The sequence below is a fragment of the Limnohabitans sp. genome, from assembly GCF_031538885.1.
GTDB lineage: Bacteria > Pseudomonadota > Gammaproteobacteria > Burkholderiales > Burkholderiaceae_C > Limnohabitans.
In genome coordinates this window covers 1-44,535 of the sequence record NZ_JAVKLW010000042.1, presented here as the reverse complement: position 1 = coordinate 44,535, position 44,535 = coordinate 1, and the positions used below count along the sequence as shown (strand labels likewise).

At 55.9% G+C, this 44,535-nt stretch carries 44 protein-coding genes and 2 tRNA genes; 13 read left to right on the top strand and 33 right to left on the bottom strand.

Annotation, left to right across the window (positions count from 1 at the left end; all coding sequences use genetic code 11):
* Positions 1-357 precede the first annotated feature (357 nt).
* The 21 genes from paaX to RMS03_RS02795 all read right to left on the bottom strand — a co-directional run bounded on the left by paaX (position 358) and on the right by RMS03_RS02795 (position 20,961).
* Positions 358-1,245, bottom strand: a complete 888-nt coding sequence (gene paaX / locus RMS03_RS02895) for a phenylacetic acid degradation operon negative regulatory protein PaaX (RefSeq protein WP_310625609.1) — start codon at positions 1,243-1,245, stop codon at positions 358-360.
* Between the two features lie 127 nt (positions 1,246-1,372).
* A complete protein-coding gene (locus tag RMS03_RS02890; RefSeq protein ID WP_310625608.1) occupies positions 1,373-2,611 on the bottom strand; it encodes an MFS transporter in 1,239 nt (412 codons plus the stop codon).
* A gap of 51 nt (positions 2,612-2,662) precedes the next feature.
* Positions 2,663-3,760, bottom strand: a complete 1,098-nt coding sequence (locus RMS03_RS02885; protein ID WP_310625607.1) for a 2Fe-2S iron-sulfur cluster-binding protein — start codon at positions 3,758-3,760, stop codon at positions 2,663-2,665.
* 20 nt (positions 3,761-3,780) lie between these two features.
* Positions 3,781-4,320, bottom strand: coding sequence for a 1,2-phenylacetyl-CoA epoxidase subunit PaaD (gene paaD, locus RMS03_RS02880; protein WP_310625606.1), 540 nt, complete (start codon positions 4,318-4,320; stop codon positions 3,781-3,783).
* Positions 4,317-5,099 carry a 1,2-phenylacetyl-CoA epoxidase subunit PaaC gene (gene paaC / locus RMS03_RS02875; RefSeq protein WP_310625605.1) on the bottom strand — a complete coding sequence of 261 codons (783 nt, stop codon included), beginning with the start codon at positions 5,097-5,099 and terminating at the stop codon, positions 4,317-4,319. Before paaC ends, paaD begins: the two co-directional genes overlap by 4 nt.
* The gene (paaB, locus tag RMS03_RS02870) at positions 5,099-5,410 is read right to left on the bottom strand and encodes a 1,2-phenylacetyl-CoA epoxidase subunit PaaB (RefSeq protein ID WP_310625604.1); all 312 of its coding nucleotides are present in this window, start codon (positions 5,408-5,410) and stop codon (positions 5,099-5,101) included. The genes paaC and paaB overlap by 1 nt, the downstream gene beginning before the upstream one ends.
* Positions 5,407-6,414, bottom strand: a complete 1,008-nt coding sequence (paaA, locus tag RMS03_RS02865) for a 1,2-phenylacetyl-CoA epoxidase subunit PaaA (protein ID WP_310625603.1) — start codon at positions 6,412-6,414, stop codon at positions 5,407-5,409. The genes paaB and paaA overlap by 4 nt, the downstream gene beginning before the upstream one ends.
* A gap of 42 nt (positions 6,415-6,456) precedes the next feature.
* Entirely contained in the window at positions 6,457-7,239 is a 783-nt protein-coding gene (locus RMS03_RS02860; protein WP_310625602.1) for an enoyl-CoA hydratase/isomerase family protein, read from the bottom strand.
* Positions 7,240-7,264: 25 nt separating this feature from the next.
* Positions 7,265-8,410, bottom strand: a complete 1,146-nt coding sequence (locus RMS03_RS02855) for an ABC transporter substrate-binding protein (RefSeq protein ID WP_310625601.1) — start codon at positions 8,408-8,410, stop codon at positions 7,265-7,267.
* Between the two features lie 24 nt (positions 8,411-8,434).
* Entirely contained in the window at positions 8,435-9,640 is a 1,206-nt protein-coding gene (gene pcaF / locus RMS03_RS02850; protein ID WP_310625600.1) for a 3-oxoadipyl-CoA thiolase, read from the bottom strand.
* A 31-nt stretch (positions 9,641-9,671) separates the two neighbouring features.
* Entirely contained in the window at positions 9,672-11,000 is a 1,329-nt protein-coding gene (gene paaK, locus RMS03_RS02845) for a phenylacetate--CoA ligase PaaK (protein ID WP_310625599.1), read from the bottom strand.
* A gap of 110 nt (positions 11,001-11,110) precedes the next feature.
* Positions 11,111-11,581 carry a hydroxyphenylacetyl-CoA thioesterase PaaI gene (paaI, locus tag RMS03_RS02840; protein ID WP_310625598.1) on the bottom strand — a complete coding sequence of 157 codons (471 nt, stop codon included), beginning with the start codon at positions 11,579-11,581 and terminating at the stop codon, positions 11,111-11,113.
* Positions 11,574-13,103: a 3-hydroxyacyl-CoA dehydrogenase PaaH gene (gene paaH, locus RMS03_RS02835; protein WP_310625597.1), complete on the bottom strand. Its 1,530-nt coding sequence runs from the start codon at positions 13,101-13,103 to the stop codon at positions 11,574-11,576. Before paaH ends, paaI begins: the two co-directional genes overlap by 8 nt.
* Before the next feature lie 2 nt (positions 13,104-13,105).
* The gene (gene paaG / locus RMS03_RS02830; protein ID WP_310625596.1) at positions 13,106-13,903 is read right to left on the bottom strand and encodes a 2-(1,2-epoxy-1,2-dihydrophenyl)acetyl-CoA isomerase PaaG; all 798 of its coding nucleotides are present in this window, start codon (positions 13,901-13,903) and stop codon (positions 13,106-13,108) included.
* 14 nt (positions 13,904-13,917) lie between these two features.
* Entirely contained in the window at positions 13,918-15,585 is a 1,668-nt protein-coding gene (gene paaN, locus RMS03_RS02825; protein WP_310625595.1) for a phenylacetic acid degradation protein PaaN, read from the bottom strand.
* 150 nt (positions 15,586-15,735) lie between these two features.
* On the bottom strand, positions 15,736-16,437 hold the full coding sequence (locus RMS03_RS02820; RefSeq protein WP_310625610.1) for an ABC transporter ATP-binding protein: 702 nt from the start codon (positions 16,435-16,437) through the stop codon (positions 15,736-15,738).
* An 82-nt stretch (positions 16,438-16,519) separates the two neighbouring features.
* Entirely contained in the window at positions 16,520-17,281 is a 762-nt protein-coding gene (locus tag RMS03_RS02815; protein WP_310625594.1) for an ABC transporter ATP-binding protein, read from the bottom strand.
* A gap of 2 nt (positions 17,282-17,283) precedes the next feature.
* The gene (locus RMS03_RS02810; RefSeq protein ID WP_310625593.1) at positions 17,284-18,216 is read right to left on the bottom strand and encodes a branched-chain amino acid ABC transporter permease; all 933 of its coding nucleotides are present in this window, start codon (positions 18,214-18,216) and stop codon (positions 17,284-17,286) included.
* 2 nt (positions 18,217-18,218) lie between these two features.
* Positions 18,219-19,097, bottom strand: coding sequence for a branched-chain amino acid ABC transporter permease (locus RMS03_RS02805; RefSeq protein WP_310625592.1), 879 nt, complete (start codon positions 19,095-19,097; stop codon positions 18,219-18,221).
* 349 nt (positions 19,098-19,446) lie between these two features.
* Positions 19,447-19,866: a VOC family protein gene (locus RMS03_RS02800; protein WP_310625591.1), complete on the bottom strand. Its 420-nt coding sequence runs from the start codon at positions 19,864-19,866 to the stop codon at positions 19,447-19,449.
* A 12-nt stretch (positions 19,867-19,878) separates the two neighbouring features.
* The gene (locus tag RMS03_RS02795) at positions 19,879-20,961 is read right to left on the bottom strand and encodes an alkene reductase (protein ID WP_310625590.1); all 1,083 of its coding nucleotides are present in this window, start codon (positions 20,959-20,961) and stop codon (positions 19,879-19,881) included.
* 124 nt (positions 20,962-21,085) lie between these two features.
* Between RMS03_RS02795 and RMS03_RS02790 the strand changes: the two genes are divergently transcribed.
* Entirely contained in the window at positions 21,086-21,664 is a 579-nt protein-coding gene (locus RMS03_RS02790) for an SRPBCC family protein (protein ID WP_310625589.1), read from the top strand.
* A 32-nt stretch (positions 21,665-21,696) separates the two neighbouring features.
* Here the strand turns inward: RMS03_RS02790 and RMS03_RS02785 are convergent, their stop codons facing one another.
* The 10 genes from RMS03_RS02785 to RMS03_RS02740 all read right to left on the bottom strand — a co-directional run bounded on the left by RMS03_RS02785 (position 21,697) and on the right by RMS03_RS02740 (position 31,310).
* Positions 21,697-22,755, bottom strand: coding sequence for an alpha/beta fold hydrolase (locus RMS03_RS02785; protein ID WP_310625588.1), 1,059 nt, complete (start codon positions 22,753-22,755; stop codon positions 21,697-21,699).
* A gap of 25 nt (positions 22,756-22,780) precedes the next feature.
* Complete coding sequence (gene otnI, locus RMS03_RS02780; protein WP_310625587.1) at positions 22,781-23,590, bottom strand: 2-oxo-tetronate isomerase; 810 nt, start codon at positions 23,588-23,590, stop codon at positions 22,781-22,783.
* A 24-nt stretch (positions 23,591-23,614) separates the two neighbouring features.
* Entirely contained in the window at positions 23,615-24,274 is a 660-nt protein-coding gene (locus RMS03_RS02775) for an aldolase (protein ID WP_310625586.1), read from the bottom strand.
* Positions 24,271-25,587, bottom strand: coding sequence for a 3-oxo-tetronate kinase (gene otnK, locus RMS03_RS02770; RefSeq protein ID WP_310625585.1), 1,317 nt, complete (start codon positions 25,585-25,587; stop codon positions 24,271-24,273). Before otnK ends, RMS03_RS02775 begins: the two co-directional genes overlap by 4 nt.
* A gap of 8 nt (positions 25,588-25,595) precedes the next feature.
* On the bottom strand, positions 25,596-26,609 hold the full coding sequence (denD, locus tag RMS03_RS02765; protein WP_310625584.1) for a D-erythronate dehydrogenase: 1,014 nt from the start codon (positions 26,607-26,609) through the stop codon (positions 25,596-25,598).
* A 15-nt stretch (positions 26,610-26,624) separates the two neighbouring features.
* Positions 26,625-27,533, bottom strand: a complete 909-nt coding sequence (ltnD, locus tag RMS03_RS02760) for an L-threonate dehydrogenase (protein WP_310625583.1) — start codon at positions 27,531-27,533, stop codon at positions 26,625-26,627.
* Between the two features lie 15 nt (positions 27,534-27,548).
* Positions 27,549-28,841, bottom strand: coding sequence for a TRAP transporter large permease (locus tag RMS03_RS02755; RefSeq protein ID WP_310625582.1), 1,293 nt, complete (start codon positions 28,839-28,841; stop codon positions 27,549-27,551).
* A complete protein-coding gene (locus tag RMS03_RS02750) occupies positions 28,838-29,350 on the bottom strand; it encodes a TRAP transporter small permease (RefSeq protein WP_310625581.1) in 513 nt (170 codons plus the stop codon). The genes RMS03_RS02755 and RMS03_RS02750 overlap by 4 nt, the downstream gene beginning before the upstream one ends.
* Positions 29,351-29,409: 59 nt before the next feature.
* A complete protein-coding gene (locus tag RMS03_RS02745; protein ID WP_310625580.1) occupies positions 29,410-30,396 on the bottom strand; it encodes a TRAP transporter substrate-binding protein in 987 nt (328 codons plus the stop codon).
* Positions 30,397-30,512: 116 nt separating this feature from the next.
* Positions 30,513-31,310, bottom strand: a complete 798-nt coding sequence (locus RMS03_RS02740) for an FCD domain-containing protein (RefSeq protein ID WP_310625579.1) — start codon at positions 31,308-31,310, stop codon at positions 30,513-30,515.
* 339 nt (positions 31,311-31,649) lie between these two features.
* On the opposite strand from RMS03_RS02740, the gene RMS03_RS02735 reads away from it, so the two are divergent.
* The 7 genes from RMS03_RS02735 to rlmD are packed head-to-tail and all read left to right on the top strand — an operon-like array spanning position 31,650 to position 36,778.
* Positions 31,650-31,850 (top strand): hypothetical protein, encoded by a 201-nt coding sequence (locus RMS03_RS02735; RefSeq protein WP_310625578.1) that lies wholly within the window; start codon positions 31,650-31,652, stop codon positions 31,848-31,850.
* Between the two features lie 40 nt (positions 31,851-31,890).
* The gene (locus RMS03_RS02730; protein ID WP_310625577.1) at positions 31,891-32,625 is read left to right on the top strand and encodes an AzlC family ABC transporter permease; all 735 of its coding nucleotides are present in this window, start codon (positions 31,891-31,893) and stop codon (positions 32,623-32,625) included.
* The gene (locus RMS03_RS02725; RefSeq protein WP_310625576.1) at positions 32,622-32,972 is read left to right on the top strand and encodes an AzlD domain-containing protein; all 351 of its coding nucleotides are present in this window, start codon (positions 32,622-32,624) and stop codon (positions 32,970-32,972) included. Before RMS03_RS02730 ends, RMS03_RS02725 begins: the two co-directional genes overlap by 4 nt.
* A gap of 55 nt (positions 32,973-33,027) precedes the next feature.
* Complete coding sequence (gene surE / locus RMS03_RS02720) at positions 33,028-33,786, top strand: 5'/3'-nucleotidase SurE (protein ID WP_310625575.1); 759 nt, start codon at positions 33,028-33,030, stop codon at positions 33,784-33,786.
* On the top strand, positions 33,783-34,586 hold the full coding sequence (locus RMS03_RS02715) for a protein-L-isoaspartate(D-aspartate) O-methyltransferase (protein ID WP_310625574.1): 804 nt from the start codon (positions 33,783-33,785) through the stop codon (positions 34,584-34,586). The genes surE and RMS03_RS02715 overlap by 4 nt, the downstream gene beginning before the upstream one ends.
* A 15-nt stretch (positions 34,587-34,601) precedes the next feature.
* Complete coding sequence (locus RMS03_RS02710; RefSeq protein WP_310625573.1) at positions 34,602-35,384, top strand: peptidoglycan DD-metalloendopeptidase family protein; 783 nt, start codon at positions 34,602-34,604, stop codon at positions 35,382-35,384.
* The gene (gene rlmD / locus RMS03_RS02705; protein ID WP_310625572.1) at positions 35,384-36,778 is read left to right on the top strand and encodes a 23S rRNA (uracil(1939)-C(5))-methyltransferase RlmD; all 1,395 of its coding nucleotides are present in this window, start codon (positions 35,384-35,386) and stop codon (positions 36,776-36,778) included. The genes RMS03_RS02710 and rlmD overlap by 1 nt, the downstream gene beginning before the upstream one ends.
* A 59-nt stretch (positions 36,779-36,837) precedes the next feature.
* Here rlmD and RMS03_RS02700 read toward each other — a convergent pair whose 3' ends face one another.
* Positions 36,838-37,524, bottom strand: a complete 687-nt coding sequence (locus RMS03_RS02700) for a Bax inhibitor-1 family protein (protein ID WP_310625571.1) — start codon at positions 37,522-37,524, stop codon at positions 36,838-36,840.
* A gap of 171 nt (positions 37,525-37,695) precedes the next feature.
* Between RMS03_RS02700 and RMS03_RS02695 the strand changes: the two genes are divergently transcribed.
* Complete coding sequence (locus tag RMS03_RS02695) at positions 37,696-38,103, top strand: heme-binding protein (protein WP_310625570.1); 408 nt, start codon at positions 37,696-37,698, stop codon at positions 38,101-38,103.
* Between the two features lie 71 nt (positions 38,104-38,174).
* Here the strand turns inward: RMS03_RS02695 and RMS03_RS02690 are convergent, their stop codons facing one another.
* On the bottom strand, positions 38,175-39,002 hold the full coding sequence (locus RMS03_RS02690; protein ID WP_310625569.1) for a pyruvate, water dikinase regulatory protein: 828 nt from the start codon (positions 39,000-39,002) through the stop codon (positions 38,175-38,177).
* A 163-nt stretch (positions 39,003-39,165) separates the two neighbouring features.
* On the opposite strand from RMS03_RS02690, the gene ppsA reads away from it, so the two are divergent.
* The 4 genes from ppsA (at position 39,166) to RMS03_RS02670 (ending at position 44,162) form a co-directional block, all read left to right on the top strand.
* Entirely contained in the window at positions 39,166-41,556 is a 2,391-nt protein-coding gene (gene ppsA / locus RMS03_RS02685) for a phosphoenolpyruvate synthase (protein WP_310625568.1), read from the top strand.
* Between the two features lie 254 nt (positions 41,557-41,810).
* Entirely contained in the window at positions 41,811-43,811 is a 2,001-nt protein-coding gene (locus tag RMS03_RS02680; RefSeq protein WP_310625567.1) for a VC_2705 family sodium/solute symporter, read from the top strand.
* Positions 43,812-43,965: 154 nt separating this feature from the next.
* Positions 43,966-44,042, top strand: a tRNA-Pro gene (locus tag RMS03_RS02675).
* Positions 44,043-44,085: 43 nt separating this feature from the next.
* Positions 44,086-44,162: transfer RNA gene (locus RMS03_RS02670), tRNA-Arg, on the top strand.
* Positions 44,163-44,535 lie beyond the last annotated feature (373 nt).

The window sequence follows — 44,535 nt, the reverse complement described above, 5'->3', positions numbered from 1 at the left end:
GTGACGGATGAGGAATTGACTATGATTGAAAACCGATTGAATCACCGCCCCAGAAAGCGACTAGGATTCAAGACACCTCACGAGGTATTCCATGCCTCGTTAAAGCGTGTTGCACTTCGTCCTTGAATCCGCCAAGTAATTGCCCTCATGTTTTGACAATGGACAAAGAAGACGCAAGATTTCAAACATTGGAGCAACTGCACGAGCGGCACAAGCAAGTCGATAGGTTCCCGACAAAGGTTCTCGATAGTTCTGTAAACAACTTCTCAAAGATTGGACAGCTCCAGGTGGACACGAGCCACTGGTGGATGCTTATGTCCGTTACTGCGGCGACGGCGCAATGATTGGCTGGCGAGTTCAGATCACTTGCGCCACATGCGGGCCTGCTTGGAATCGCTGCGCCACCATGTCACTGGCCAAAGGTGCCTCGCCATTGGCCAGCAGCAAATGGTTGTCTAAATGTCGCTCTGAGGGATCTAGCAAGCGGCGATACAGCTCTTTGCAAAGCATTCGCGCCGCTTGTCCCGGCCACTTGGCTGGCAGCAGAACTTCTGGAAGTTCTGGGTCTCGCAGCAACAGACGTCGAAAATCATGAATCAACAAAGTGCGTGTGAGAAATGCGCTTTCTTCATCGATGCTGGATATCTTTGATTTTCGCAATGCATCCAAAATCGACTGATAGGTCGAAACAAATGCCATGTAGTTCGCGCCCAGATGCTCAAGATCCCACGCCGAATGAATCATGTCGGAGTCGTTGGCCGAGTGACCCAGTCTTGGATTGAGTGCCACAAGCGGCATGAGTTTAGGCAGGACATCGGCCATGCCATCTACCCCCAGCGCATCAAATGCAGAGGTGAGGTCTGCACTTGGATGGATGAAGCAATTGGCATTCATTTGTCCAAAGCCCTGCCAGTAAAGCGCACGACGCAAACGTTCACGTTCGCGCAGTGGTAGCTCGGCGAGCAGCATCACCAGTCGCCATCGGTTGTCCCAGTGCGGGGCATTGGCGGCGTAGATTTGACGCGAGGCTTCTTCGAAGCGGCGCCATCCAGAAGACGACAGTTTGTAGTCCGTGCGGCGGCCTTGGGTCTGCGTGGTGAGCCACTCATCCTTGACCAAGCGAAACACCGTGGTTCGAATCAAGCGTTCGTTCAAGCCAAGAGGTTCGAGTAAATGAATCAAGCCGCCAAGCCAAATCGTCCCACCTCTTGGGAGGATGGCATCGCCAAACACAGAGATGATCAAAGAGCCTGCCTTGACGCGGTTTTGTTGCCGAAAGATATCCAGTCTCGTTTGGATCGAATGATTGGCGCTGTTTCTCATGTGTCGAAATTTTACAGATCGAACACACCCAGAAATTTGGCTTGCAAGATCATCGAGCAGTTGGTGTTTTGACTTTTCGCAAACGCAAGAACAGCCAACCCGTGATGGAGAGGTTGAGAAAATTCCAAGCCAAGCCGTTGATGAAGGCCGCCTTGTAGCTGCCTGTCACATCAAAGATCCAACCCGACAACCAGCCGCCAAGCGCCATCCCTACCAAGGTGGCCATGATGACGCTGCCCACTCTTGTGCCCACTTCATGCGGCGAAAAGTGCTCGCGAACAATGATGGCGTATGAGGGCACGATGCCGCCTTGGAAGAGGCCAAACATGGCCGAGATCAGGTACAAGGGGACGAGGCCATCAAAAGGCAAAAACATCAGCAGAGCCACGCCTTGTAGCGCTGAGCCTAGGAGCAAGGTGCGGATGCCGCCAATTCGATCGCAAATGACGCCAGACGCCAACCGGCTAACGATGCCACAGGTGAGCATGAGCGACAGCATTTCAGCGCCGCGTGCGGGGCCAAATTCTAGGTCGGTGCAATACGCCACGATATGCACTTGTGGCATCGACATGGCCACACAGCAAGCCACACCCGCCACACACAGCAGCCACTGCGCAGGTGTCGGATGCAAACCAAAAGGGCGCTCCACATCACTGGCGACAGCGTTGGCTTGAGTGGATGCAGGCAGGGCGACAGGGGGGCGCAACTTCATGCGCAGGGATAGCACCCACATGCCGATACCGCAGAGCAAACCGAGCAACAAATAAGTCGGTCGCCATCCGATGGTCTCGATGCCGTGCTGAACAAGGGGTGGCCAGAGTGCGCCTGCAATGTAGTTACCGCTGGCACAGATGGCCACGGCAATGCCGCGTCGCTTTTGCCACCACAGCGCCGTGTCGGCCATGAGCGGCGCAAATGTCGACGCACTGCCCAGTAACCCCAAGATGCCATGCGCGAGCCCGAAGATCCAAATATTTTGCGCTTGTGAGGCCAACACGAAACCGCCGCAAACGGCCAAAGCGCCACACCAAAGCACGGGCATGAGCCCATACCGATCGGCGAGTCGTCCAGTCCAAATTCCACCGAACCCTAGGCAGACCATCATCAAGGTGTATGGCAGCGCCGCATCGGCCCGACCGACTGCAAACTCTGTTTGAACGGCGGGTAGCACCACCGACGCCACATACATGCTGCTGTTGCCAAGAACCACAAGCCCCAACGTGACAAGCAAACGCATGGCCGCTTGTGGCGAGTCAATCAGGCTTGACGGGGCAGGCGCATGGTTCATGTATGTACTTAGAAAAAATGCAGAAACTTGAAGGTCTCTGTATGTTGAGGGTCACCGATGGTCGAAGCTGATGACTAATTTTTGAGTCGCTGCGCGCGCCTGACAACTCAGCGCAAAACCTTGCGAAATTTCATCGGCTTCCAGCGTGTAATTTTTGTCCATCGTGACATGACCCTCCATCACCTTGCAGCGACAGGTGCTGCAAACACCAGCTTTGCATGAAAACGGCAGGTCTAGGCCTGCATTCAATGCGGCATCCAGTACGTGTTCCCCTGGACTGATCGCCATCTCATGTTCTTTGCCATCCAGCACAACCGTCATCTGCACGGTCTTGACCTGAGCGTTCTTTTGTTTGGCGGCATCGGTGTCGGCTTGAACTTTGTGTGCTTGAGCCGAGGTGGTGGTGAATCGCTCGCTGTGCACACGGTTTTCAGGCACACCCAAATCCAGCAAAGTTTTTTCAGTCACCTCAATCATGGCTTCTGGGCCACAAATGAACACTTCATCCATGCTCTTGACCGGCAGCAACGCATCCACGATGGATTTGATTTTGGCGGCATCAATGCGGCCTTGAAGCAGATCAACTTCTTGCGCTTGCTGCGACAGGATGTGAATCATCGTGAAGCGGTCTGGGAACCGGTCCTTCAAGTCCTGCAAGGACTCGTTGAACATCACGCTGGACATGCGGCGGTTGCCGTAAACCAAGGTGAATTTGGATTCAAGCTGCTCTTCTAATGTCGTTGCTGCGATCGACAAAATAGGTGTGATGCCCGAGCCCGCAGCGAACCCAACGCGATGAATAGCGCGTGGTTTTTTGATGGTGAACCGACCCTCTGGTGGCATGACGCGAATCGTGTCGCCTTCCTTCAATTCGGTCGAGGCCCAGTTGGAGAACAGGCCACCCTCCACAGGGCGAATTCCAATCTCTAGTTCGCCATTTTTTGTCAGGCGACTGCGTGGGCTACTGATGGAGTAGTTGCGACGCACATCCTGCCCTTTGACATCTGCGCGCAGTGTCAGGAACTGACCGGGTTCAAAGTGAAAGCTGTGACGCGCATCGGCAGGAATGTCAAAAGTGATGGCCACAGAGCCAGCGGCCTCGGGACTGACTTTCTTGATGGACAGTTCTTGGAAAGTTGGGGATGACATGTGCGCTTCTCCGATAAATCTTAATAAGGCTTGAAGTAGTCAAACGGCTCTTGGCAGTCGAGGCACTTGTACAGTGCCTTACAGGCCGTCGAGCCAAAATGCGACGACTCCCAGGTATTGCTCGAACCACAGTGCGGACACTCAACCACATCCGCTGCCTGAAATGGCTTGCGCATGAAATGCACCACACTTGTCTGTTCAGCGGGCACGCCATACTGACGGTTGGGCGGTGCAATGCCATAAGCTCTGAGCTTGTCTTTGGCGGTGTCGGTCATCCAGTCCGTGGTCCACGCCGGTGCAAGCTGGGTGCGCACCTCAACGGCGAGACCTAAGGCTTTGACGGTGCTGCGGATGTCGTCATGGATTTGTTCCATGGCGGGGCAACCGCTGTACGTTGGCGTGATGACCACCACCACCACGTGGTCGGATACATGTTCCACGTCTCGGATGATGCCCATTTCACGCAGGGTGACCACGGGGATCTCTGGGTCGGTGAGCGCGTCCAGCGCATCCCAGACCTTCGAGACCACGTGTGGGTTGGTGCTCAAGTCGAGGCTCACCACACACCTTCTGGATGTGCGCGGGCGAGGCTTTGCATTTCATCCAACAGAAAACTCAAATGCTCGGAGTGCGTACCGTGTTTGCCAGTGGTCACAAAGCCTTCGGTCAAAGGCATTTGCAAACGCGCTTCCAAGAGGGCATTGCGCACCAAGGTGTCCCAATCCGATTTGATGTGTTGGGTGTCTACACCCACACTAGCTTGGGCGGCTTGGGTTTCGAAATCACTGTGTGTCCAAAACTCTTGCGTGTAGGGCATCAAATGATTCAAGGCACGCTGTGCACGTTGGTGCGACTCGTCTGTGCCATCTCCAAAGCGAACCAACCAGTCGTGCGCGTGGCGCAAGTGGTAGCGAACCTCCTTGAGAGACTTGGCAGCGATGGCAGCCAACTGCGCATCTTTCGAGCCTTGCATTTTTTCCCAGATCAGTGCCATGAAGGCGCTGTAAAGAAAGTTGCGCACGATGGTCACCGCGTAATCGCGGCTGTCCACGGCGTAACCCACCAAAGCGCCGTGGTGAGGCAGCTCAAGCAGTGTGTAGTTTTTAAAATCTTGCGCATCACGAAAGTACGCCAAACTGTCTTCCGTTGCGCCATCATCTTTCAATGTGGCGGCGTATTGGTAGAGCATGCGTGCTTGGCCAATCAAGTCCAAGCTGTTGTTGGCCATGGCAATGTCCTCTTCGAGGATGGGGCCGTGACCACACCACTCTGCATTGCGCTGTCCCAACACAACGGCGTTGTCGGCCAAGTGAAGCACGTAATCTAAATGCTGCGCCATCACATGTGCCCCACTTCTTCAGGGATGGTGTAGAACGTGGGGTGACGATAAATCTTGTCACTGGCGGGATCGAAGAACTCGCCCTTGTCATCGGGTGCGCTGGCCGTGATGCTGTGCGAGGGCAGCACCCAAATGCTCACGCCTTCTTGGCGACGGGTGTACACATCACGCGCCATTTGCAGGGCGTGTTGCGCATCGCTGGCATGCAGGCTGCCGCAGTGTTTGTGCTCTAAGCCTTGTTTGCTTCGGACGAAGACTTCCCACAGGGGCCATTCGCTCAGTGCTTTTGCAGGGGTAGTTTTGGTGGTCATGCTGCCTCCTTGAGTGTGTGTTGTTGACGTGCGTGAGCGAGTGCGGCATCACGCACCCATTGACCTTCGTGCCAAGCTTTGACACGGGTGTTCAAGCGTTCCTTGTTACAAGGACCATTGCCATTGACGGTGGCCCAGAATTCGTCCCAATCAATGGAGCCGTAGTCGTAGTGCTGTCGTGCTTCGTTCCACTTCAAGTCCGGATCGGGCAGGGTGACACCCAGGACTTGGGCTTGCGGGACCGTGGCATCGACAAACTTTTGGCGCAAATCGTCATTGCTGATGCGCTTGATGCCCCAGCGCATGCCTTGGGCACTGTTTGGGCTGTCTGCATCAGGCGGGCCAAACATGGCCAAGCACTTCCACCACCAGCGGTTCACGGCGTCTTGCACCATAGCTTTTTGTTGGGCAGTGCCCGTCATCATCACGAGCAAGGCTTCATAGCCTTGACGCTGGTGAAAACTCTCTTCTTTGCACACGCGAATCATGGCGCGTGCGTAGGGGCCGTAAGAGCAACGGCACAAAGGGATTTGGTTCATGATGGCTGCGCCATCCACCAGCCACCCAATCACGCCGACATCGGCCCATGTGAGGGTGGGGTAGTTGAAGATGGAGCTGTATTTCGCACGGCCAGAATGCAAGCCATCGAGCATTTGATCTCTGCTGGTTCCCAGTGTCTCAGCGGCACTGTAGAGGTACAGGCCGTGGCCACCTTCGTCTTGCACTTTGGCAATCAAAATGGCTTTGCGTTTCAAGCTGGGTGCACGGCTGATCCAGTTGCCCTCGGGCAACATGCCCACGATTTCGCTGTGTGCGTGTTGGCTGATCTGACGCACGAGTGTTTTGCGATAGGCCTCGGGCATCCAGTCTTGCGGCTCAATACGACCGTCGGCATCAATGCGCGCGTCGAATGTCGCCATCAACTCTGGTGGCTCCATGGCGGCGACAGATTTGGCCCCCTTGTTGGATGAATCATCTGGAACGCTGAAAGATTGTGTGTACATCGTGTTTCCTTATCGCGTGAACAGTGGAAGGTGTGGCGTGAATCAGTGGATCCAAGCGGGTGAGCGTTTGTCTAAAAATGAAGCGATGCCGTCTTTGGCCTCGTCAGTGGCGCGTTGACGGGCAATTCTTTGTGCGGTTTCTTCGCAAGTAGCCGCATCCATCGGGCGACCATGAATGTCTGAAATCAAATCTTTCGCGGCTTTTTGGGCCAGAGGCGCGCCGACCATCAATGCATCAGCGATGGCTTTCACGGTGGCGTCTAAGGCGTCACGCTCGCAGAGCTCCGTGACCAAGCCCATGGCGTGTGCGCGTTCGGCGGTGAATCGCTCGCCTGTTTGAAAGTAGCGCAAGGCGTGACGCGGCCCAATGGCGCGCAACACATAGGGGCTAATCACCGCGGGAATGATGCCGAACTTCACCTCGGAAGTGGCAAACATCGCATCTGTACTGGCCACAGCCATGTCGCAGGCGGCTGCCAAACCTGTGCCGCCACCAAGGGCAGCACCTTGAATGCGTGCAATGGTGGGCTTGGAGAGTGACGACAAAGTGTGCAGCATTTCAGCAAACAAGCGTGCATCGGCACGGTTCTCTTCTTCGCTGAATGTGGCGGCACGCTTCATCCAATTTAAATCGGCACCTGCGCAGAAGTGCTTGCCAAGTCCACCCAGAACCACGACGCGCACCGAGGCATCCGCGTCCAAGGCCTTACACGCTGAGTGCAAGTCTGCAATCAATTGCTCATCGAAAGCGTTGAACACCTCTGGACGGTTCATCCAAATCGTGGCGACACAATGGTGATGCGTAATGTCGAGAGTTTTGTACATGGTTCTGAGTGATACGTTGACTGGCTTACTGCATCAGAACCCATTTGCCATTTTTCACTTCCAACATGCGGAAGGCAGACAAGTTCAGGCCCATGTGGTCTGTGGCAGACATGGTGAAGGTGCCGCTGGTGGCCACAAAACCTTTGGTGGCTTCGATCGCATCACGCACTTTGGCTTTGTCGGTGCTGCCCGCGCGTTTCATGGCATCGACGCTCAACAAAAGTGCGTCATAGGCATAACCACCAAATGTGGAGGCTTCGCTTTTGTATTTGGTTTTATAGGCGTTGTCATAAGACGTGATCATGGATTTTTGTGGGTCGTTGGCGGGCAGTTGCTCAGGAACCAATTGCGCAGGAGAGGGTAGACGCACGCCCTCCGCAGCCACACCTGCAAGTTTCAAAAACTCATCCGAGGCCACGCCGTGTGATTGATACAAAGGCAAGGTGATGCCCAGTTGACGGTAGTTCTTCGTCACGATTGCAGGGCCTTGACCCAAGCCAAAAACAAATACGGCTTGAACGCCTTCGGTATTTTTGATTTTGGTGAGTTGGGGGCTGGTGTCGGTGTCTTTGGGGCCGTAGGTTTCGTTGGCCACCAAAGTCACGCCGTACTTGGCGGCGACGACCTCGGTTTCCTTCTTGCCAGATTGACCAAAACCACTGGTTTCAGATAAGAGCGCCACCTTGGTGATGCCGCGCTTTTTCATGTCTTCAAACACTTTTTCAGCGGCCATGCGGTCTGTGTGTGGTGTTTTAAAAACCCATTTCTTGACGGGCTCAATCACCACCACCGCACCCGCGAGTGAGATGAATGGAATTTCAGCCTTGGTCACCAGGGGCACCATGGACATGGTGGCGCCTGTGGTGGTGCCACCAATCAAGATGTCGATCTTGTCGTCTTCAATCAGACGCTTAGTGAAACTGTTGGCTTTGGTGGCGTCGCTGCCATCGTCGTAATGCACGAGTTCGAGTTGACGTCCCAGGACACCACCCTTTTTGTTCAAGTCTTCCACATAGAGCTGCAAGGTCTTGAGCTCTGGGTCACCCAAAAATGCGGCAGGCCCAGTGACCGAAAGGACGGAGCCGATTTTGATCGTGTCGTTGGCCAATGCGGACAAGGTGCTCAAGGCCAATGTGGCGCTGAGTGCAATTTTTTTCAGTGTGAATTTCATGAGGTGTCTCCTTGATGGTTTGTTTCAAACGCGTTCGATGATGATGGCAATACCCTGACCAACGCCAATGCACATCGTGCACAGCGCATACCGACCACCACGACGTGCAAGCTCGTAGCTCGCCGTTGTGATGAGACGTGCACCGCTCATGCCAAGGGGGTGGCCCATGGCAATTGCGCCGCCGTTTGGATTGACGTGTTCTGCGTCATCGGGGAGTCCCAAATCACGCATCACTGCCAAGCCTTGGGCCGCAAAAGCTTCGTTCAGCTCTATCACGGCCATGTGTTCGAGCGTCAAGCCCGTTTTCGCTAATACTTTGCGTACCGCGGGTGCGGGGCCAAAGCCCATGATGCGCGGCGCCAAGCCTGCGGTGGCCATGCCGACCACGCGTGCTCGGGGTGTCAATCCGTGTCGTGCGGCAGCGGCTTCTGAGGCGAGCAACAACGCACAGGCACCGTCGTTCACGCCCGAGGCATTGCCGGCGGTGACGCTGAGCTCAGTACCGTTTATGCCTTTGAGTTTGGACAGCATCTCCAGCGTTGTTTCTGGGCGTGGGTGCTCATCGGTGGTGAAGACGGGGGGCTCGCCCTTTTTCTGAGGGATGGTGACGCTGACAATTTCAGCGTCGAATCGGCCCGCTGCCTGTGCTGCGGCCCAACGCTGCTGCGAGCGCACGGCAAAGGCATCTTGGTCGGCGCGGCCGATGTTGAAATCTGCGGCCACGTTGTCCGCTGTTTGCGGCATGGAGTGCGTTTCGTACAGTTTCTTCATCATGGGATTGATGAAGCGCCAACCAATAGTGGTGTCAAACACCGCGTTATTGCGGCTAAAAGCCGTGTCCGCTTTGGGCATGACAAAGGGAGCACGGCTCATGCTCTCCACACCACCCGCGATCATCAAATCGGTTTCTCCTGATTTGATGGAACGGGCAGCAATCCCCACTGCATCCATGCCAGAGCCACACAAGCGGTTGATCGTGGTGCCCGGCACATCCGCAGGCAAGCCTGCCAACAAGCTAGACATACGTGCCACATTGCGGTTGTCTTCACCCGCTTGATTGGCGCATCCATAGATCACATCTTCAACTGCAGCCCAATCCACATGAGCATGGCGTTTCATCAACGCTTGGATTGGAATCGCTCCCAAATCATCGGCACGCACGCTCGCGAGCGTGCCGCCGTAACGACCAATGGGTGTGCGAATCGCATCGCAAATATAGGCTTCAGTCATAGTGTGTACGTTTTAAAAATTTAAGTTGAGATCAAAGCTGTTTGGGGCGGTTGTCCATCACACGGCGGGCTTTGCCCGTTTCGGTGCGCTGGAGGCTGTCGGCGGGGAAGACTTTGACCTGTGTCGAAATCCCGATCACGGTTTTGATGTGGTGTTGCAGCGCTTTGGTGATTTGCTGAATCTCATGAGCTTCGAGGGTATTACTGGCTTCGCGCTGCAATTCGCAGTGAACCTCGACGCTGTCCAGGTGACCATCGCGGCTGAGGTGAATTTGATAAATCGCAGCCAAACGTTTGTCACGCAAAATTTGCTCTTCAATCTGGCTGGGGAACACGTTCACGCCACGCACAATCAGCATGTCGTCCGAGCGGCCTGTGATTTTTCCCATGCGACGGAACGAACGTGATGTCGGTTCTAGCAAACGTGTCAGGTCCCGTGTGCGGTAGCGAATGACGGGGAAGGCCTCTTTGGTGAGCGAGGTGAACACCAGTTCACCTAGAGAACCTTCCGGCAGCACCTCGCCCGTTTCTGGGTCGATGATCTCTGGATAAAAGTGGTCTTCCCAAATGACGGGGCCATCTTTGGATTCGATGCATTCACAGGCCACGCCTGGCCCCATGACTTCGGTCAAACCGTAAATGTCAATCGCATCAATGCCGAGCTTGGCTTCAATCTCTGTGCGCATGCCTTCGCCCCAAGGTTCTGCCCCGAAGATACCTACCTTCAACGAGATGTCTTCGGGTCGAATGCCTTGACGCTCAAACTCTTCGGCAATCACCAACGAGTACGAGGGTGTAACCATGATGGCATCGGGCTTGAAGTCCATGATTTGTTGAACTTGCTTTTCTGTTTGGCCACCCGACATGGGCACCACGGTGCATCCCGCACGCTCAATCCCATAATGCGCACCCAGCCCACCTGTGAACATGCCGTAGCCATAGGCGTTGTGCACCATCTCACCGGGGCGAACGCCTGCGGCTCTGAGCGAGCGGGCCATCAAGTCGGCCCAGTTGTTTAAGTCGTTGGTGGTGTAGCCCACGACCACCGATTTGCCCGTGGTGCCGCTGGAGGCATGCAAACGTGCCACTTTGTTTTTGGGCACCGCAAACAAGCCAAAAGGGTAGTTGTCGCGCAAGTCAGACTTCGTCATGAAGGGGAACTTGGCGAGGTCTGCGAGTGATTTCAGGTCATCGGGATGCACACCTTTGGCAACGCATTTTTCGCGGTAGGGCGCGACATGGTCATAGGTGTGCCGCACCGAGCATTGAAGTCGCGTGAGTTGCAAGACCGTGATTTCGTCGCGGCTTGCTTTTTCAATCGGGTCAAGGATGTTGGCGTTGGGACTTGTTTTGGCCGTCATGGTTCAAGCCTCCTGCCGAGCCGCCTCAAAGGAGGCTTGTGCCCCCTCGGGGGGCAGTGAACACACGAAGTGATGAGCGTTGGGGTGCATAGTTTCTCCTGATGTCCAATTCAGTGTTGTGTGTTTTGGTCGTCAAATCTGGCGACCACTTCGCCTTTGATTCGGTAGCTCTTGCCGCGAAACAGGGCCACGGTGTTGCCACCTACGACGTTGACTTCGACGCCGTAAACACCGGTGCGGCCCGATGCAGAGTGTTCCACCGCATGGGCTTCTAGCACATCGCCTTCGCGGGCGGGGGATAAAAAGTCAATGTGGCATGCAGAAGCGACAGTGTTCAAGTTGTAGCTGTTGCAGGCATAGGCAAAGGCACTGTCGGCCAAGGTGAAGATCAGCCCACCGTGGCAGATCTGATGGCCATTCACCATGTCCGAGCGCACAGGCATGCGCATCGTGGCGCGCCCAGGGGCAATGGCCGTCAAGCTCATACCCAAGGCATGGGTGGCTTGGTCGCGTGTCCACATGGCTTGGCTAGCCGCTTCGGCCAATGTTTGCGCTTCAATGGCAATCTTGTTCTCAACCATGGAGGGTTCGTCCTGCATAAACGGCTTGTTGAATGAGTGGGGAGACGCGGTAGCGGTCTTCCCCGTAAAACGCGCCGAGATGGCTCAACACGGTTTGGATGTTTGCAACCCCGATGTCGTCCGCCCAGGCCAGTGGCCCGCGCGGGTAGTTCACGCCCAGTTGCATGGCGGTATCTGCACCGCTGGCATCACAGACACCTTGGTTCACGGCGTCTGCGGCCTCATTGGCCAACATGGCGACGGTGCGCATCACGGCCAAGCCGGGGACATCGTTGAGGGTGGACACGGCATAGCCTGCGGCTTGATACAAGCCAACGGCAGCTGGGTGTGCTTTGGTACTGGCTTGTTGTGCCAAGCACAGGGCGATGCGGCTGGCTTTGTCGTAGTCCAACGCGATATCGACGAGGACTAAGGCTTGAATGCCGGTGGCGTGTGCGCGTTGGGTGGCGCTTCGGCCATCGGTTTCAAAGATCACCACGCCATCCACTTCGGCAATGCGGCTGTCGTGTGCGGTGGCGGTGTTGAAGTTGATCTCGGCGGCTGTGAGTCGATTCACCAATGCGGTGGCCGCCTTGGATGTCCCGCACACCGTGATGTGGGTTGGCAAGGCCAATGGCGCTTCGGTTTGGGGCGGCAAACGCACGGCGTTCGCGGCATAGTCGTAAAAGCCTCGGTGTGTTTTCTTGCCCAAATAGCCCGCATCGACGAGTTCTTGTTGAATCAACGAGGGCAAGAAGCGGGGGTCGTGATAGAACGCACGCCAAACAGACTGCGTGACCGCGAAGTTGACGTCATGCCCAATCATGTCCATCAGCTCGAACGGCCCCATCTTGAAGCCACCGGCTTCACGCACGATGGCATCCAAGGTGGCGCAGTCCGCTGCACCTTCATGCAACAGACGAAGCGCCTCTGCGTAAAAAGGGCGTGCCACGCGGTTGACGATGAAGCCAGGGGTGGACTTGGCAAAGACAGGCGTTTTACCCCAGGCCTTGGCGGTGTCAAACAAGGACTGCGCGAGAGCTGGGTCGGTGGCCAGGCCCGAGATGATTTCAACCAAGGCCATCAGCGGCGCAGGGTTGAAGAAGTGCATGCCGACCAATCGCTTCGGGTTGCTCAGTCCCGCCGCAATCGAGGTGACCGAAATCGATGAGGTGTTGGTGGCAAAAATGCAGCTCGCGTCACACAAGGTTTCGAGCTCACGGAACAGTTGGCGCTTGACCTCTAGGTTCTCCACAATGGCTTCGATGATGAGGCCCGTGTCTGCCAATTCAGCAACCGCTGACGCGGGGTGCAAGCGCTGTCCAGCGGCGTGTGCGGCCTCTGCCGTCATCTTGCCTTTGGCAGCCATTTTGGAGAACTGCGCTTGGATGGTTTCAATGGCTTGGCGCGCTGCATCTTCGCGGTTGTCCAGCAGGCGCACGGTGTGGCCTGCGGCTGCGGCGATTTGTGCAATACCGGCACCCATGGCACCCGCACCGACGACGCCGATGGGGGTGGTGATGGCAAGGGCTGCGTGGTTCATGTTCAAGCTCCTGTGAAGCGTGGTGTACGCTTTTCTAAAAATGCAGACACACCTTCCACGTAGTCCGCGCTTTGGCCGAGTTCACGCATCAACATGCCTTCGTAGCTGAGGTGTTCTTCCAGCGTGTGTGAGCTGGCCGACTGCATGGCTTGGCGGGTTCTCGCCAAAGCCTGGGTGGGCATGGTGGACAGTTGTTGGGCCAGTGTTTGCACACGGCTGACAAACGCATCGTCAGCCACGGCTTCCCAAATCATGCCCCACTCGGCGGCTTGTTGGGCCGAGAGTTTTTGGCCCGTCATGGCCAGCCCCAAGGCGCGTGCTTGGCCGATGCGGTGTGGCAAATGCCAAGAACATCCGGTGTCTGGAATCAACCCAATCTTGGCAAAAGGCAGCATGAACGATGCCGCATGGCTGGCCACCACCATGTCGCAAGCCAGCGCTAGGCTGGCACCCGCGCCTGCTGCCACGCCATTCACTGCGGCGAGGGTGGGTACGCGCAAATTCCGCAGGCGCATGATGAGGGGCTTGTATTGCCGTTCAACCACATCCCCCAAATCGGGTGGTGTCTCGCCAGGGGTGAACCGCACTTCGGGGTCGGCCAAGTCTTGCCCGGCACAAAAGCCTCGGCCCGCCCCCGTGATGACCAACACACGAATGGCTGTGTCGGTCTGGATGAGGTCCAAGGCATGACGCATTTCGGCGTGCATGTCCGCATGAAAGCTGTTCATCTTGTCAGGGCGGTTGAGTGTCAAACGGGCGATGCCCTGATCGACTTCCCACTGAATGTGTGTGTAGTGCATGGCGGTGTGTGGCCTCAGACGTGGGCGCGACGCTGCACAACGCGGAAGCGATTGGCCACAAATGCGGAGTCTGCATAAGACGCGTTGGCCGATGGGTTGCCGCCTGTGCCGTGGTAGTCAGAGAACGCCGACGATTGGTTCACAAACACACCGCTAGTGAGATTGATGGACAGTGCGACCTTGCCGCGCCAAGTCGCTTGCGTCATGGCTTGAATGACATCATCGCTGGTGCTGTAGAGACCGACCGTCAATGCGCCATGCGTCTGGACGATACGTTCAGACAGCGCAATGGCGGCTTGTGTGTCCGCTGTTTTCACGATGAAGCTGATCGGTCCGAAACGCTCTTCCATGTAAGCGGCTTCGTCGGTGGCATCGCAGGCCAACAGCACGGGGGTGCGGACATCCGCGCCGTTGAACTCGGGGTTGTTCAATTTTTGTGATGCCAAGATGACTTGGCCCAGCTTGCCGCTGTTGGCTAAGTCCACACGCTCCGCAGTTGCGCTGGATTGCATGGCCCCCAAGACCGCAAATGCAACTTCGGGCTTGCTCAGGAAGCGTTCGATGGCCTTGCCCAAATCGGCGCACACCTCGTCATAGCTCTTGTGGCCTTCGTCTGTCTCAATGCCTTGGGCAGGTACAAGAATAGCTTGTGAGGTGGTACACATCTGACCCGAGTACAGGGACAAGGTGAAGGCGATATTGCCCAACATGGCTTTGTAGGCATCGGTCGAATCAATCACGATGTTGTTGACACCCGCCAACTCTGCGTACACCTGCGCTTGCTTGCAGTGCTCGATCAGCCATGAGCCAAACACGTTGCTGCCCGTGAAGTCCACAGACTTCACCGAGGAGTGTGTGGCCAGCGCTTGTGTGGTGCTGCGCTTGTCGGTCACACACATCGTGACCAAATTGGGGTCGATGCCGTTTTCTGACAGCACCGCACGAATGGTGCGAACCGTGATGGCCGCAGGCAAGACGGCATTGCTGTGAGGTTTAATGATGACCGCATTGCCTGTGGCCAGCGCCGCAAACAAACCTGGGTAGGTGTTCCAAGTCGGGAAGGTGCCGCAACCCACCACCAAGCCAACCCCGCGCCCGACGATTTCAAAATTCTTCTTCATCACCAGCGCAGGGTTTTTACCTTGTGGCTTTTCCCACACCGCTTCTTTGGGGACAAAGCTTTGTTCGCGCCAAGCGTAGGTGACGGCTTCTAAGCCGCGATCTTGCGCATGGGGGGCGCCTGCTTGGAAAGCCATCATCCAGCCTTGGCCCGTGGTCATCATCACGGCGTGGCCGATTTCAAAACTTTGCTTGTTCAGACGGTACAAGATCTCCAAACAAATGCCTGTGCGTCCTTCTGCGCCCACCGCTTGCCAGCCAGTCATCGCCACTTGGCCGGCTTGCACCAAGGCTTCGTGGTCGCACAAGGGGTACTTCACGTCGAGTGCCACGCCATAAGGCGAGGCTTCCGCACCCGTCCATCCGAGTTGACCTGGTTGGTCTAATTCAAAGGGGTGACCCACATGTGCTTCGTAAGCGGCCTTGCCATCTGCGGCGGCTGTCTCACCATAGACCTTGGGGCTGGGCATCTCGCTGTAGGGCGACCAGTAGCCACGCGTGGCGATGGCGTGCAAGGCCGCATCTAAGGTGGCACGGTGTTTTTCAAACAAGGGGTGAGACATGAAAGAGACTCCAAAGAGGGTGAGGTGATCGGGTCACGCGAACGTGGCAGCGGTTTGATGCGTTACAAATCTATTCTAAGAATATTTAAAAATGTATCGCATTGAGTTGAAGAAAAGATCAGGGTTTACCCGCCTGATCTGTGGATCTCGTTACATGCCTAGGTAAGCAGCGCGGACTTGTTCGTTGCGGATTAAATCTTGGCCGTGGCCGGTGAGAGTGATTTTGCCTGTTTCGAGAACGTAGCCACGGTCTGACAGCGCCAGTGCGGCAAAGGCATTTTGTTCGGCAAGGATGATGGTCATGCCTTCTCGCTTGAGTGCTTTGACCACGTTGAACACCTCTTCTACCAACAGCGGGGCCAAACCCATCGAAGGTTCATCCAGCAGCAGCAACTTGGGTCGCCCCATCAGCGCGCGGCCAATGGCCAGCATTTGCTGCTGGCCACCAGAGAGGGTGCCTGCGGGTAGCTTGCGTTTTTCTTTCAAGATGGGGAACATGCTGTAGACCCGCTCAAGGTCTTTTGACAGATGTTCTTTGGCTTGGGTGTAAGCGCCCAAGCGCAGGTTGTCTTCGATGGACAGCGGACCAAACACTTGCCGCCCTTCGGGGCTGTGGCAAATGCCGCGTCGCATGCGTTGGTCGGAGCGCACCTTGGAAATATCGTCACCGTTGAACCAAATCTCACCCGCCCCCATAGGTTGAACCCCAGAGAGGGCACGCAAAAACGTGGTTTTGCCAGCGCCGTTAGCACCGACCAGGGCAACGGTCTCACCGCGCCGCACTTCTAAGCTCAAGCCTTTGAGTGCTTTGATGCGCCCGTAGCTGCTTTCCAGTCCCGTGACCTTGAGCAACACATCGCCGGTTGCTGGTGCTGCATGTCGGTCTAAGGTTCCGCTGCTGTGTGAGCCTAATAATGCTTCCATGTCTCTACCCTTAGGCGTGTGCGCCCAAATATGCTGCAATCACATCGGGGTTCTTGCGAACTTCCGCGCTTGTTCCTTCGGTGAGTTTTTTTCCGTAGTCCAGCACCAAGATGCGGTCTGACAAGTTCATCACCATTTTCATGTCGTGTTCCACCAACACCACGGTGATGCCCGAGTCCGCCAACTTGCGAACTAAGCGGTCAATCTCGATGGTCTCTTTCGGGTTGAGGCCTGCGGCGGGTTCATCCAGAAAAATCAGGCGTGGCTTCATGGCCAAAGCGCGTGCAATCTCAAGACGCTTGAGCACACCGTAGGACATGGCGTCGGCTCTGGTGGAGGTGTAGTTTTCAAGACCCACAAACTTCATCAACTCGGCGGCTTCGTCGCGCAGCGCGAGGTCACGCCGGCGCAGGTTGGGCCAACGCAGCGCCGCTTTGAAAAGATTGCGGTCCAGTCGCAAATGCGCGCCCACCATGACGTTCGCGATGGCGCTCATGTTCATGCAAATTTGCAAATTTTGAAACGTCCTCGCCACGCCGCGTTCCGCCAACTCATTGGGGGACTTGCCGTGGATCATTTCACCATCTAGCCGTATTTCGCCCGAGGTGGGTTTGTAGACACCCGTGATGAGGTTGAAGAGGGTGGTTTTGCCTGCGCCATTGGGGCCAATGACGGAATACACAATGCCCGCATCAATCTGGAAGGACACGTTTTGAACGGCCTTCACCCCCCCGAAGTGGATGGACAAGTCTTTGACTTCAAGCAGCGACATCATCAAGCTCCCTTATCTAATTTGGCCGCCAAGGTTGGGACCAAACCTTTGGGTAAAAAGATCATGCAAAGCATCAAGATCGCACCAAACACCACGGTTTCCCAGCCCTCAAACGTTGCCAGTGCTTGTGGCAAAGCGGTGAGCAAAATAGCGCCCACGATCGAGCCAAACACCGATGCCATGCCGCCCACGACCACCATCGTGACGAGTTCAATCGAGTGGAAGAAGTCAGCGACGTTGGGCGTGACAAAGCCGATGTAGTGCGCCGTGATGCTGCCCATGAGGCTGGCAAACACAGCCGACAACACAAAAATCGTGACCTTGTATCGCACGATGTTGACGCCCACCACTTGCGACGCGACTTCTGAGCCGTGCAGCGCACGCAGTGCGCGGCCAAACGGCGAGTCAATTAAGTTCAAGGAGGCCCAGACGCTGAATGTCAGCAGCAAGGCCACCACCCAATACCATTGCTTGTCGCTGTTGAGTTCAAAGCCAAGCAGGGCCATCGGCGTCACGGCCATGCCGTCCGGTCCTCCGGTCCATTGTGCTTCGTTGCGCAACGCAATATTAAGGATGATGCCTAGCCCCAAAGTGGCCATCGCCAAATAGTTGCCCTTGAGTTTGAAAATTGGCCGAGCCACGGTGCCCGCAATCAAGGCCGTCACCAACGCACCCACGCCCATCGCGACCAGCGGATGCATGCCCAAGTGAACGGGCAGCACAGCCGATGCGTAAGCCCCAATGCCGAGAAACCCGGCATGTCCTAAGCTGATCTGTCCAGCAAAGCCAATCAGCAAATTCAGTCCGATGACGATGATGGCGTTGATCGCCATGCGGATCGCCAAGTCCATGTAATAGCTGTTGGGCAGCACAAAAGGAAGCACCGCCAAAACAGCGACAACCAGCCCCAAGCCTAAGTAAGCGTTCTTTTGCATGGTTACACCCGGTCTGTCGATTTGCCGCCAAAAAGGCCGCGTGGCATGAAGAAAAGAATGAACAAAATCAAGACGAAAGGCACCGCGTCTTTGTAAGCCGAGGAGATATAGCCTGCGCCCATGGCCTCCAAGATGCCCACCAGCAAGCCACCCAGTACCGCACCGAGGCCATTGCCCAACCCCCCCACCACCGCAGCGACAAAGCCCTTGAGGCCCAGCATGATGCCCACGTCGTAAGAGGTCATGGTGATCGGTGTGACCAAAATCCCGCCCACGGCGCCTAAGCTCGCCGACATGGCAAAGCTCAAGAACAACACCCCGTCGGTGTTGATGCCCACCAGTTCGGCCGCGGTTCGGTTGAACGAGGTGGCCAGCATGGCTTTGCCCGTCAACGTTCGGCTGAAGAAATACCACAGCGACACCACCAACAGGGCCGTCACCGCCAACACCCACAGGCTTTGCGGCATGAGTGTGGCTCCCAGAATTTGGATGGGCGCGTCGCCCGAGAAGGCTGGCAGGCTGAACGTCCCTTTGCCCAGCCAGACTTGGATCAACCCCCGGATGACCAGCGAAGCGCCAATCGTGATGATGATCAAGGACACCGTGTCGGCACCCTTCACCGGCTCAATCGCCACCTTCTCCATGACGATGCCGACGATGGCCGGAATCACAATGGCCAGCAGCAAAACGAGGGGCAAGGGCAGACCCATTTGCGCAAAGAACACAGCCAACATGCCGCCCAACATGATGAATTCACCTTGCGCAAAGTTGATCACATTGCTGGCGTTGTAAATGAGTGTGAAGCCCAACGCCGCTAAGGCGTACGTGGCCCCCACGGTGATGCCAGAAAACAAGAATTGCAGAAATTGAGAAAGCATCATGACGCCATCTCCAGCCTCTCGCACGCTGCCAAGCGACCGATAAACGGGTGTTGCATGGGGGGTCTCCGTGTGGTTCAAATAAGTGAAAACATCAATCAAGCGATGCTTCTTTGCGCTTGCGAATTGTTTTTCCTGCGCACAACCCGCTTTCAATGTGTTACTTATTATTCACTGAAAACTTTTAAAAAGTATCGCTTTTGGGTGTAAAAACCTCGATTTCAAGGGTAAGTCCTAGGCTAAATGGCGATGCGCTTTTGATTCAGCGCTGCGCAGCTTGCTTTTCATTCCGAGTAGACCGTGTAGGGCCTACTTCTCTGAGCAAGTATCAGGCCAAAAAATGATCGGGCTCTTACCAGTTGCCCACGTTGGGCATATCCACCCAAGGCGCTTGCGGTGCTAAAGCTTCGCCTTTTTGTAGCAACTCAATCGAGATGTCGTCGGGTGAGCGCACGAAGGCCATGCGGCCATCGCGGGGTGGGCGAAGTATCGTGACGCCATGTGATTGCAATTGCGCGCAGGTGGCGTAGATGTTGTCGACCGCATAGGCCAAGTGACCGAAGTTGCGCCCACCGGTATAGACCTCGGGGTCCCAGTTGTAGGTTAGCTCTACTTGTGCGTCGTCGTCACCGGGGGCGGCGAGGTAGACGAGGGTGAAGCGGCCTTGGGGGTACTCGTTGGTGCGCAGCACATGCAGACCGAGTGCATCGCGGTAAAAGCGCAGCGATGCTTCTAAGTCGGTCACGCGCACCATGGTGTGTAGGTATTTCATGGTGAGGCTTCTTTAGAGTGTGGGGTAGTCGGTGTAGCCCACAGGGCCGGGGGTGTAGAAGGTGCTGGGGTTGGCTTCGTTCAAGGCCGCATTCGATGCCAAGCGTGCCACCAAGTCGGGGTTGGCGATGAACAAGCGACCAAACGCGACCGCATCGACCTTGCCAGCTTCAACTGCATCGATGGCCATTTGACGGTTGTAGCCGTTGTTGGCGATGTAGCAGCCTTTGAATGCTTGGCGTGCCCAGGCGTAGTCAAAGCCGGGCACATCACGTGGACCCCCAGTCGCGCCTTCGATGAAGTGGATGAAGGCAATGCCGCGCTGGTTGAGCGCTTCTACCAAGTAGCCAAACACCGCTTGTGGGTGGCTGTCGGCCAAATCGTTGAATGGGGTCAGCGGTGACAAGCGGATGCCGACACGGCCAGCGCCGATTTCTGCGGTGCACGCATCCACCACTTCCAAGGCAAAGCGGCAACGGTTTTCAATGGAGCCACCGTATTCGTCGGTGCGTTGGTTGGCCCCATCGCGAATGAACTGATCCACCAAGTAGCCATTGGCACCGTGGATCTCCACACCGTCAAAGCCTGCACGCATGGCGTTGGCTGCGGCTTGGCGGAATTGCTGCACCACGTCTTTGATTTCAGCGGTGGAGAGTGCATGGGGCACGGGCACATCGACTTTGCCATTGCGGGTGTAGGCGACCACCTTGGGTTGAATGGCTGAAGGTGCCACGGGGTGTGCGCCACTGGTCAGATCAGGGTGCGTGATGCGGCCCACATGCCAGATTTGCGCGACGATTTTCGAGCCTGCGTCATGCACGGCTTGGGTGATGGGTTTCCAGCCTTCCACTTGGGCGTCTGAGTAAATGCCGGGCGTGGCCATATAGCCTTTGCCAACGGGGGAGACTTGTGTGCCTTCGCTGATGATGAGGCCCGCCGTGCTGCGTTGGTGGTAGTAATCGACGTTCATGGCGCTGCCGGGGAGGTCACCCTGTGCTTCATCGGCACGGCTGCGTGTGAGCGGGGCCATGACGATGCGGTTGGCGACTTCGATGTCGCCGATACGTGTGGGTTGAAAAAGTTGAGGCGTGGTCATGTGTGATTTCTGAGTGACGTGAAGGAGTAAAAAATTGCGCCATCGTCCAAGCATGTGAAGACAGCTTTGATTAGATGGGGCAGATTTTTGCTTTTTCAAGCATGGGGCTTGATCCTCCGCTACGATGGCCCAAAACAACAGGGTGCATGGCATGAAGCAGTGGTGGTGTGCATGGTGGATGGCTTTTGCCGGCTTGGTGGGCGCGGCAGAGACTGAGGACTACAAAATCAAAGTCGATGTGACACAGCAAGGTGCTGTGTTTCAAACCCAAGCGAGTTTTTATGTGCCGTTGAGCGTGTGTCAGTCTTACCGCTACCTCACCGACTACGACGCGGCCACCCACATCCCCGGCGTGGTGAGTTCGGTCACCACGCGCATGGAAGCACGCAAAGCGCGGGTTGAGCGTGGCTTGCAAGAGCGCATTTTGTTTTTCCCGATCAAGATGCGCATGGTGCTGGAGATGACCGAATTGCCCAACCAAGGCACTGACTTTGTGCAACTCAGCGGCGAGACCAAGTTCTACAAAGGCTCTTGGCGCTTAGAGAGCGAGGGGACGGGGACCGTGTTCAAGTACCGCGCTGAGTCGGAGCCCGATTCGTTACTGCCCAAAGTCGTGATTGAGTACTTCATCAAAAACCGGTTGAGCAGCAGCTTTGAGGCCATGGCCAAGGCTGGCGCGGAACGCATCAAACAACTCTGCTGAACTTGGCTGCTTGGATCGTGTGTTGTGAAGGCCTATCGGCGTGGTGCTGTTTGAATCAGCGCACCCACTTCGTGTTTCCACCACTTGGCTTGCCCGGTTGTGCCGTGTCCCGCGGTTTGATCGCTGGCGGGGATGAGTAACAAGCGCGCGTTGGGGATTCTGGACAAGGCCTTGCTCATGACGTTGAGCTCGGGCGGGTTGCGCTCATCATCCGCAGAGTTGATGGCAAGCAAGGTGGCTTTGATTTTTTCAAGTTGATCGAGTGGGTTGTAGTCCCGCGATGCCTCCCATTGGTAAAGGTGATCGTTGGCATCGCCAGCAAATGGCGCACTCAGTCTTTGGTTGAGCAACTGATCGGCTTTTTCTCGGGTGGGCGCGAGGCGTTGCAAACCTTGGTGACCCCCGTTGGTGCCGATGGCGTAGAAGACGGATGCAAATTGAAGGCTGCGTGGTTGCTGGGTGTAGTTGCCGTTCATCCAGTCGGGGTCCTTGCGAATCGCGTCAATGATGAGGCGGCGCATCAACCAGTTTCTGCCGGACATCTCAGACGGCATGGACGCCATGGGTGCCAAGATGTCCATGAATTCTGGGTGTTGAATACCCCACAACCAGGTTTGCATGCCGCCCATGGAGTTGCCCAAAATCATGCGCACGCGCTTCAAGCGCAGGCCTTCTGTGAGGAGGCGGTATTGGGCAGACACCATGTCGTCGTAGTTGTACCTGGGGAATTGGGCGCGCAGCCCGTCCGAGGGTTTGCTGGATTTCCCCGTGCCAATCGCGTCTGGTAAGACGATGAAATATTTCGAGGCATCCAGCGGCTGGCCAGGGCCGAACAGCTCCCCGCCAAATGCTGGGTTGAGCATGCCTGCACCAGTGCCTGTGGTGCCGTGAAGAATTACCACCACCTCACCCGCAGGGTTGCCTAGCGTGGTGTAGCCGATGTTCAAAGCGGGCGAGATTTCGCCCGTGTGAAAGCGAAAGTCTTTGGCAATCCAGACCTCAGATTTTTGATGAGGGAATGTTTGAGCCAGCACGGTAGGACTTTGCCAGAGCATCCACACAGAGAGACACACGGTGAGAAATTTGTACATCAACGACTCCTTTGTTTTTCATCGCTTACCCTTGCGGATGCAACCAGCCCAATCCATCGTGTGTGCCGTGGGGCACAGCACCTCGCGCGGGGCGATATTCGCAGCCAATCCAACCTTCCCAGCCGCAAGCGGCAGACACCTCGTCAATCACCTCGAACAGGTAAGGGTGGTGGAGTTCGCCCAAGTCTGGCTCGTGGCGCAGCGGCACCCCCGCGATTTGGAAATGCCCCACGCGACCGGTGGGCAGGTAGTGACGAATCTTGGCGGCAATGTCGCCTTCCATGATTTGGCAATGGTAGAGGTCCATCTGCACTTTCACATGAGAGGCACCTATGTGCTCAATGATGTGGTGGGCTTGGCTCTGGTAGTTCAAGAAGAAGCCGGGCATGTCGCGGGTGTTGATGGGTTCAATCAGCACATCACGGCCCGCTTTTTGCGCCTCAGTGGCGGCCCAAGCGATGTTTTGGATGTAAGTGCTCTCCAGTGTGGCGTGGTCTATCCCACTGGGCTTCAAACCTGCCATGACATGGATGCGTGGGCAACTCAATACCTCTGCGTAGTCCAGCGCTTGCAAAAAGCCGGTTTGAAATTCGCGTTCGCGTCCAGGCAAGCAAGCCAAGCCGCGATCGCCTGCATCCCAGTTACCCGGTGGGGCATTGAAGAGCACTTGTTGCAAGCCGTTGTCGTGGAGGCGCTGGCGCAAGGCTTGGGCATCAAACGCATAAGGGAATAAATATTCAACCGCTTGAAACCCGTCTTGCGCAGCAGCGGCAAAGCGGTCTAGAAATTCATGCTCGTTGTAGAGCATGCTGAGGTTGGCGGCAAAACGTGGCATAGGTGTTTTGAATCAAAGAAGGGTTTACCAAAGCGCGTGAAAAGTCTCTCGAAGTTCATCAATTTGCGCCTGCGTCAAGGCGCTGGCTTGGCGGTCTGACATGAGCCAGAGCTTGGCAGTTTCTTCGAGTTCTTCAAGGACTGCGCTGGCCTCTGCGGGAGTTTGGTGCCACACGACAGGGCCGAGACGCTCCAGCATCACGGCACGAATGGGTTTTTGCTGTGCGGTGCTGTTGCGGATGTGCGCGGTGACTTCGGTGGCCACTGCGGCTGCGCCAGGGCGTTGGTAGGCCACCAGGGGCACATGCCCGACTTTCATCACGTAGTAGGGCGTTATGGGGGGGACGATGTCGGCCTTGTGCCAGACCCCTTGCAGGGTGAGGCTGACCAAGTGCGTGGCATGGGTGTGGATGACGCAGCGTGCGTGGGGGGCGGCGACGTAAATGCTTCGGTGCAGCGTCAGTGTTTTGGAAGCGTGGGCACCGCTGAGTTGCGCACCCTCGGCGCTGACATGGGCCAACTCGCTGGCCACCAAATGGCCAAGGCAAGCATCGGTGGGGGTGATTAAAAAGCTGCCGTCTTCCAGCTTGACGCTGATGTTGCCTGCGCTGGCATGCACATAGCCACATGCATAGAGTGACGCGCCGATGCGGCAAATTTCTTGGCGAGATGCGAGTTCGTTCATGTGCCTATGGCTTTCAACAACGCGAAGGATTTTGCAAAAAAATCCTGAGTGCCGAAATTTCCAGATTTCAAAGTGATGTGTACTGTATCGCCATGGCAGACGCTCGAACTCACCGAGGTCCACGGCACGCCGGGGTCAATTTGTGGGCCAATCACCAGGCGTTCGACGTCTAAAGCTTGCACCACCGCGCCTGAGGTTTCGCCACCCGCCACTACGAGTTGACGCACGCCTGCTTGCACCAAGCCTTTGGCGATGCGGGACAAGGTGCGCTCCACCAATTCGCCAGCATGGGCGACGCCCAATTGGTGTTGAATGGCTTTAACCGCTTCGGGCTCTGCGGTGGCATAGACCAACACCGGCCCGTGTGGGAGTTGTGGCACGGCCCAGTCAAGGGCTTGTTGCACCACATCAGCGCCCGCCGCGATGGCCAACGGATCCACCCCAAATGCGGGCTGGCCTGCTTGCTGCCAATGGCGCACTTGGGCATTGGTGGCCACTGAGCAACTGCCAGACACCACCGCTTGGTAGCCAGTGGCTTGTGGCAGGGTGTCGGCTTTGAGCTGGGTGGACAACGCACCACGCGCTTGCCAGTTCTGCGGCAAACCAATCGCTACGCCAGAGCCCGCCGTGACCAACGGTACATCGGCCAAGGCTTGCCCCATGTTGAGCAGGTCTTGGTTGCTGATGGCATCCACGACCGCCACACCCACGCCCTCGGCTTGCAAGGCTTGAAAGCGTGCCCGAATGGCATCGGGGCCGGCAGCCACGCAAGCGTGTTCGACCAGCCCGACCTTGCGTTGTGTTTGGGACTGCATGACGCGCACCAGATTGGCATCGGTCATGGGCGTCAAAGGATGGTGGCGCATACCGCTGTCAGAGAGCAGCACATCGCCCACGAACAAATGGCCTTTGAAGAGGGTGCGGTTGTTTTCGGGAAAGGCAGGGCAGGCCATGGTGAAGCCTTGGCCGTGCCCAAAGACGGCGTCCATCAAGGCCTCGGTCACGGGGCCGATGTTGCCTTCGGGGGTGGAATCAAAGGTGGAGCAGTATTTGAAGTAAATCTGCTCGACACCTTGCGCCTTGAGCCATGCATAGGCTTGCAGCGATTGGGCGATGGCGTCTTGGGCGGCGATGGTGCGGGACTTGAGTGCGACCACGATGGCGTCGGCATCGATGGCTTGGTGGTCCGATGGCACGCCGATGGTTTGCACCGTGCGCATGCCTGCACGCACCAAGTTGTTGGCCAGGTCTGTGGCACCCGTGAAGTCATCGGCAATGCAGCCCAGCAAGGGCTTTGAGGTGGCTTGGGTCATGTGTGTGTTCAGAACGTCAGCGCACAGGTGATGGCATGCGGGTGGCGTGAGGCATACGATTGAATGAGGCTCTTGACGGAGGTGTCCGCCACAAGTCCCAAACTTTTGGCGCGGTCGTTGTCAAATTGGCTAGGCCAGCAGCTCACGATGGCTTGGACTTTGGCATCGACTTGCCAATCGAGCAGCGCTGCCACATCGCTGCCAGCCACTTCTTTCAAGGCGTGTGCCATTTCCCCGACGGTGGTGGTGAGTGCAGGTAAGTTGACCGCTGTGGGCGCCCCCCATTGCGAGGCGGGGGTGGTCAGGGCGCACATCAAGCCTTGCATGGTTTTGTCGGTGGAGGCCAACGCCACACGGGTGTCGGCTGGCACAGGTACGGTACAGGCTTGGCCCGCCAAAGGCTCACGGAACATGCCACTCAAGAAACTGGAGGCTGCGCCGTTGGGCTTGCCCGGACGAACTGACACCGTCATCAAACGCACATTGCGGCCGTGGATAAGGCCTTTGCGTGTGAAGTCGGCCACCAGCTGCTCGACCATGAATTTTTGAATACCGTAGCTGCTTTGGGGGGTGGGTTGGTGTGTGTCGGAGATGCTGTCGGGCAGTGACTGTCCAGCGGGTGCGCCAAAGACGGCCACTGAGCTGGCAAACACAAACACGGGCTGCTGGGCTTGGTGGCGGGCGGCTTGCAGCAAGTTCAAAGAAGTTTGCAAATTACTTTGCAAACCCAAATCCAAATTGGCTTCGCAGTCGCCGCTGACGGCGGCGGCCAAGTGCACCACCGCATCGATGCCTTTGAGTTGCAGGGCTTGGGAGTGCAGCAGATGACTCAGGTCGCCCACCACGGCACGCACGCGGCTGTCTTGTTGCAAGTCGGCGGGGGGGGCGACGAGGTCGGTCATAACCACTTCGGTGATGGCGGCCGCGCCTTTGCCTTCCAAGTGAATGGCGGGCTGCTGGAGCAACTCGCGTGCGAGGCTGGTGCCCAAAAAGCCACTGCCGCCCGTAATCAGGATGCGCATACTTGAACCTCTGCGTTATTTGGCGTGTGGCAAGGTGATGCCGGGGAAGATTTTGATGACGGCGGCATCGTCCTCACGCCCATGGCCTGCAGTCGAGGCTTGCATGAACATTTGGTGTGCCGTGGAAGACAAGGGGAGTGGGAATTTGGTGGCGCGTGCCGTGTCGAGTACGAGCCCCAAATCTTTCACAAAAATATCAACGGCTGACAGTGGGGTGTAGTCGCCCTTCAAGACGTGGGCCATGCGGTTTTCAAACATCCAACTGTTGCCTGCGCTGTGGGTGATGACTTCATAAAGCGCATCCGCAGCCACGCCTTCGCGCAGACCCAAGGCCATGGCTTCTGCGGCGGCGGCAATGTGGACACCCGCCAGCAGTTGGTTGATGATTTTGACCTTGCTGCCATAGCCTGCGCGGCCCCCCAATTTGTAGACATTCGCGGCCATACATTCCAAGACGTGGCCCGCTTGTGCGTAAGCGTCGGCGTGACCGGAGGTCATCATGGTCATTTGGCCTGATGCCGCTTTGGCGGCACCGCCAGAAATCGGGGCGTCAAGGTACAAGAGGCCCATGTCGTTCAAACGCTTTTCAAGTGCCACCGACCAGTTGGGGTACACCGTGGAGCACATGATGAACAAAGCGCCGGGCTTCATCTGTGCGGCAGCACCGTCTTTGCCGAACAAGACTTGTTCGGTTTGCTCGGCATTTACGACGACGCTGACGATGATGTCCACTGATTTGGCTAACTCTGCTGGTGTTTTGCAGGCGGTACCACCTTCGTTGGCAAAGGCTTTCGCAGCGTCATGGCGTACATCACACACGCTGACGTGGTGGCCTGCACGACGCAGTGAACTGGCCATGCCGAGGCCCATGGCACCAAGGCCAATCACGCCGACTGAGCGCGCTCTGGGGGTGTTTGTTGTCATCAAGAAATTCCGTGTTTATTGAAAGCCGAAGGCATGCGGCGCCCACGTGCTCAAGGCGGGGATGAAGGTCAGCATGACCAAAATCAGGGCGTGTGCAATCAAGAAAGGTTTGAGTTCTCGGGTGAGTGCATCCAGCGGAACTTTGGCCACGTTGGAGGTGACGAACAGCAGTCCTCCGACGGGTGGTGTGATCATGCCCAGCGTCAAGTTGAAGATGACGACCATGGCAAAGTGAATCGGGTCAATGCCGAGCTTGGCGGCGACCGGTGCCAAGATGGGCACCAACACCATCACGCCGGGCAAAGGCTCAATGAAGATGCCAAAGATCAGCAAGAAGATGTTGACGGCGATCAAGAAGGTGAACGCAGACATGTCTTGTGCGCCCATCCATTCGGCCAGTTTGATGGGCAAACCATCGATGGTCAAAATCCAAGCAAAGGCGTTGGAGGTGCCGATGATGATGAGGACCGAGGCCGTCATTAACGCCGAGCGCGACAAGATGTCGGGCACTGCCTTCCATTCCAAGGTGCGGTAAATCCATTTGCCACAGACCAAGGCGTAGAACACGGAGACCACCGAGGCTTCAGTGGGTGTGAACCAACCGGCGCGCATGCCGCCCAAAATAATCACGGGCAACAAGAGTGCGGGGATGGCCTTCCAAGTGACGAGCATTTTTTCGGCAAATGTTTCGTTGCCGGGAATGCCTTTGTAGTTGCGTTGCTTTGACACATACCAGTTGACCACGGCCATGCCGCCAGCAATCAAGATGCCGGGGATGAAGCCCGCAATAAACAGAGCACCGACCGACACGCGATCGTCTTGCAAGGCATAGATGATCATGATGATGGAGGGAGGAATGATGGGGCCCACAATCGCGGTGGCTGCGGTCAGGGCTGCGGCATATGACTTGTCGTAGCCCGCTTTGTCCATCATGCGAATCATCATCGAACCCGGGCCTGCAGCATCGGCCAAGGCAGAGCCCGAGATGCCAGAGAAGAAGGTGAGGGAGACCACATTGGTGTAGCCCAAGCCACCGCGCTTGTGGCCGACAAACTGGGCGGCAAATTTGAGCAGCACTTCGGTGAGGGAGCCGCCACTCATCAGCTCGGCTGCCAAGATGAAAAACGGTACCGCCATGAGGGGAAAGCTGTCCACACCTTCGTAGGTTTGCTTGAGCAAGACGAACAGCGGAAAGTCAGCACCAAACACCAAGGCGGTGAGTGTGGAGAAACCCAAGGCAAATGCCACGGGGAAGCCAATCGCCAAATAAAAGCAACAGCTCAGAAGAAGGATGACACTCAGACTCATAGAGATGCGCTCGCAGTGGCGTCGAAATGTGAATCGGATGCGAAGGTGCGGGTGAGCACATAGTCGCGAACAATGAGGAGCCAGTGTGCGAGCAACAGCACGCCGCCAACAGGCATGGCGGTATAGACCCAAGACATCGAAATTTGTGTGGTTGGCGTCATTTGGAATTGAACTCGGTCCACATAGATGGCCCCATACCAAATGATGAAGATGAAAAAGCCTGTGAGCATCACAGCAATGAAGATGCGAACGGCCCGTGCCCAAGCAATGGGCAAACTGTCTTGTAAATTTTCGACAGCAATATGACCGCCGTAACGCAGCACAGGGCCTGCGCCTAAAAAGGTGAGCCACACCATCATGTAACGAGCCACTTCTTCAGCCCATTCAATAGATTGGTTGGTGGAGTAACGCAAGACCACGTTAGAGAAAATAATGATCGCCATGGCTGCAAGCAATGCAATCAGCACGCCTCGGTTGGCCATCATTAAATATTTTTCGAAAGATTTCATGGTGTGTCCCATGTTCAGCAAGCCAATGTTCTGGCTTGCTGAAAGGTGAAAAATGCCGATTACTTCACAGCTTGGATAGCTGCAATTTTGTCTACGCCAAATTCTTTGGCGTAGCTGGCGTAGAGGCCTTTGAGTGCGTCGTTGAAGCTGGCACTGTTGACCTTTTTGACCACTTGCATGCCTTCACGCTCGAGTTGAGCGATGCCGTTGGCTTCGTCGTCATTGACCTTTTTGCGAGTGGCGGCCACGCTCTTAGTGGCTGCGTCATAGAACGCTTTTTTGTCTGCATCGCTGAGCTTGTTCATGATGCGTGGTGACGTGATGATGAGGCCTGGTGAGTAAACGTGACCTGTGAGTGACAGGTGTTTTTGCACTTGAGAGAACTTGGAGGCCAAGATCACGGGGATGGGGTTTTCTTGACCATCTACAACGCCTTGTTGCAAGGCACCAAACACTTCTGGGAATGCCATAGGTGTGGGTTGAATGCCAAATGCGCGGTAGCCTTCCATATGAACTTTGTTTTCCATGGTGCGCATCTTCAAGCCGCTGGTATCTGCCGCGCTGACAATGGGGCGCTTGTTGTTGGTCATATGGCGAAAACCGTTCTCACTCCATGCCAAAGCGACCAAGCCGTGATCTGGGAATTTGGCCAACATGTCTTGGCCGATCTTGCCGTCCAACACTTTGCGTGCGTGGTCGTAGTCACGGAACAAGAAGGGGACGTCCACAATTTTCATCTCAGGCACAAAGTTGCCAACAGGGCCGGTGGAGGTGATGACTAAGTCTTGTGTGCCAATCTGCACAGCTTCCACTTGTTCACGTTCGCCACCCAAGGCGCTGGCAGGGTAGACCTGACATTTGTAGCGGCCCTGGGTGTTTTTGTCTAAGTTCTCGCAGAACACATTGGCACCAATGTCGTAGTGCGAACCTTTGGCCAGAACATGGCCCATTTTCAAGACGGTTTGTGCTTGTGTGGGGAACGCAGCAAATGCGGCTGTGGTGGCAAGGATGGTCACCCATTTTTTGCTGAAGAAAGTCGTTGACATTGTGTCTCCTGATAGTTAAGTGCCGCAACCCAAATAGCTCGGATGCCGTCAGGTTGTATGACAAATTATCCAGAAGGAATGGATGCGTCCGCTAGGGAGTAACCCGTGTGATGGGCTCAGGCTTTGGGTGTGTTGAGGCGTGTGCTGGTCGACTGTTGCGCCAGTGTGGTGCGCAGGCGATTGGCCAATGCGCGGCCTTGTGAGGTCCAGAAAACCGGATCCGCATTGCCAATGCGTTTGGCTGCATTCAGCATGTGCTTGGTTCCTGCCAAACGTGCGGCTTTAGCATCACCTTTTTCAATGGCTTGCACGATGGCGAGATGTTCGTCTCGCACGGCGTCTTCTAAGTCAGCACGCGTGGCTTCGTTGGCGCGGGTCACGCGGGTGGCGTTTTCAAGGAACTGATTCAGGTAGGACAGCGTGTCCAGCAGAAACGGGTTGTTGGCGGCGTGTGCAATGGCAGCATGAAAGGCGACATCCTCACTCACGCCATCGCCCCCGCTGGCCACGGCTTTGTCGAGTGCGCGCATGGCTTGCTTGATTTTTTGTAGCGACTTAGGCGTTCTGCGCTCTGCCGCCAGTGCCGCAGATTCGGCTTCGAGCGCACGCCTGACTTCCACGACCTTCAAGACCGCGTCGATGGAGCCATCGGGGATGAGTTTGAGTTTTCCCGCGTCGGGCAGTGGCAGTTGTTTGACAAAGGCACCAGAGCCTTGGCGCGTCTCAATCAGTCCTAAGGTTTTCAAGCGAGAAAAGGCTTCGCGCACCACCGTTCTACTGACACCGTATTGGGCAACCAAGGCGTTTTCGGTGGCGAGCTTTTCACCCGTTTTGAGTTTGCCTTCGCGAATGCTTGTTTCCAATGTCTGGGCCAGCTTTTCTGAAAGTGAGGCACCTAGTTGAGTGCGAAGCATATGTGGGATGGACTACTCGTGATGAGGGTGTGACAAAAGGTTTCCAAATCATATGCGACAAATTCAACGGGTGGACGCGCTTTGTCATTGCTGTGTGATGCAAGTCATACGCATGACGCGCGCAAGGAAGCAGGATCGAACGATCACAGGGTCAGTGCGTCCGCAAACTTCCTACTGCAAAGATGGGATGACGAAATGGATTTCTTACCCAAAAAATCGTGCTATCGACGTACACAATTGCACATCGGCACATCGTGAATTCCGTTGCAAATCACGCTGCAAATCCATGCGTTGTGCAGACCTCCCTTAGGTATGATGATTCATTCAAAGGAGCAGAGCATGGCTGATATCAATCCAACCAATAACAACCTCGTCATCGATGAGGGCATCACTTTCAAAGGCTCTATCTTTACGCTTGGCAAAGCCGTCATCAATGGCAACGTCATCGGCGAATTGGCGGCGGCACTTGTTGATTCACAGCACGGGCAAAGTGCTCGGCACCTTGAACTACCACGATTTGGAGATCTAACGCGGCGGTAAATTCAAAGGCAATTTGAATCAAAATAATCGGCTCTGAGCGATGATCCTGAACCGATTCTCCAATCGGCGCGAAGCCTTTTGGCGGGGCATCCGCGATGCCCTAGGCGCTCCCGTTCTAGTCCTGTTTGCCGGCATGGTCGGCTTTGGTGCCATGGGGCGCAGTCACGGTTTTGATGCTTGGATGACGGGCCTGACCAGTCTGCTGATGTTTGCATTGCCGGGACAAGTGGTGATGCTGGAGATGTTCATCTCTGGATCCTCCTTGCTGGCTATTGGCTTTGCCGTGATCTTGACTTCCACTCGTTTCATCACCATGGTGGTGACGCTGTTTCCCCAACTCCATCGACGCGATCGCAACCCACTGCTGTATCTGTGGGTGCACATGCTGGCCATGACGGCATGGGCGGTGTCGATGCGTGAGTTTCCGCGCATGTCCCCCAAGCACCGCTTGAATTACTTCATTGGCTTGGCCTTGCCATGTTGGTTGATCGCACCGATGGGTACGGTGCTTGGCTATGTCGTGGCAGGCTGGGTGCCTGCTGCGGTCACGCTGGGTTTGGTGTTCATCAACCCCTTGTTTTTTTTGCTCACGTTCACCGAGGTCAAGCCGTGGATCAATCGCATCGCGATTGGTTTGGGCTGCGTCTTGGGTCCGGCCTTTTATGTGTTGGATGCAAACAGCAGTTTGTTGCTGACCGGTTTGGTGGCGGGTACTTTGGCTTATGTGGCTGACCGCCGTTGGTTGCGCCCAGCGCCGGCAGAGGTGTTGCCATGAATGCCGAGATGCAAGGCGCGGGCGTGTGGCTGGCACTAAGTGCAGCTTGCATCGGTACCTACATTTGCCGCGCGGTTGGTGTGAAGTTGTCCGGCCACATTCACCAAGACAGTGAGGTGTTTCGCTGGCTCTCCGCCGTGACCTATGCCATGGTGGCCGCGCTGACCGTGCGCATGGTGGTGATGCCCTTGGGTTTGCTCGCCACCGTGCCTTTGCTGTTGCGGGTGCTGATTGGTGGCCTGAGTTTGGCGGTGATGGTGTCGCACCCGCAGCGCCGTTTGGTGCCGGCCTTGCTCACGGGCACCTTGCTGATGCTGGCGTATGGTGTGATTCGCGCCAACCCTTAGCCTTGAGCGGCGGTTGTAGCCCGAACCTACAATTCGCGGGCAACTTTAAGGCATCATGAATATCCTGATTTCCAATGACGATGGCTTTCAAGCCCCAGGCATCGTGGCTCTCTACGAAGCGCTTAAAGATTTAGGCCGTGTTGAGGTGGTCGCGCCTGAGCACAACAACAGTGCCAAGTCCAATGCGTTGACGCTGCATTCACCGCTGTATGTGAACCAAGCCAGCAACGGCTTTCGTTATGTGAATGGCACCCCCGCTGATTGCGTTCACATCGCGCTGACGGGCTTGCTGGATTACAAGCCCGATCTGGTGGTCTCGGGCATCAACAACGGCGCCAACATGGGCGACGACACGATTTACTCGGGTACCGTTGGTGCAGCCATGGAAGGGTATTTGTTTGGCGTGCCTGCCATAGCCTTCTCGCAAGTGGAGAAAGGCTGGGGCCATATCGATGCCGCCGCTGCCAAAGCCCGCGAGTTGGTGCAGCACATGATGCAAAAAACTCAGGTGGCGGGCGAGCCTTGGTTGTTGAATGTGAACATTCCCAACCACCCGCTAGCGCAGATCAAACCTTTGCGTGTGACGCGCCTGGGGCGCCGACATTCCGCCGAACGTGTTATCACACAAACCAGTCCACGCGGTGAAACCATGTACTGGATTGGCAGTGCGGGCGCTGCCAAAGACGACAGCGATGGCACCGATTTTCATGCCACCTTCGAAGGCCATGTGTCGGTCACGCCACTGCACGTGGACTTGACCGAGCATGCCAGTTTGCCTGCATGGTCGCAGCGTTTGCATGGGGCGCAGGCATGAAGCAGCGCCCCAGTTTTCCTGCACGCTTAGATTCAGGCAAGCCACAAGCGACGCCCAAAACATTGTTGGGGGCCACGCGGGTGGTCACGCCGCAGTCGATGGCGCGTAGCAAGGCCGCGGGTATGGTCAGCCCCACAGGGGTGGGCTTGGATTCATCCACCATCCGAGCGCGCATGGTACAAAAGTTGGCCGAGCAGGGCATTGCGGATGCAGGGGTGCTCGAGGCGATGGGCCGCGTGGAGCGTCACCGCTTTGTGGACAGTGCCTTGGTCAACCAGTCCTATGAGGACACCAGTTTGCCCATTGGTTTGGGACAAACCATTTCCAAGCCCAGTGTGGTGGCACGCATGATTGCTTTACTGCGCGAAGCACCTGGCCTGCAAGGCGAGCCGTGGATGGGGCGCGTGCTAGAGATTGGCACGGGTTGCGGCTACCAAGCGGCGGTGCTGGCATGTGTGGCACGTGAGGTGTACAGCATCGAGCGCTTGCGCGGCTTGCATGACAAAGCGCGGGAGAATTTGCGTCCTTTGCGCCTGCCCAATGTGCACATGATTTTTGGCGATGGGATGTTGGGCTACGCCCAAGGGGCGCCGTACAGCGCCATCATCTCTGCGGCAGGTGGCGATGCCGTGCCACAGGCTTGGATTGAGCAGTTGGCGATGGGCGGGCGCTTGGTTGCTCCAACCCAGACGAGTTCGGGGCAACAGGCCTTGGTGGTGATTGACAAAACTCCGCAAGGCTTGCAACAAGCGCTTTTAGAAGCGGTGAACTTCGTGCCTCTAAAATCAGGCATTGCTTGATTGGGAGAAAAACGCATGTTTCGTGCCGGTATGTGGGGTCTTGCTGCCCTGGTGACAGTGGCAGCGCTGTCGGGTTGCGCTAACAAAGGCCGCCTCGCGCCTGTGGATGACCACTCGATCAGTGGTGCCCGTGGTGGCGCCATACGCGTGTGGCCTGGTGCGGAGAACGCAGACAAGATCGGCTACTACACCGTCAAGCCCGGCGATACCTTGATTCGTATTGGTATGGACAACGGGCAAAGCTGGCGCGACATCATTCGTTGGAACAAATTGGACAACCCCAACTTGATTGAAACAGGGCAAGTGTTGCGTGTGGCACCTCCACCATCCGATGTGGCGGTCGCTGCGCCGCGGCCAGTAGCGTCCCAGCCTTCTGTCATGCCTGCCAAGCCAGTGGAGCCAGCCCTAGCCGCACCTGCGGCGGCTGATGATGCGCTCAACTTCCAATGGCCTGTGCTTGGTAATTTGATTGCTGGGTTCGACGAGTCTAAAAACAAAGGCTTGGACATTGCGGGCAAAGCGGGTGACCCTGTGCTTGCTTCAGCAGATGGCCGTGTTGTCTATGCTGGGGCTGGCTTGCGTGGCTACGGCAACCTCATCATCTTGAAGCACAACAACACTTACTTGACGGCTTATGCGCACAACCAAACCTTGTTGGTGAAAGAAGATCAAATCATCAAGCGCGGTCAAAAAATTGCGGAGATGGGCAACAGCGATGCAGACCAAGTGAAGCTGCATTTTGAGATTCGACGCCAAGGCAAGCCAGTAGACCCCGCTAAATATTTGCCGGGTAATTGATGACTGAGATTGCGACAGAAAAAAAATGGCCCGATCAAGCGCTGACCATCGAGTCGATAGACCTCGAAGCGCAAGGTGTGGCACACCGTCCCGATGGCAAAGTGGTGTTTGTGGAAGGTGCGTTGCCTTTTGAGGTGGTCCGTGCCAATGTGCATCGTAAAAAGGACAACTGGGAAAAAGCCTCTTTGCTGGAAGTTCTACAGGAGTCCTCGCAGCGCGTCACGCCCGGCTGCCCTCACTTTGGGTTACATGCCGGTGCGTGTGGCGGCTGCAAGATGCAGCACTTGGAGGCTTCGGCGCAAATTGCCGTCAAGCAACGTGCGCTAGAAGATAACCTGTGGCACTTGGGCAAGGTCAAGCCTGAAGCCCTGTTACCTCCTATCCAAGGCCCTTCATGGGGCTACCGCTACCGCGCCCGTTTGTCGGTGCGCTATGTGGTGAAGAAGGGCGAGGTGCTGGTGGGCTTTCACGAGCGCAAGAGCCGCTATGTGGCCGACATGCGCCAATGCCGTGTTTTGCCGCCGCACGTCAACGCCATGCTCATGCCGCTGCGCCATCTCATTGGCCGCATGGAGGCCCGTGAAACCTTGCCGCAAATTGAGTTGGCTTGTGGCGACCACGTAACGGCGATGGTGCTACGCCATATGGAGCCTTTGAGCGAAAGTGACATGGCCGCTTTGCGTACCTTTGCCGACAAGCACCAGGTGCAATGGTGGCTGCAATCCAAAGGCCCAGACACAGTGCGCTTGATGAAGGGCGCGTTGGGCGAACCGCTGTCTTATGCCTTGCCTGAGTTTGGCATCACTATGCCGTTCAAGCCGACGGATTTCACGCAGGTCAACCCACACATCAACCGGGTCTTGGTGACGCGTGCGTTGCGTTTACTGGCCGTGCAATCGCATGAGCGGGTGATTGACTGGTTCTGCGGTTTGGGTAACTTCACACTGCCTTTGTCCACGTTTGCCAGCGAGGTGTTGGGCATTGAAGGCAGCGAGGCTTTGGTGGTGCGCTCTGGTGAGAACTATGTGTTCAATCAAGCCAACCGTGATAAGCCCTTGGCACCGACGAGTTTTGTGGCGCGCAACCTGTTTGAAATGACGCCCGAGTTGTTGCGCCAAGATGGCGCTGCCGACAAATGGCTGGTCGACCCGCCGCGTGAAGGTGCGTTCTCGCTGGTGCAGGCACTGGCCGAAATGCATCAACAACCCGAGCTTCGCCAAGGTTGGATGCCGCCCAAGCGCATTGTGTATGTCAGCTGTAACCCCTCTACTTTGGCGCGTGATGCCGGTGTGTTGGTGACTTCAGCGGGGTATCGCATGACGTATGCAGGCGCGGTCAACATGTTCCCGCACACGGCCCATGTCGAGAGCATGGCAGTGTTTGATGTGAGCTGAAACGCAGAGGCAAAAAAAGGGACCGTGAGTTCCCTTTTTTATGGATGTTTTAGAAGCGTTTACTCGCGTTCGCCACCAAAAATTCCCAACAAGGCCAACAGGCTTTGGAAGACGTTGACGATATCCAAGTACAAGGTCAGTGTGGCGCTGATGTAGTTGGTTTCGCCGCCGTCCATCACTTGTTTGAGGTCATACAACATGAAGGCACTGAAGATGGCCATGGACAACACGGAGATCACCATCATTCCAGCAGAGGAGCCCACAAACACGTTGATGATGCTGCCCACCATCAAGACCACCACACCGACCATCAGCCACTTGCCCATGCCAGAGAGGTCGCGTTTGATGACCGTGGCCAAGCTGGCCATCACGAAAAACACGCCTGCGGTGCCTGCAAACGCCGTCATCACCAGTTCCGCGCCGTTCTTAAAGCCCAGCACCATGGCGATCATGCGCGAGAGCATGAGGCCCATGAAGAAGGTGAAGCCCAAGAGCACGTAGACGCCAGTGGCGCTTTCTTTGGTGCGCTCAATGGCGTAAATGAAGCCGAAAGCGCCAGCCAACATCAAAATCATGCCCATGACGCCAGAGATGGCGTAGCTGATGCCCGTGGTCACGCCAACCCATGCGCCCAAAACGGTGGGCAGCATGCTCAGTGCGAGCAACCAATAGGTGTTGCGCACCACGCGATTGCGTTCTTGTGTGGGCAAGACGTAGTAGTCAATGTTTTGAATGTGTTCATTCATGTTTAGCTCTCCAGTAAAACCTGATGATTTAGATAAAGCGCATTCTAGAGGTTTCAACTGTGCAAGGGCTATCGCTTATTTTTATTGCGGTTAATTTTGTATTTGGGTGGGGTAGTGGGGCTTGCAGAATCGGTATGCTTAGGGTTTTACGACTCCTCAAACTTATTCCTTATGAAGACCAAACACTTTCTCGAAACCGCAGATGTCAAAGCCATTGCCGCAGCCGCTGAAGCCGAGGCGTTGAAACACAATTGGCCTGTGACCATTGCCATCGTGGACGACGGCGGCCACTTGCTGTCGCTGCAACGTTTGGACGGCGCCGCACCGATTTCTTCTCACATCGCACCAGCCAAAGCTCACACGGCCGCGCTGGGTCGTCGCGAGAGCAAGATTTACGAGGACGTCATAAACGGTGGCCGCATTTCTTTCTTGAGTGCCCCTGAAGTCAAAGGCATGTTGGAAGGCGGTGTGCCGATCATCAAGGAAGGCCAATGCCTCGGTGCAGTGGGCGTGAGCGGCGTGAAGTCCAACGAAGATGCGCAAATTGCCAAGGCGGGCATTGCTGCTATCGGCCTGTAAACCACGACTTGAACTACAAGTCCCCGTAGCGCTTGGATGGTGCTGCGGGGATTTTTTGTGGGTGCTTGCGATCAGTAAATCAAACGTTCAGGGTTGATTTCTTGCAAGATGGTGGTGGCAATTTCTTCAATGCTTTTGTTGGTGGTGGACAACCAACGGATGCCTGCACGGCGCATCATGGCTTCTGCTTCGGCGACTTCATGGCGGCAGTTTTGCAAGCTGGCGTATTTAGAGTTAGGACGACGTTCGTTGCGAATTTCACTCAATCGCTCGGGTTGGATGGTCAAGCCAAAAATCTTCTTTTTGTGAGGCATCAAGGCGGGGGGGAGCTGGCGGCGCTCAAAGTCTTCGGGGATGAGCGGGTAGTTTGAGGCTTTGAGTCCGTGCTGCATGGCCAAATACAGGCTGGTGGGGGTTTTGCCGCTGCGGCTCACACCGACCAAGATCACGTCAGAGGATTCCAAATCCCGGTTCAACTGCCCATCGTCATGGGCGAGGCTGAAGTTGATGGCCTCAATGCGGTCGTGGTATTCCTTACTCTTGCTGGGGTCTGAGAAGCGGCCTACGCGGTGGTTGGATTTGATACCAAGCTCTTGTTCTAGCGGATTCACAAAGGTACCGAACATGTCCATCAGCATGCTTTTACCTTGGCACCCGTCTTGAATCACTCCAAGTACCTCCATATTCACCAAGGTGGTGAACACAATGGGTTTACGTCCTTCAATTTCTCCAGTGTGAATGATTTGACGGACCGCTTGGTGTGCTTTGTCGGCCGAATCGACAAATGGAATCCGGATGTGGCGAAATTTGACTTCGAACTGCGCCAAGATGGCGTTACCAAAGGTTTCAGCAGTAATGCCAGTGCCGTCAGACACAAAGAAAACGGTGGGGTTGGGCATGAAAAACTTTCAAAAGGGATCACGTGGCGGGGTGAGGCAGCGTGTTGTCGGCCACCTACAATGATGCATTAAATTTCGCCACGCAGACTGATCGACCGATTCAAACAACACCTAAGTCGCCGCCCTGCATGGTCGCACCCGTTTTAACTTTTGGAGCCTGTCTATGACTGCACTTTTCAGCCCCACCGCCTTGGTGGTTCCCTTTGAAAAACTTCGAATGACGGACGTCGAATCGGTGGGCGGTAAAAACGCTAGCCTCGGCGAAATGATTTCACAATTGCCCACAGATGTTCGCGTGCCCACGGGCTTTGCCACCACTGCCCATGCTTTTCGTGAATTTTTGGCGTACGACGGTTTGGCAGACAAAATCAACGCTCGTTTGAACAAGCTCGACACCGAAGACGTGCGGGCCTTGGCTGAGGCCGGTGCTGAAATCCGCGCGATGGTCGAAGCCCAGCCTTTCCCGGCCGACTTGCAAAAAGCCATTGCCGATGCGTTTGCCACCTTGTCTGCTGGCAATGCCGCCGCCACGTTTGCTGTGCGTTCATCCGCTACCGCTGAAGATTTGCCTGATGCTTCGTTTGCGGGTCAGCAAGAAACCTTTTTGAACGTACATGGCATCGACGAAGTGCTGCACAAGATGAAGGAAGTATTTGCTTCTCTCTACAACGACCGCGCCATCAGCTACCGGGTGCACAAGGGCTTTGCCCACGCCGATGTGGCTTTGTCTGCCGGTGTGCAGCGCATGGTGCGCTCAGACTTAGGCGCTGCGGGTGTGATGTTCACCATCGACACCGAATCAGGCTTTGAAGACGTGGTGTTCATCACCTCAAGCTATGGCCTAGGCGAGACGGTGGTGCAGGGCGCGGTGAATCCGGATGAGTTTTATGTGCACAAGCCAACCCTGAAGGCTGGCAAGCGTGCGGTGATTCGCCGCAACTTGGGCTCCAAGCTCTTGCAAATGGAGTTCTCCACAGCTGAAGAGAAAAAAGCCACGGGCAAATTGGTCAAGACCACCGATGTGCCCACGGAATTGCGCAACCGTTATTCATTGACCGACGCAGATGTAGAGCAATTGGCGCATTACGCCACGGTGATTGAGGCGCATTACGGTCGTCCCATGGACATCGAATGGGGCAAAGACGGCACAGACGGCCTTTTGTATATCTTGCAAGCGCGTCCAGAAACGGTGAAGAGCCAAGCCAAAGGCCAATCAGAGTTCCGCTACAAGCTCAAAGGCCACAGCACCGTGTTGGCCGAAGGCCGCGCGATTGGTCAAAAGATTGGTACCGGCCCTGTGCGCTTGGTGCACAACATCAGCGAGATGGACAAGGTTCAACCCGGCGATGTACTGGTGACCGACATGACCGACCCCAACTGGGAGCCCGTGATGAAGCGTGCCAGCGCCATCGTGACCAACCGTGGTGGCCGTACTTGTCATGCCGCCATCATTGCGCGTGAATTGGGCATCCCTGCGGTGGTGGGTTGCGGTGACGCGACCGAGCGCCTCAAAGACGGCACCTTGGTGACGGTGAGCTGCTCTGAAGGCGATACCGGCATGATTTACGACGGTTTGCTTGAAACCGAAGTGACCGAAGTGCAACGCGGTGACATGCCCAAGATCCACACCAAGATCATGATGAACGTCGGCAACCCGCAGTTGGCGTTTGACTTCTGCCAGTTGCCCAACGAAGGTGTGGGCTTGGCTCGTTTGGAGTTCATCATCAACAACAACATTGGTGTCCACCCCAAGGCGATTCTTGACTACCCCAATGTGGATGCTGATTTGAAGAAGGCGGTGGAGTCGGTGGCCCGTGGCCATGCCTCACCGCGTGCTTTCTATGTGGACAAAGTGGCCGAAGGTATTGCCACCATTGCTGCGGCGTTCTATCCCAAGCCCGTCATCGTGCGGCTGTCGGACTTCAAGTCCAACGAGTACCGCAAACTGATTGGTGGCAGTCGCTACGAACCTGAGGAAGAAAACCCGATGTTGGGCTTCCGTGGTGCAGCGCGCTACATCAGCGAAGACTTCGGCGAAGCCTTTGCCATGGAGTGCGAAGCCATGCGTCGCGTGCGCGAAGACATGGGTTTGACCAACGTGCAAGTCATGGTGCCCTTTGTGCGAACCTTGGGCCAAGCTGAGCGCGTGACCAACTTGTTGGCCGAGCACGGCTTGAAGCGCGGCGTGAACGACCTCAAGGTCATCATGATGTGTGAAGTGCCTAGCAACGCGATCCTTGCTGACGACTTCTTGAAGTTCTTTGACGGCTTCTCCATCGGCTCCAACGACTTGACTCAACTCACCTTAGGGCTAGACCGTGACTCTGGCTTGGAGTTGCTGGCCGCTGACTTCGACGAACGTGATCCTGCGGTGAAGGTCTTGCTTCGCAAAGCGATTGCGGCTTGCTTGGCGCAAGGCAAGTATGTTGGCATCTGCGGTCAAGGCCCCAGCGACCATCCTGACTTTGCGCACTGGTTGGCTGACGAGGGCATCAGTTCGATCTCGCTCAACCCAGACAGCGTGATTGACACGTGGAAGTCATTGGCGAAGTAAGACATCATTGATGCGACAGCTGCCAGCAGCCTCTGACGACGAGGTTTCTTCTCCCCTAGAGCTTGCAAGTTCAGATAATTTGCAAGTTCGTGGGTGGTGGGGTTTGTTGGGGTTGTTCGTCTTGACCGTGGGATCTTTGGCGCTAGCTTGGTTGCTGCCAAACATGACGATGCTGCATTTTTTGTGGATCGCGCAAACCGTGCCTATCCTTTACTTTCTGTTGGCTTGGTGGGGCACGCAAGTGCCTCCTCAAAATGACCATGCGTCTTAAGTCTTGGCCGTGGCGTTTGTTGCTGGGTGGCTTTGCGGGCTTGGTACTGGTCACGCTGCTCTTGTTGTTGGCTGACTTGGCGGGTGTTCCCCGTGCCTTGGTGAACGGGTTCTTCTTGGTACTGTCGATCATTGGGTATGCCGTGATTGGCATGTTTTGTCGAACCACAATTCCTGAAGAGTATTTTGTCGCTGGGCGACGCATCAGTGCGCCATTGAATGGCATGGCCACTGCCGCTGACTGGATTTCTGCGGCTTCCTTTCTGGGCTTGACGGGGCTGCTGCTGTCTGATGGCTTGGTGGGGGACGGCCAGCATCCGGGAGGCTTGGCCTATCTTTTAGGATGGACGGGAGGGTTTTGTCTTTTAGGTTTTCTATTCGCGGCCAAACTCAATGTGTCGCAAGCCGTCACCATTCCTGAGTTCTTAGGACGCCGCTTCAACAGTGTCGCTGTGCGTTGGTTGGCTGCGTGGGGTGCTATTTTGTGTTCCAGCATTTATCTGGTGGCGCAAATTTATGGCATTGGCTTGGTGGCCTCCATGTTGTCGGGGCTCACGTTTGAGTTGGGAGTGTTCTTGGCCTTGGGTGGCGTGCTCTTGTGTTCGTTCTTAGGCGGCATGCGTGCTGTGACGTGGACGCAAGGCGTTCAGTGCGTGGTCATTGTGGTATCAATGGTGGTGCTGGGCATGGCGGTGTCATTCAAGACACAAGGTCACCCGTTTGTCACTGTCGCAGCGGCACAGTCGTTGCCGCAGATTGAAGCGCGAGCCCAACAAATTGAAGTCGATCCGGCTGAGCAGTCAACGCGCGAGGTGATCCGTCTGCGCATGAGTCATTTAGACGCAAAGATCGCCGACCCTGTGTATGCGCGTGAGGTCGAGCGTCAAATGGTGATGCGTCAAGTGGCGAAGGCCAAAACCGAGAATGCACCGCTGCGTGAAATTCAGCGCTTAGAAGCAAATCCTGCATGGCGCGAGTCCACGGTTGATCGCTTGGTCGGTGCTTGGCAATCTGAGCGAGAGGTGCTGGCGCAAGCCATCAGCCGCCCCGTGGGATTTCAGGCGCCTAACTTGGAGGGATGGAATCAGGGTTGGTTCAACAGCCTTGCTTTGGTTTTTTGTTTGATGTTGGGCACGGCGGCATTGCCGCATGTGCTAGTGCGCTCTTACACAACGGCCACGCCTGCGGATGCACAACGCTCGGTCGTTTGGGCGCTTTTCATCATCGTGGTTGTCTACCTGTGTGCCTCTTCCTTGGCGGTATTGCTCAAGTCCTTCGTGTTGACGGAGTTGGTCGGGGCACATTTAGACCAACTTCCCGATTGGGCGGATCGTTTGAAATTGCGCAAGCTGGCGCTGTTGAGTATTCAAGATCACAACCAAGATGGCATTGTTCAATTTGCAGACATCCGTTTGTTCAATGACTACCTCGTGTTGGGTGTGCCTGAGATCACACACATTTCCTCGGTGTTCACGGGCTTGTTAGCCGCGGGTGCTTTAGCCGCTGCACTTTCAACAGCAGATGGCTTGTTGCTCACCATTTCTAATGCATTGGCGCAAGATTTGTACTTTCAAACCGCAGACCCACATGCACCTCCGCTGCGCCGGGTCATGCTGTCCAAAATTTTGTTGATGGTGGTTGCCTTGTTAGCCGCTTGGTTTGCCACCAACCGTCCTGTGAGTATTTTGTTTTGGGTCACCTGCGCTTTTTCTTTGGCAGCGTCAACCTTCTTCCCAGTGATGTTGCTCGGCATTTATTGGCGTGGCATGACACGCATCGGTGCTGTTGCAGCCATGGTGTCAGGCTTGGCGGTGAGCTTGTACTACATCGCATCCAACCATGCTTGGGTTCAGATGCACTTTCACCTCCACGCCGCGGATACCTTGTGGTGGGGATTGGACTCCGTTTGTTCGGGCGTTTTTGGTGTTCCGGTGGGTTTGTGCGTGGGCGTTTTGGTGAGTAGGTTTGTGCGTGATTCAAATTAAGTTCGATGTGTTCTTATTTATGACCATACCTCGCATCCTGCGCAAGCGCCATCAAAATCATTTTTCACAGAGCCATTGCCAATCAACATGCCCATGAGATGTTCATCACGCTGCCGACCGAAAATCGCTCATTTGCGGGTTACAATAAGCGTATCGGGGCGTAGCGCAGCCTGGTAGCGCATCTGGTTTGGGACCAGAGGGTCGTAGGTTCGAATCCTATCGCCCCGACCACAAAAGCAAAAAAGGCCTCGTAGTGCGAGGCCTTTTTTCATTTCTGTCCGTAGCTCAGTTGGATAGAGCAACAACCTTCTAAGTTGTGGGTCACAGGTTCGATTCCTGTCGGACAGGCCATCTCTTTGATCAGTTGAACAACCAATCTGGGTTCAACGCCACGTAGCAATTCTTTTCTCCGATCAACTGCCCGTCTGGACTCACACAGAAATTGGCACAACGAAACTTCTTGTCGCCTGTCAGCACGTAGGAACGATAATTTTTTTTGCTTTTGATGTCCGTCTTGTTCTTGGGTTAGAGCATCACGATACGCGTGGAATCGCATTGATTTCCGACTTTGAGGCTTATCTCTTTTGGAGGCGGATTCAAGGACGAAGTGCAACACGCTTTAACGAGGCATGGAATACCTCGTGAGGTGTCTTGAATCCTAGTCGCTTTCTGGGGCGGTGATTCAATCGGTTTTCAATCATAGTCAATTCCTCATCCGTCACGG

Coding starts and splice junctions, on each gene's coding strand:
- RMS03_RS02890 (WP_310625608.1), bottom strand. CDS start 2,611: ATGAACCATGCGCCTGCCCCGTCAAGCCTGATTGACTCGCCACAAGCG.
- RMS03_RS02885 (WP_310625607.1), bottom strand. CDS start 3,760: ATGTCATCCCCAACTTTCCAAGAACTGTCCATCAAGAAAGTCAGTCCC.
- paaC (WP_310625605.1), bottom strand. CDS start 5,099: ATGGCGCAGCATTTAGATTACGTGCTTCACTTGGCCGACAACGCCGTT.
- paaB (WP_310625604.1), bottom strand. CDS start 5,410: ATGACCACCAAAACTACCCCTGCAAAAGCACTGAGCGAATGGCCCCTG.
- paaA (WP_310625603.1), bottom strand. CDS start 6,414: ATGTACACACAATCTTTCAGCGTTCCAGATGATTCATCCAACAAGGGG.
- RMS03_RS02860 (WP_310625602.1), bottom strand. CDS start 7,239: ATGTACAAAACTCTCGACATTACGCATCACCATTGTGTCGCCACGATT.
- RMS03_RS02855 (WP_310625601.1), bottom strand. CDS start 8,410: ATGAAATTCACACTGAAAAAAATTGCACTCAGCGCCACATTGGCCTTG.
- pcaF (WP_310625600.1), bottom strand. CDS start 9,640: ATGACTGAAGCCTATATTTGCGATGCGATTCGCACACCCATTGGTCGT.
- paaK (WP_310625599.1), bottom strand. CDS start 11,000: ATGACGGCCAAAACAAGTCCCAACGCCAACATCCTTGACCCGATTGAA.
- paaI (WP_310625598.1), bottom strand. CDS start 11,581: ATGGTTGAGAACAAGATTGCCATTGAAGCGCAAACATTGGCCGAAGCG.
- paaH (WP_310625597.1), bottom strand. CDS start 13,103: ATGAACCACGCAGCCCTTGCCATCACCACCCCCATCGGCGTCGTCGGT.
- paaG (WP_310625596.1), bottom strand. CDS start 13,903: ATGCACTACACACACATTCAGTGGGAAGTCGATCAGGGCATCGCCCGT.
- paaN (WP_310625595.1), bottom strand. CDS start 15,585: ATGTCTCACCCCTTGTTTGAAAAACACCGTGCCACCTTAGATGCGGCC.
- RMS03_RS02815 (WP_310625594.1), bottom strand. CDS start 17,281: ATGTCGCTGCTTGAAGTCAAAGACTTGTCCATCCACTTCGGGGGGGTG.
- RMS03_RS02810 (WP_310625593.1), bottom strand. CDS start 18,216: ATGCAAAAGAACGCTTACTTAGGCTTGGGGCTGGTTGTCGCTGTTTTG.
- RMS03_RS02805 (WP_310625592.1), bottom strand. CDS start 19,097: ATGATGCTTTCTCAATTTCTGCAATTCTTGTTTTCTGGCATCACCGTG.
- RMS03_RS02800 (WP_310625591.1), bottom strand. CDS start 19,866: ATGAAATACCTACACACCATGGTGCGCGTGACCGACTTAGAAGCATCG.
- RMS03_RS02795 (WP_310625590.1), bottom strand. CDS start 20,961: ATGACCACGCCTCAACTTTTTCAACCCACACGTATCGGCGACATCGAA.
- RMS03_RS02790 (WP_310625589.1), top strand. CDS start 21,086: ATGGCCCAAAACAACAGGGTGCATGGCATGAAGCAGTGGTGGTGTGCA.
- RMS03_RS02785 (WP_310625588.1), bottom strand. CDS start 22,755: ATGTACAAATTTCTCACCGTGTGTCTCTCTGTGTGGATGCTCTGGCAA.
- otnI (WP_310625587.1), bottom strand. CDS start 23,590: ATGCCACGTTTTGCCGCCAACCTCAGCATGCTCTACAACGAGCATGAA.
- RMS03_RS02775 (WP_310625586.1), bottom strand. CDS start 24,274: ATGAACGAACTCGCATCTCGCCAAGAAATTTGCCGCATCGGCGCGTCA.
- otnK (WP_310625585.1), bottom strand. CDS start 25,587: ATGACCCAAGCCACCTCAAAGCCCTTGCTGGGCTGCATTGCCGATGAC.
- denD (WP_310625584.1), bottom strand. CDS start 26,609: ATGCGCATCCTGATTACGGGCGGCAGTGGCTTTTTGGGCACCAGCCTC.
- ltnD (WP_310625583.1), bottom strand. CDS start 27,533: ATGACAACAAACACCCCCAGAGCGCGCTCAGTCGGCGTGATTGGCCTT.
- RMS03_RS02755 (WP_310625582.1), bottom strand. CDS start 28,841: ATGAGTCTGAGTGTCATCCTTCTTCTGAGCTGTTGCTTTTATTTGGCG.
- RMS03_RS02750 (WP_310625581.1), bottom strand. CDS start 29,350: ATGAAATCTTTCGAAAAATATTTAATGATGGCCAACCGAGGCGTGCTG.
- RMS03_RS02745 (WP_310625580.1), bottom strand. CDS start 30,396: ATGTCAACGACTTTCTTCAGCAAAAAATGGGTGACCATCCTTGCCACC.
- RMS03_RS02740 (WP_310625579.1), bottom strand. CDS start 31,310: ATGCTTCGCACTCAACTAGGTGCCTCACTTTCAGAAAAGCTGGCCCAG.
- RMS03_RS02735 (WP_310625578.1), top strand. CDS start 31,650: ATGGCTGATATCAATCCAACCAATAACAACCTCGTCATCGATGAGGGC.
- RMS03_RS02730 (WP_310625577.1), top strand. CDS start 31,891: ATGATCCTGAACCGATTCTCCAATCGGCGCGAAGCCTTTTGGCGGGGC.
- RMS03_RS02725 (WP_310625576.1), top strand. CDS start 32,622: ATGAATGCCGAGATGCAAGGCGCGGGCGTGTGGCTGGCACTAAGTGCA.
- surE (WP_310625575.1), top strand. CDS start 33,028: ATGAATATCCTGATTTCCAATGACGATGGCTTTCAAGCCCCAGGCATC.
- RMS03_RS02715 (WP_310625574.1), top strand. CDS start 33,783: ATGAAGCAGCGCCCCAGTTTTCCTGCACGCTTAGATTCAGGCAAGCCA.
- RMS03_RS02710 (WP_310625573.1), top strand. CDS start 34,602: ATGTTTCGTGCCGGTATGTGGGGTCTTGCTGCCCTGGTGACAGTGGCA.
- rlmD (WP_310625572.1), top strand. CDS start 35,384: ATGACTGAGATTGCGACAGAAAAAAAATGGCCCGATCAAGCGCTGACC.
- RMS03_RS02700 (WP_310625571.1), bottom strand. CDS start 37,524: ATGAATGAACACATTCAAAACATTGACTACTACGTCTTGCCCACACAA.
- RMS03_RS02695 (WP_310625570.1), top strand. CDS start 37,696: ATGAAGACCAAACACTTTCTCGAAACCGCAGATGTCAAAGCCATTGCC.
- RMS03_RS02690 (WP_310625569.1), bottom strand. CDS start 39,002: ATGCCCAACCCCACCGTTTTCTTTGTGTCTGACGGCACTGGCATTACT.
- ppsA (WP_310625568.1), top strand. CDS start 39,166: ATGACTGCACTTTTCAGCCCCACCGCCTTGGTGGTTCCCTTTGAAAAA.
- RMS03_RS02680 (WP_310625567.1), top strand. CDS start 41,811: ATGACCATGCGTCTTAAGTCTTGGCCGTGGCGTTTGTTGCTGGGTGGC.